Source organism: Muribaculum sp. An289, from assembly GCF_002159555.1.
GTDB lineage: Bacteria > Bacteroidota > Bacteroidia > Bacteroidales > UBA932 > Merdivivens > Merdivivens faecigallinarum.
In genome coordinates this window covers 230,686-283,959 of the sequence record NZ_NFIV01000002.1, presented here as the reverse complement: position 1 = coordinate 283,959, position 53,274 = coordinate 230,686, and the positions used below count along the sequence as shown (strand labels likewise).

General features: G+C 49.3%; 50 protein-coding genes, 1 other RNA gene and 1 pseudogene (1 of these 52 only partly in view). 13 read left to right on the top strand and 39 right to left on the bottom strand.

The window, feature by feature from the left end; genetic code table 11:
• From B5F83_RS10620 to B5F83_RS02810, 7 genes and pseudogenes are all read left to right on the top strand, one after another.
• On the top strand, nucleotides 1-452 hold a 452-nt coding region (locus B5F83_RS10620; protein WP_158094132.1), incomplete at its 5' end, for a hypothetical protein.
• Nucleotides 453-654: 202 nt separating this feature from the next.
• Nucleotides 655-1,383, top strand: a complete 729-nt coding sequence (locus tag B5F83_RS02835; RefSeq protein WP_087275507.1) for a polyprenol monophosphomannose synthase — start codon at nucleotides 655-657, stop codon at nucleotides 1,381-1,383.
• A gap of 24 nt (nucleotides 1,384-1,407) precedes the next feature.
• On the top strand, nucleotides 1,408-2,775 hold the full coding sequence (locus B5F83_RS02830; protein ID WP_087275086.1) for an amidohydrolase family protein: 1,368 nt from the start codon (nucleotides 1,408-1,410) through the stop codon (nucleotides 2,773-2,775).
• Nucleotides 2,776-2,815: 40 nt separating this feature from the next.
• Nucleotides 2,816-3,886, top strand: coding sequence for a DUF3089 domain-containing protein (locus B5F83_RS02825; RefSeq protein ID WP_087275087.1), 1,071 nt, complete (start codon nucleotides 2,816-2,818; stop codon nucleotides 3,884-3,886).
• A 32-nt stretch (nucleotides 3,887-3,918) separates the two neighbouring features.
• Nucleotides 3,919-5,094 (top strand): fibronectin type III domain-containing protein, encoded by a 1,176-nt coding sequence (locus B5F83_RS02820; RefSeq protein WP_087275088.1) that lies wholly within the window; start codon nucleotides 3,919-3,921, stop codon nucleotides 5,092-5,094.
• A 67-nt stretch (nucleotides 5,095-5,161) separates the two neighbouring features.
• A complete protein-coding gene (locus tag B5F83_RS02815) occupies nucleotides 5,162-6,343 on the top strand; it encodes a BACON domain-containing carbohydrate-binding protein (RefSeq protein WP_087275089.1) in 1,182 nt (393 codons plus the stop codon).
• Nucleotides 6,344-6,524: 181 nt separating this feature from the next.
• A pseudogene (locus tag B5F83_RS02810) lies at nucleotides 6,525-8,068 on the top strand (RNA-binding domain-containing protein).
• A 233-nt stretch (nucleotides 8,069-8,301) separates the two neighbouring features.
• Here B5F83_RS02810 and B5F83_RS02805 read toward each other — a convergent pair.
• The 22 genes from B5F83_RS02805 to B5F83_RS02700 form a co-directional block, all read right to left on the bottom strand.
• Nucleotides 8,302-9,312 (bottom strand): electron transfer flavoprotein subunit alpha/FixB family protein, encoded by a 1,011-nt coding sequence (locus B5F83_RS02805; protein ID WP_087275090.1) that lies wholly within the window; start codon nucleotides 9,310-9,312, stop codon nucleotides 8,302-8,304.
• 41 nt (nucleotides 9,313-9,353) lie between these two features.
• Nucleotides 9,354-10,136: an electron transfer flavoprotein subunit beta/FixA family protein gene (locus tag B5F83_RS02800; RefSeq protein WP_087275091.1), complete on the bottom strand. Its 783-nt coding sequence runs from the start codon at nucleotides 10,134-10,136 to the stop codon at nucleotides 9,354-9,356.
• Nucleotides 10,137-10,168: 32 nt separating this feature from the next.
• Complete coding sequence (locus tag B5F83_RS02795; protein WP_087275092.1) at nucleotides 10,169-11,308, bottom strand: acyl-CoA dehydrogenase; 1,140 nt, start codon at nucleotides 11,306-11,308, stop codon at nucleotides 10,169-10,171.
• Between the two features lie 38 nt (nucleotides 11,309-11,346).
• The gene (locus B5F83_RS02790; protein WP_087275093.1) at nucleotides 11,347-12,090 is read right to left on the bottom strand and encodes a beta-ketoacyl-ACP reductase; all 744 of its coding nucleotides are present in this window, start codon (nucleotides 12,088-12,090) and stop codon (nucleotides 11,347-11,349) included.
• 50 nt (nucleotides 12,091-12,140) lie between these two features.
• A complete protein-coding gene (locus tag B5F83_RS02785) occupies nucleotides 12,141-12,548 on the bottom strand; it encodes a MaoC family dehydratase (protein ID WP_087275094.1) in 408 nt (135 codons plus the stop codon).
• Between the two features lies 1 nt (nucleotide 12,549).
• Nucleotides 12,550-13,206: a 3-oxoacid CoA-transferase subunit B gene (locus B5F83_RS02780; RefSeq protein WP_087275095.1), complete on the bottom strand. Its 657-nt coding sequence runs from the start codon at nucleotides 13,204-13,206 to the stop codon at nucleotides 12,550-12,552.
• 20 nt (nucleotides 13,207-13,226) lie between these two features.
• A complete protein-coding gene (locus tag B5F83_RS02775; RefSeq protein ID WP_087275096.1) occupies nucleotides 13,227-14,015 on the bottom strand; it encodes an OAM dimerization domain-containing protein in 789 nt (262 codons plus the stop codon).
• 1 nt (nucleotide 14,016) lies between these two features.
• A complete protein-coding gene (locus B5F83_RS02770; RefSeq protein WP_087275097.1) occupies nucleotides 14,017-15,570 on the bottom strand; it encodes a lysine 5,6-aminomutase subunit alpha in 1,554 nt (517 codons plus the stop codon).
• A 27-nt stretch (nucleotides 15,571-15,597) separates the two neighbouring features.
• Nucleotides 15,598-16,959, bottom strand: a complete 1,362-nt coding sequence (locus B5F83_RS02765; protein ID WP_143822441.1) for a hypothetical protein — start codon at nucleotides 16,957-16,959, stop codon at nucleotides 15,598-15,600.
• A 14-nt stretch (nucleotides 16,960-16,973) separates the two neighbouring features.
• Nucleotides 16,974-17,993, bottom strand: coding sequence for a hypothetical protein (locus B5F83_RS02760; protein ID WP_087275099.1), 1,020 nt, complete (start codon nucleotides 17,991-17,993; stop codon nucleotides 16,974-16,976).
• Complete coding sequence (gene ablA / locus B5F83_RS02755; RefSeq protein WP_087275100.1) at nucleotides 17,990-19,237, bottom strand: lysine 2,3-aminomutase; 1,248 nt, start codon at nucleotides 19,235-19,237, stop codon at nucleotides 17,990-17,992. The genes B5F83_RS02760 and ablA overlap by 4 nt, the downstream gene beginning before the upstream one ends.
• Nucleotides 19,238-19,243: 6 nt before the next feature.
• The gene (locus B5F83_RS02750; protein WP_087275101.1) at nucleotides 19,244-20,284 is read right to left on the bottom strand and encodes a zinc-binding dehydrogenase; all 1,041 of its coding nucleotides are present in this window, start codon (nucleotides 20,282-20,284) and stop codon (nucleotides 19,244-19,246) included.
• 97 nt (nucleotides 20,285-20,381) lie between these two features.
• Nucleotides 20,382-21,209, bottom strand: coding sequence for a 3-keto-5-aminohexanoate cleavage protein (locus B5F83_RS02745; RefSeq protein ID WP_087275509.1), 828 nt, complete (start codon nucleotides 21,207-21,209; stop codon nucleotides 20,382-20,384).
• A 5-nt stretch (nucleotides 21,210-21,214) separates the two neighbouring features.
• A complete protein-coding gene (locus tag B5F83_RS02740; RefSeq protein WP_087275102.1) occupies nucleotides 21,215-21,607 on the bottom strand; it encodes a hotdog domain-containing protein in 393 nt (130 codons plus the stop codon).
• Between the two features lie 22 nt (nucleotides 21,608-21,629).
• Entirely contained in the window at nucleotides 21,630-22,274 is a 645-nt protein-coding gene (locus B5F83_RS02735; RefSeq protein WP_087275103.1) for a 3-oxoacid CoA-transferase subunit A, read from the bottom strand.
• A gap of 150 nt (nucleotides 22,275-22,424) precedes the next feature.
• Nucleotides 22,425-24,560 carry a Tex family protein gene (locus B5F83_RS02730; RefSeq protein ID WP_087275104.1) on the bottom strand — a complete coding sequence of 712 codons (2,136 nt, stop codon included), beginning with the start codon at nucleotides 24,558-24,560 and terminating at the stop codon, nucleotides 22,425-22,427.
• A 27-nt stretch (nucleotides 24,561-24,587) separates the two neighbouring features.
• Complete coding sequence (locus B5F83_RS02725; protein ID WP_087275105.1) at nucleotides 24,588-26,363, bottom strand: chloride channel protein; 1,776 nt, start codon at nucleotides 26,361-26,363, stop codon at nucleotides 24,588-24,590.
• Nucleotides 26,356-26,697 (bottom strand): hypothetical protein, encoded by a 342-nt coding sequence (locus B5F83_RS02720; protein WP_087275106.1) that lies wholly within the window; start codon nucleotides 26,695-26,697, stop codon nucleotides 26,356-26,358. Before B5F83_RS02720 ends, B5F83_RS02725 begins: the two co-directional genes overlap by 8 nt.
• A 120-nt stretch (nucleotides 26,698-26,817) precedes the next feature.
• The gene (locus tag B5F83_RS02715; RefSeq protein WP_343234002.1) at nucleotides 26,818-28,533 is read right to left on the bottom strand and encodes a YgiQ family radical SAM protein; all 1,716 of its coding nucleotides are present in this window, start codon (nucleotides 28,531-28,533) and stop codon (nucleotides 26,818-26,820) included.
• 3 nt (nucleotides 28,534-28,536) lie between these two features.
• Complete coding sequence (argS, locus tag B5F83_RS02710; RefSeq protein WP_087275107.1) at nucleotides 28,537-30,321, bottom strand: arginine--tRNA ligase; 1,785 nt, start codon at nucleotides 30,319-30,321, stop codon at nucleotides 28,537-28,539.
• 74 nt (nucleotides 30,322-30,395) lie between these two features.
• Complete coding sequence (locus B5F83_RS02705; protein ID WP_087275108.1) at nucleotides 30,396-31,256, bottom strand: RNA polymerase sigma factor RpoD/SigA; 861 nt, start codon at nucleotides 31,254-31,256, stop codon at nucleotides 30,396-30,398.
• A 35-nt stretch (nucleotides 31,257-31,291) separates the two neighbouring features.
• Nucleotides 31,292-32,422, bottom strand: coding sequence for a trypsin-like peptidase domain-containing protein (locus B5F83_RS02700; RefSeq protein WP_158094131.1), 1,131 nt, complete (start codon nucleotides 32,420-32,422; stop codon nucleotides 31,292-31,294).
• Nucleotides 32,423-32,553: 131 nt separating this feature from the next.
• Here B5F83_RS02700 and dnaN point away from each other — a divergent pair, with 131 nt between their 5' ends.
• The 4 genes from dnaN to B5F83_RS02680 all read left to right on the top strand — a co-directional run bounded on the left by dnaN (nucleotide 32,554) and on the right by B5F83_RS02680 (nucleotide 36,569).
• Nucleotides 32,554-33,675 (top strand): DNA polymerase III subunit beta, encoded by a 1,122-nt coding sequence (gene dnaN / locus B5F83_RS02695; RefSeq protein ID WP_087275112.1) that lies wholly within the window; start codon nucleotides 32,554-32,556, stop codon nucleotides 33,673-33,675.
• A 12-nt stretch (nucleotides 33,676-33,687) separates the two neighbouring features.
• Nucleotides 33,688-34,458 (top strand): 3'-5' exonuclease, encoded by a 771-nt coding sequence (locus tag B5F83_RS02690; protein ID WP_087275113.1) that lies wholly within the window; start codon nucleotides 33,688-33,690, stop codon nucleotides 34,456-34,458.
• Nucleotides 34,455-35,030, top strand: a complete 576-nt coding sequence (locus tag B5F83_RS02685; RefSeq protein ID WP_087275115.1) for a hypothetical protein — start codon at nucleotides 34,455-34,457, stop codon at nucleotides 35,028-35,030. The genes B5F83_RS02690 and B5F83_RS02685 overlap by 4 nt, the downstream gene beginning before the upstream one ends.
• Nucleotides 35,031-35,099: 69 nt before the next feature.
• Nucleotides 35,100-36,569: an aminoacetone oxidase family FAD-binding enzyme gene (locus B5F83_RS02680; protein ID WP_087275117.1), complete on the top strand. Its 1,470-nt coding sequence runs from the start codon at nucleotides 35,100-35,102 to the stop codon at nucleotides 36,567-36,569.
• 603 nt (nucleotides 36,570-37,172) lie between these two features.
• On the opposite strand, the gene ffs is transcribed toward B5F83_RS02680, so the two are convergent.
• The 9 genes from ffs to B5F83_RS02635 form a co-directional block, all read right to left on the bottom strand.
• An RNA gene (gene ffs / locus B5F83_RS02675) (signal recognition particle sRNA small type) lies at nucleotides 37,173-37,272 on the bottom strand.
• A 76-nt stretch (nucleotides 37,273-37,348) separates the two neighbouring features.
• Nucleotides 37,349-37,825, bottom strand: a complete 477-nt coding sequence (locus B5F83_RS02670; RefSeq protein ID WP_087275119.1) for a cytidine deaminase — start codon at nucleotides 37,823-37,825, stop codon at nucleotides 37,349-37,351.
• 81 nt (nucleotides 37,826-37,906) lie between these two features.
• Nucleotides 37,907-38,587, bottom strand: coding sequence for a hypothetical protein (locus tag B5F83_RS02665; RefSeq protein ID WP_143822544.1), 681 nt, complete (start codon nucleotides 38,585-38,587; stop codon nucleotides 37,907-37,909).
• A complete protein-coding gene (locus B5F83_RS02660; protein ID WP_087275124.1) occupies nucleotides 38,568-38,990 on the bottom strand; it encodes a hypothetical protein in 423 nt (140 codons plus the stop codon). Before B5F83_RS02660 ends, B5F83_RS02665 begins: the two co-directional genes overlap by 20 nt.
• 122 nt (nucleotides 38,991-39,112) lie before the next feature.
• Nucleotides 39,113-39,502 (bottom strand): hypothetical protein, encoded by a 390-nt coding sequence (locus tag B5F83_RS02655; protein ID WP_087275125.1) that lies wholly within the window; start codon nucleotides 39,500-39,502, stop codon nucleotides 39,113-39,115.
• A gap of 34 nt (nucleotides 39,503-39,536) precedes the next feature.
• Nucleotides 39,537-39,800 (bottom strand): hypothetical protein, encoded by a 264-nt coding sequence (locus tag B5F83_RS02650; RefSeq protein ID WP_087275126.1) that lies wholly within the window; start codon nucleotides 39,798-39,800, stop codon nucleotides 39,537-39,539.
• A gap of 10 nt (nucleotides 39,801-39,810) precedes the next feature.
• Nucleotides 39,811-40,383: a hypothetical protein gene (locus B5F83_RS02645; protein ID WP_087275128.1), complete on the bottom strand. Its 573-nt coding sequence runs from the start codon at nucleotides 40,381-40,383 to the stop codon at nucleotides 39,811-39,813.
• A 65-nt stretch (nucleotides 40,384-40,448) separates the two neighbouring features.
• Nucleotides 40,449-41,018 (bottom strand): hypothetical protein, encoded by a 570-nt coding sequence (locus tag B5F83_RS02640; RefSeq protein ID WP_143822439.1) that lies wholly within the window; start codon nucleotides 41,016-41,018, stop codon nucleotides 40,449-40,451.
• A 67-nt stretch (nucleotides 41,019-41,085) separates the two neighbouring features.
• Nucleotides 41,086-41,652, bottom strand: a complete 567-nt coding sequence (locus B5F83_RS02635) for a hypothetical protein (protein ID WP_143822438.1) — start codon at nucleotides 41,650-41,652, stop codon at nucleotides 41,086-41,088.
• A 278-nt stretch (nucleotides 41,653-41,930) separates the two neighbouring features.
• Here B5F83_RS02635 and mnmA point away from each other — a divergent pair, with 278 nt between their 5' ends.
• Nucleotides 41,931-43,241, top strand: coding sequence for a tRNA 2-thiouridine(34) synthase MnmA (gene mnmA, locus B5F83_RS02630; RefSeq protein ID WP_087275136.1), 1,311 nt, complete (start codon nucleotides 41,931-41,933; stop codon nucleotides 43,239-43,241).
• A 36-nt stretch (nucleotides 43,242-43,277) separates the two neighbouring features.
• Here the strand turns inward: mnmA and B5F83_RS02625 are convergent, their stop codons facing one another.
• From B5F83_RS02625 to B5F83_RS02600, 6 genes are all read right to left on the bottom strand, one after another.
• Entirely contained in the window at nucleotides 43,278-44,693 is a 1,416-nt protein-coding gene (locus B5F83_RS02625) for an ATP-binding protein (RefSeq protein ID WP_087275138.1), read from the bottom strand.
• A gap of 361 nt (nucleotides 44,694-45,054) precedes the next feature.
• Nucleotides 45,055-45,831 carry an IS3 family transposase gene (locus B5F83_RS02620; protein WP_087275140.1) on the bottom strand — a complete coding sequence of 259 codons (777 nt, stop codon included), beginning with the start codon at nucleotides 45,829-45,831 and terminating at the stop codon, nucleotides 45,055-45,057.
• Between the two features lie 131 nt (nucleotides 45,832-45,962).
• Nucleotides 45,963-47,222: an FISUMP domain-containing protein gene (locus B5F83_RS02615; protein WP_087275142.1), complete on the bottom strand. Its 1,260-nt coding sequence runs from the start codon at nucleotides 47,220-47,222 to the stop codon at nucleotides 45,963-45,965.
• Between the two features lie 12 nt (nucleotides 47,223-47,234).
• Nucleotides 47,235-48,407 (bottom strand): Ig-like domain-containing protein, encoded by a 1,173-nt coding sequence (locus B5F83_RS02610; protein WP_158094129.1) that lies wholly within the window; start codon nucleotides 48,405-48,407, stop codon nucleotides 47,235-47,237.
• Between the two features lie 300 nt (nucleotides 48,408-48,707).
• Nucleotides 48,708-49,463, bottom strand: a complete 756-nt coding sequence (locus tag B5F83_RS02605) for an exodeoxyribonuclease III (protein ID WP_087275146.1) — start codon at nucleotides 49,461-49,463, stop codon at nucleotides 48,708-48,710.
• A 62-nt stretch (nucleotides 49,464-49,525) separates the two neighbouring features.
• Nucleotides 49,526-50,677 carry an iron-containing alcohol dehydrogenase gene (locus B5F83_RS02600; protein ID WP_087275148.1) on the bottom strand — a complete coding sequence of 384 codons (1,152 nt, stop codon included), beginning with the start codon at nucleotides 50,675-50,677 and terminating at the stop codon, nucleotides 49,526-49,528.
• A gap of 290 nt (nucleotides 50,678-50,967) precedes the next feature.
• Between B5F83_RS02600 and tpx the strand changes: the two genes are divergently transcribed.
• Complete coding sequence (gene tpx / locus B5F83_RS02595) at nucleotides 50,968-51,465, top strand: thiol peroxidase (RefSeq protein WP_087275150.1); 498 nt, start codon at nucleotides 50,968-50,970, stop codon at nucleotides 51,463-51,465.
• 229 nt (nucleotides 51,466-51,694) lie between these two features.
• Here the strand turns inward: tpx and wecB are convergent, their stop codons facing one another.
• Complete coding sequence (gene wecB, locus B5F83_RS02590) at nucleotides 51,695-52,846, bottom strand: UDP-N-acetylglucosamine 2-epimerase (non-hydrolyzing) (protein WP_087275152.1); 1,152 nt, start codon at nucleotides 52,844-52,846, stop codon at nucleotides 51,695-51,697.
• A 22-nt stretch (nucleotides 52,847-52,868) separates the two neighbouring features.
• Nucleotides 52,869-53,274, bottom strand: partial view of a WecB/TagA/CpsF family glycosyltransferase gene (locus B5F83_RS02585; protein WP_087275154.1) — the 3' portion only. The gene runs 293 nt beyond the window's last position; 406 of the gene's 699 nt are visible here — the last part of the coding sequence; its start codon lies beyond the right edge, outside the window — the gene reads right to left on this strand; it ends in the stop codon at nucleotides 52,869-52,871.

The window sequence follows — 53,274 nt, the reverse complement described above, 5'->3', positions numbered from 1 at the left end:
CTTCCTTCTTCCGATTCAATGAACTTCCCCCGGCCGGAGGAGGCACCGAGGCCCCCCTTCCCGAACGGGACTGCAAAGGTAGCGCTCTTTGCCGGATTTCCAAACTTTTCAAGGACTTTTTTTCGACTTTTTTCGGTTTTTTTTCGATTTTTACCCGCCTGCCCCGCACTTTTCGACATTTTACCCCACCTGCCGCCGCCTTTCCCCTCGCTCCCCCGGGGCGCGGCACGCATCCGCAAGGGCAGACGACGGGCAAACACGGCATCGCCCTGCGACACATCCCCTGGGCACGCAACAGGACAACGGAGCCGAGCGCCCCACGGGGGAACGGACTGGGGGACTTCAGGAAGGAACAGGCACAGGAGAAGGACGGACATGAGGGAAACAGGAAAGGAAGGGAACACCCACCCCGTATCGAAGCAGCACTGAAGGAGAAGACTGCCGAGGCCTGAACGGCACGAGACCCCGCGACGGCACTCAAGGGCACGGAGCCGAGAAAACCACGGAACACGGACGGGAACGGACGGTGGTTCCGGCAAAAACCTCAAAAAAAGATATTTCTGACATCTTTTCGCCACATATACCATAATTAAAGTATTATTATGCTTGTCCGGCCGGAAAATTATTTATCTTTGGGGGAAAATACATAAAACCATGTGCGATAAAGTAATAATTATACCGACTTACAACGAAAAGGAAAATATCGAAAAAATGATACGGAAGATTTTTTCCTTGGATGAACCATACCATATATTAATAATAGACGACGGCTCCCCCGACGGAACGGCAGATATCGTGAAAAGGCTTCAGAACGAATATGCGGATTCGTTGTTCATGGTTGAAAGGAAAGGCAAGCTGGGGCTCGGGACCGCATATATTGCAGGCTTCAGATGGGCCATGGAGCACGGATACGAGTACATTTTCGAAATGGATGCCGACTTTTCACACAATCCGGACGATCTCGGGAGGCTATACCACGCGTGCAAGGACGAGGGGGCGGACCTTGCCATCGGCTCAAGATACTGCAACGGGATAAGCGTAATCAACTGGCCCATAGGAAGAGTCATCATGTCCTACTACGCATCGGCCTACGTACGTTTCATTCTACGGATGAAAGTATACGATACGACCGCAGGGTTCAAGTGCTACAAGCGGAAAGTATTGGAAACCATAGATTTGGACAACATACACTGCAAAGGATACGGCTTCCAGATAGAAATGAAATACAACGCATACAGATTAGGTTTCAAAATCCAGGAAGTACCTATCATTTTCGTAGACAGGAAAGAAGGGACATCCAAAATGAGCAGCGGCATATTCGGAGAAGCTTTCTGGGGAGTCATAGCCATGAGGATGAGAAAAATAAGACCGAGAAAACAATAGGACTGCCAATTTGAAAAAACTACAATGACAATCATCAGGAACGTAAAGATATTTTCGCAAGGCAATATCTGCCGGGGTGAAATCATCATAGACGGCAACGGCACCATCGCCGACATAATCCATGCCGAAGAAAACCCGTTTTACGAAAAGGAAAAAGATACCGTCTACGATGGGAAAGGTTTCCTGCTCCTGCCTGGAATCATAGATACACATGTACATTTCAGGGATCCCGGGCTTACAAGGAAAGGGGATTTGGAAACTGAAAGCAGGGCGGCCGCTGCCGGAGGGGTGACAACCGTACTGGACATGCCGAATACCCTGCCTCCTACCGTCAATGAAAAGGCCCTTTCGGACAAAATGGAAAGCGCAAGGGAAAAATCATGCATCCACTGCGGATTTTTCATCGGAGCCACTGAAGAAAACGCCTCGCACACGGACGATTTTACCGAAGCCTGCGGAATCAAGCTCTTCCTCGGTTCAAGCACCGGAAACATGGTCCTCACAGAGCGGGAATCCATAGAAAAACTGTTCCGGCAAAGAAAACACGTGCTCGTAGTCCACTGCGAGGATGACGGAATCATATCGGATAACATGAAGGAAGCTATAGAAAGGTACGGTGAAGACATCCCGTTCCGCCTGCATCCGTATATACGAAGCCGCGAAGCCTGCATCAAATCCACCAGGTACGCCCTTGAAATGGCCGTAAAATACGGGACAAGGCTCCACATAGCACACGTAAGTACGGCCGAGGAAGTGACAATGATAGCCAAAGCCAAGAGGCTCAATCCCGACATCACCGCCGAAACATGCGTAAACTACCTTTGGTTCGACGACTCCCCTTCCGGCCCCGAAGGCGAAAACATCTACGACATGAAGAAAGCTTTCGTAAAATGCAACCCGTCGATAAAGACAGAAAAAGACAGGAAAGCCCTGCTTAAGGCAGTAATAAACGGGACAATCGACTCTGTCGCGACAGATCACGCCCCGCATCTCGAAGAAGAAAAAATGCAGGCATACGGCAAAGCCCCTTCAGGAATGCCGTCAATCCAGCATTCGCTCCAGATGATGCTTACGATTTCGGAAAACGAGCCCTCGCTCACAATCGGAAAGATTGTGGAACTGATGTGCGGCAAACCGTCGGAAATATTTTCACTCGGCGACAGGGGACGAATCGCAAGAGGGCTTAAAGCAGATTTCGTACTTGTAAATCCGGAAAAATATGTCAGAGTCGTCAGGAAAATCCCTGAAATACGTGAAAACGACCTCGGGTATTCTGTCATAGCATATAAATGCGGATGGTCGCCAATCGAAAATGAAATCCTCCGCGGGGAAATAGTCGCCACCTTCGTAGAAGGAAAACCGGTGTATCAGAACGAAGCATATAACTTATAAGAAACATACAAAATAAAAATTACCATAGAAAAGTAACGACATGATAAAAGGAAACAGGAACTTGTTTTTCATTATTTTTACCGTAATCCTCCTCATTACGGGATGCAAAGGCATAAGGAATGACAGGATAGGGCATCTTCCAGCCGAACCGGACTACGGGAAAGACAGTTCCTGGTTTGTATCTCCGGCATACGGTGACAGCGACACGGCCGTGGCCAATGTGTTCTACATAGCCCCGACATGCATTTGGGACTGGGAAGACAGTACCGGGGGCAAATGCCATTTCATGGATATCTCCAATGAAAAACAGAGAAGGCTCGTTACGAACAACTCGCTTTTCCTTGCATCCATGCTTCTGGGAAAGGACTGCGACTTCTATGCACCCTATTACCGCCAGCTTACCATGGATACATGGATGGAAGACGAGGAAACCATTTCCGAAAGGTTTTATTATGCGATGGACGACGTATGCAGGGCTTTCGAATATTTTATCGTGCATATCAACAATGGCCATCCGTTCATCATAGCCGGCCACAGCCAGGGAGCAAAATGCGTAATAGAGCTTTTGAAACGCTGTTTCAATGACGAAATATACAAAAACCTCGTTGCGGCATACGTATTCGGATATCCTGTTACCGGAGAAGATATGGCGAACAGCCGGTTCATACGCCCTGCCGAGGGCCCATCAGATATCGGAAAGGTGATTGCTTACAACTCCGTTTCACGGCCGGAAGCGGTGTCAGCGATGTTTTCGGACAATGCGGCATGCATAAATCCGATAAACTGGAAAACAGATACGACATACGCACCGGCCTCCATGAATGCCGGAAGCGTATTTTTCAAACCGGACCGCACATCCGATACCCTATTCAGGCAAGTCGGGGCAAGAATCGACAAAAGGCTCGAATCCCTGGTGATTGACGGCCTCGATGATGACAAATATTTTATCGAAAGCGTATCATCCATTTTTCCGAAAGGAAATTACCACATCCAGGAACTGAATCTCTATTTCATCAATATCCAGGAAAATTTAAGGGAGCGTGTGAACGGCATCATGCACCGTACATCAAATCAAATTTGCAATTTACAAAAATTATCCATACCTTTGTAAATTGTAAGTTTACATAAGACCAAACACATTATATGAAAAATCAAATTATCATTCCGGCAATCATTTTATCGGCATTGATGATTGTCTCTTGCGGAAAGCAGGAAACGAATCCGGTCATGCTTGAAACTCCTGTTGCAAATATTTCGAATAGCACGGAAACTTCTTTTACAGTTTCCTGGGAGGCTGTAGAAAATGCAGCATACTATCTTTACATCTTCAATTCTTCCACACAAGGCACCACGGACGAAAACTCGATTGAGTTTACCGGTCTTACGGAAGGTGAAAAATACACCTTTATAATAAAAGCCGTTGCGGAAAAGGAAAGCGTATACCAGGACTCAAAATGGAGTACGCTGATAGAATACACTCTGCAAGCCGAAGATCCGGGCAATTCCGACAATCAGGATCCTGACAATCCGGACGACAATGAAGATCCTGACAATCCGGACGACAATGAAGATCCGGACGATCCGGTAGTACTGGACCCGGAAGTCGGAGATTATTATTTTTCAGACGGCACTTGGTCTTCCAAGATGGAATCAGGCAAAGAGGTAATAGGCATAGTATTCTGGACCGGCGATCCGGCAAAAGATGACAATGCCTTGAGAAACGACCATCCGGAATGTACGCACGGTCTGGTAGTAGCCATAGATGGAGACCAGTATGTGGCATGGCAGTCAGGATACGCCAGCTACGGCAAGACTGTCGGCGAATGGGTCGTAAACAATACAGAATATGAAAACATCGCCACATACTGCGAATCAACGGACAATCTAAACAAGATGCTCGGCTACAACAACACTAAGGCAATACAGGCATTCAACGCAGACCCGTCCAACAGTGCATGGCCGGTAGAAGCCGTACAGGCTGTAGACACATACAATGAGACACATCCAGCACCGGAAAGTTCCAGCGGATGGTACCTGCCGTCCATAAAGGAATACATCATAATGTGCTACAAGGAAACCGATGCTTATTTCGGCGTACTGCCCGCGACCAGCAACTACGACATGCTCAACCGCATACTCTCTTCAATCCCGGGGGCGCAGACCATAGGTAACGACGGACTTGGATTCTATTCTTCGAGCACAGAAGAAAAGGCATCCATAAATAATGCATACGCCATATCTTTCTGCCATGCGATGGTGGCCACGAATACAAAGGACAATGCTACGCTGTATTCGACCCGTTTCGTACTTGCATTTTAATGCCGTAGGTACATTTAATATGAAAAAATACACTTTTATATAACCAACAAACAAAAAACATTATCTCATGAAACGTATTTTAATTTTTATGTTGTCCTGTGTATCGGCAGCAGCCATCATAGGATGTGAAAAACAAATTGAATCGGAACCACCAGTTCTGTCCTCCGATGCAAAAGACATACATGTCACTGCTGAAGGCGGGACACAAACAATTACCTACAACATCGAGAATCCTGCCGAAGACGGGATGATAACGGCTTTGCCTGATTCAGAATGCGACTGGATTAAAATCACTGATACAGAAACCTCCGGAGTCATAACCTTTAATGTAGATAAGAACGAGACCGATGCGAAACGTGAAAGTAAAATAACAGTAACTTACGAATATTCCGGCGGCGACCCTCAGTCGTTCTCCGTAAATGTCAGCCAGGATTCCGGGGAAAATAATCCAGACCCAGATCCAGATCCAGATCCAGATCCAGACCCTAATCCTGGAGAAGATGTATTCACCATCACTGTAGACAATATTACCTACTCTACGGCACATATCCGCGTTGTCCCTGACGATGAGACCATGCCGTATATCGTATACGTGGATATGGCTTCGGAAATAAAGGACCTGAGCGATGATGAAGTTTTCCAGATGGACTATGATATAATAGTAGGGAATGCCAACGCATCGCAGATAACCATCAACGAATATCTGAACACTATCGTAAAACACGGGCCTCAGGAAACGACCCAGAAGTCACTTAACCCGGGAAATGAGTATGCCGTATGGGCTTATGGAATCGATTTGCAGGAAGACGGCACTCTGGTTAGATTGAGTAAGATTACAAGGGAGTATTTCACGACAGAAATCCCGCCGGTGACCGAAAACAGCATAACCCTTGAAGTGGAGTCAACCGGCACTACCCTCTCGGCTGTCGCTACCCCATATACAAACGACAAATACTACAATCTTAACTGGAACAATGAAAGCACCCTTGTTAATGCCGGTTATACGGACGGGACAGTTGCCGAAAGATGTTTCCAATTCGAATATGACTATATGATAAAGTATATTAGCTTCTATGCAGTGACAGATTGGGCCAATGTAAAGCAAGGTCCTGCTACAACATCGACGGTGATGACGAAGCCCGATACATATTACCTGTTCGCATATTTCATCAATAACGATGCAACAGCCGACGGTGAAATCATTCTCAAGACTATAGAATTCGACGGTGCGAATGTGACCATCCGCTAATAAATGACGATAAAAATCTTTCGGGATTTTTCATAAAAAAACTGAGGGTGACCCAAAAGTCAATGACTTTTAAGGGTCATCCTTTTTTTTTCAGAAGTGAATAGCGAGTTATTTCCGAATTGATTGATAAAGTAATTTTGTATTTTTGTATCAAATTATAATTCCACCAACCGTCAATAGTATGGCAATACCTATCAATATCGAAGACTTGCTTAACAAACGCAAGATAGAGTCTAACCGCATTGAGTTCAAAAAGGGATGGAATCCTGATAGAATTTATCGTACAATCTGCGCCTTTGCCAATGATTTTGACAATATCGGAGGTGGATATATCGTAGTGGGAATAGAGGAAGAGGAACGGACAGGAATTGCCAAAAGGCCGGTCACAGGTTTGCCAATCGAGGGACTGAACGATATTCAGAAAGACATGGTTGGGTACAATACAAGATAGAACCATACTATATGCCTCGTATTGATGTCCAAGAAGTTGACGGGAAGAGTGTTCTTGTGATATGGGCTCCTGCCGGGGTTAATCGCCCGTATAATGTAAGAGAGCGAGTTACGGCAAAACAATCTCCAAGCAAATGGTATGTACGGAGCGGGACAAGTACCATTGAAGCAAAAGGCGAGGTACTTGACGAACTCAGGGAGATGGCTAATAGGACACCTTTTGATGAAAGAGGGAATGAGCGGATTGAGATTTCGGATATCTCCCCGGCTTTGGTACTGGATTATCTTCAGACAGTGGACAGTCGTCTGGCAAATGACTTTGAAAACAAGCCATTTGTGGAAATACTTGATCAGATGGACTTGTTGACCGGCCCGACTGAGCATCAAACACTCAAAAATGTAGCGGCGATGATGTTTTGCAAGAATCCTGCGAAATTCTTTCCTACGACACAGGTGGACATCGTCATATTCCCTGAAGGTTGCATTGAAAATCCGAATAATATGATAGAAGTCCCGAAGATAATAGGGCCTGTTCCGGAAATGATCAAGCAGACTCTGGACTATATCCGAACCAATGTCATCAAGAAACGCATTATCAAGCCTAAAGACAAGGCGGAATCAATCACATTCTTCAACTATCCTTATCAGGCCATTGAGGAAGCTGTTGTCAATGCACTTTATCATAGGGATTATCAGGAGCGGGAACCTGTGGAAATTACTATCGAACCGAAAAAGATTTCTATCCTCAGCTATGCCGGGCCAGACCGCTCTATCAGTTTGGATGCCATTCATAAGGCTGAGCATCTGAAGTCACGCCGCTACCGCAACCGTCGTTTGGGTGACTATCTGAAAGAACTCCAGTTATCTGAAGGTCGTGCTACGGGGATTCCTACCATTCAGGACGAGTTACGCAAGAATGGCTCAGGCCCGGCAAAGATTGAAACAGATGAGGACAGAACCTATTTCTTGATTGAGATTCCTTGCAGGGAAGGATTTGAAAACTCCATTAATCCACAAAATGAGGCTATAAATGAGGCTATAAATGAGGCTATAAATAAAAACGCTCTGTCTGTTTTATTGGAGATTTCCAGATCTCCTCATATAAAGAGGAAAGCATTATTAGGACTGATTGATATTTCGAAGGCTACGTTGGAACGTATCATTAAACAACTGTCTTCTGAACCTTTAAGGCTGATTGAATACCAAGGCTCCTTAAAAACAGGCGGATATGTATTGACTGAAAAAGGACAGGAATACTTGGAAACATTGAGGTGACCTTTATTTATTCTGTGTCATCGTGGCATTGGGGCAAATCCCGAAAATGTTTCGTGGTAAGAATACGATAGAAAAATATGGCGGACAACTGCATCCTACTACACACAGCCGGATTTCAGATAAATAAAAAAGCCGCTGATTTTCAGCGGCTTCATTATGGTCCGTCCTAATTCATTGCAATCAGTTACGTTCTTTCACTTTCCATCTTTGAAAAATGTTTGATTTCAGTGCTTTTATTTCTGAGTCCTTTCCTTCTTCAGCCTTTCGGTCAGAAGCGGGACTATCTTATTGAGGTCTCCGACTATGCCGAGATCGGCTACCTTGAATATAGGGGCCGACTTGTCTTTATTCACGGCTATGATGAGATCCGACTCCTCCATTCCTGCAAGATGCTGGATTGCTCCGGAAATGCCGAGAGCGAAATATACATCCGGGCGGACAGTTTTTCCTGTCTGGCCAACCTGACGGTCATGGTCGATGATTCCGGCATCCACCATGGACCTTGAAGACGAAACTTCGGCGTCAAGGGTATCCGCAAGCGCACGGAGTTTTTCAAAACCTTCCTTGCAACCTACGCCGCGGCCTCCGGAAACGAGAATCCTTGCCTCGGAAATGTCCACCGCACCTTTATTTATCTTCACATTTTCAAGAAGCCTTACCTTGAACTTCGAAGGGTCGAATACTGGCCTGAATCTTTCAGTCTCGCCTTTACGTCCTGGCTCGGCAGCCGCTTTCTGCATGACTCCCGGCCTTACTGTGGACATCTGCGGCCTTGTTTCCGGCGACATGATCGTAGCCATAAGGTTTCCTCCGAAAGCAGGACGTGTCATCATCAGGTCCTTCGTTTCTTCGGATATCTCAAGTTTGGTACAGTCCGCCGTAAGACCGGTGCAAAGCCTTGCCGCAAGTTTCGGAGCGAGGTCGCGGCCTATCGTAGTCGCACCGAAGAGGACTATGTTGGGCCTGTTGGCATTGATGACCTGCGAAACTGCCTGGGAATACTGTTCCGTAAGGTATTCTTTCAATTCAGGTTCATCGATTACTATTACCTTGTCCGCACCGGCTTCTATCAGGGATTGCGCCTTGTGTTCGATTCCGCTTCCTGCCAGGATAGCCACTACTTTCTCACCGAGGGCCGCAGCCAGATCCCTGGCCTTGCCGAGAAGCTCCAATGCCACAGGCTGAACAACTCCTTCGCGCTGTTCAGCGAAAACATAAACGTCCTTATATAAAGTCTTATCCATTTTCCTACTGTTTTTCAATCGTTAAAGAATATATTTTTTCGTTAAAGAATATATTTTTCTTTCAGTTTCGACACAATCAAATCGACTGCTTCTTCCGGAGTGACTTCATATACTTCACCGGCCTGCTTCAGACCTTTGGCAAAAGCTTTGAACACCTTTGTCGGAGAGCCTTTGAGTCCGAGTTTGGATTCATCCACATCGATCTTGTCGGCAGTCCAGATTTCCACTTCACGGCCGTATGCCTCCACGATTCCACGTACCGACATGTACCTCGGCTTGAAGGCGGAAGCAAGGACGGTAAGGAGTATTGGCATACCCGTTTCAAGCAGCATATAGCCTTCTTCTGTTTCCTTTTTCACGCGGAGTGTCTTGCCACCGTCATACTCGAGTCCGGCGACGTACGAAATATGAGGCAGACCGAGGTGCTCGGACATTTCCGGGCCAACCTGTGCGGTGTCTCCGTCGATTGCCTGACGGCCGGTAATGATGATATCATAATCGAGCATCCTCAGGGCACCTGCCAACGCATTGGAAGTCGCGAGCGTATCGGCGCCTGCAAAACGCTTGTCTGTCAGAAGTATGGCCCTGTCGGCCCCCATTGCGAGCGCTTCGCGGAGCATATCGTCCGCCTGAGGAGGACCCATCGTTATTACGGTGACATTGGCTCCGAAGCTGTCTTTCAGACGGAGGGCAAGTTCAAGCCCGCCCTTGTCATCTGGGTTCATTATGCTCGGTACACCGTCGCGTATGAGAGTCCCCGTTACCGGATTTATCTTGATTTCGGTAGTATCGGGAACCTGTTTTATGCAAACTACTATATTCATGTTTCAATCTTCTCTTATAGGTTAAACATACATTATTTGAAGAGCTTGCCGGCGATAACCATCCTCTGGACTTCCGAAGTTCCTTCGTAGATTTCCGTAATCTTGGCATCGCGCATCATACGCTCGACAGGATATTCCCTCGTATAACCGTAACCGCCATGGAACTGTACGGCCTTGGTCGTCACCTCCATTGCGGTCTCGGCGGCAAAAAGCTTGGCCATGGCCGCATCGGCCGAATAAGGCACCTTTGCATCTTTCTTGAACGCCGCACTGCGGACAAGAAGGCGGGCCGCCTGGACCTTGGTCTCAAGGTCTGCCATCTGGAACTGTGTATTCTGGAAAGCCGAAATGGATTTGCCGAACTGTTTGCGTTCCTTAGTATACTTGACGGTCTCGTCCATAGCGCCCTGGGCTATTCCGAGAGCCTGTGCGGCAATACCTATGCGGCCACCGTCAAGGGTTTTCATGGCAACGCCGAAACCTCCCCCGAGTTTGCCGAGAAGGTTGGACTTAGGTATGCGGCAGTTCTCGAAAATCAGCTCGCAGGTAGCCGAGCCGCGGATTCCGAGTTTCTTCTCTTTCTTGCCGAAAGAAAATCCCGGAGTGTCCTTCTCTACTATGAAAGCCGATATTCCTTTGGTTCCTAATGACTTGTCCGTCATTGCAAAAATTATGTACACATGGGCATAACCGGCATTCGTAATGAATATCTTGTTACCGTTCAACACCCACTCTTCCCCATCAAGGACGGCCGTAGTCTGCTGGGCCGATGCGTCCGTACCGGCATTCGGCTCAGTAAGTCCGAAAGCCCCGAGCCATTCTCCTGAACAGAGCTTGGGAAGATATTTCATCTTCTGCTCCTCGGTTCCGTGCTCATAGATAGGCGCAACGCAGAGGGAGGTATGGGCCGAAAGCATTACTCCCGTAGTTGCACAGTTTCTGGAAAGTTCCTCTACGGCCATAGTATACATGAGGTTTGTTCCGCCGGCTCCTCCGTATTGCACCGGAATAGGAATGCCGAACAGGCCTATGCCTTTCATCTTCTCGACGGTTTCAAGAGGAAACCTCTCCTGCTCGTCTATTTCTGCGGCAAGAGGCGCGACTTCCTTGTCGGAAAACTCGCGTATCATCTGGAGGAAGAGCGCTTCTGTCTTGGTCAAATCAAAATTCATATCAAAAATCAATTAAATTTACTGTAACCTATCTTTCCTTATACAGTCATTCCGCCGTCCACGCTCAATGTAGCCCCGTTCACATATGAAGCCTCATCCGAAGCGAGATACAGGTATGCGTATGCTATGTCTTCAGGGTCTCCGAGACGTCCTACAGGCACCTTGGCCTTCATGCCGGCAAGCACTTCCTCAGGCATTGCGGCAACCATGTCCGTAGCGATGAAACCAGGGGCAACGGCATTGACAGTAATGCCTTTGCGGCCGAATTCACGGGCAAGGGTCTTTGTCATTCCGATGATGCCGGCCTTTGTCGCAACATAATTGGTCTGGCCGAAATTGCCGTAAAGCCCTACGACGGACGAAGCGTTCACTATCCTTCCGTAACCAGCTGCAAGCATGTACTCGGAAACGGCCTTGGTACAATAGAAAACTCCCGTAAGGTTGACATTGATTACTTCCTGCCATTGCTCGACGGTCATTTTCTTCATGGTACTGTCACGGGTTATTCCGGCATTGTTGATAAGGATATCTATCTTTCCGTAACGGTCATAAACCTTCTTCATGCCTGCCGTCACACCGTCGAAATCGCTTGTATCCACCTTGTCGTATGCGATATCGAGTCCCTGTCCGGCAGCGGAACGGACAAACTCCTCACCGCGTTTTTCGCTCCTTCCCCATACTGTAACCTTTGCACCTTCCCTGGCAAACAGAAGGGCCGTAGCAGCGCCGATACCGGCAGTCCCACCGGTAATGACGGCGACTTTATTTTCCAATCTGTTCATAATAATATTTTTTTTAAGATTATTTACTTGATTATTAATAATTTCTGTTTTTATACAAATTGCTCGTCATGTTTCAGCATGGCGGTACCGCTTATGCATTCCCTGCCGGTCTCGCAGTCCACAAGGGAACAGCTGACGATACCTATGTGTTTTTCGGGCTTGATCTCGGTGACTTCGAAACGCGCGACATAATCCCTGTCCACATACACGGGAGCAAGGAATTTCATCTGTTGCGACATGTAGATGGTACCGGGACCCGGAAAATCCATACCGAACACCTTCGAAAAGACGGCTGCTGAAAGGAAACCGTGTACAATCGGACGCTTGAACATGGTCTTTGCGGCATATTCGGCATCGAGATGGATTGGGTTGCAGTCACCGCTGACCTTGGCGAAACCGATTACGTCATCCTGCGTATAACGTACTTTCTGCTCGTATTTGTCCCCTGTCTTGATCATATCAGCACATGGGTTTTAAATCAGGTGAAACAATCAGCTTCGGTTCAGTGGCTTCCTGTACTTGCTCGACAGTGAATTCAGGATTGATTTCCACCAACTCTATGCCTTCCGGAACAATCTTCATCACTCCCATCTCGGTGATAATCATATCGACCTGTGCGGCAGCAGTCAAAGGAAGGCTGCACTCTTTCAGGATTTTGAGCTTGCCCTTATTGGTGTGCTCCATGGTGACAATCACCCTTTTAGCCCCTACGACAAGATCCATCGCGCCTCCCATGCCAGGAGTAAGCTTGCCCGGGATAATCCAGTTTGCGAGATTTCCCTTTTCGTCCACCTGCATCGCCCCGAGGAAAGTGGCATCCACATGCCCACCGCGGATAATGGCGAAAGATTCGGCGGAGTCGAAAGTGGAAGCTCCAGGGTTGAAGGTAATATAACCGCCGCCGGCATTTATCCTTTCAGGATTTTCCTCGCCAGGGGCAGGTGCCGGTCCCATCCCCATGACTCCGTTTTCCGACTGAAGGACGACAGAAACGCCTTCAGGAAGAAAATCGGGTATCATCGTAGGCAGACCTATGCCCAAATTGACGACATCGCCGTCATGCAATTCGAGAGCAGCCCTTCTGGCTATGACCTCTCTTATCTGATTCTTATCCATAATATTAAAATTTTAATTATTTATTTCATTCCTCTTTTTACAAATTCCTGCACGATGAACGAAGCCACATCGTCGGCGTATGTATTCATGCCGAAACCGGCATCATAACCGAGTTCCTTGGCAAGTTCGTGCGTAATGCGCGGGCCGCCGCATACAAGAAGCATCCTGTCCCTGAGTCCTTCCGCCTCCATGAGCTCCACGAGTTCCGTAAGGTTCTTGATATGGATGTCTTTCTGCGTAACTGTCTGGGAAACAAGAAGGGCATCGGCTTTCAGCTCAAGGGCCTTGGCCAGGAATTCATCGTTCGGCACCTGGCTCCCGAGATTGTATGCCTCTATCATTTCATACCTTTCCAGTCCGTAATGACCGGCATAACCCTTCATGTTCATGATGGCGTCTATGCCTACCGTATGGGCATCCGTTCCGGTACTTGCTCCAACGACCACTATCTTGCGCCCTATGTTCTCCTTTATATATTCGTCGGTCTCGTCCATCGACATGACGTTGGACTCCACCTTAGGCACGTGGATGGAGGTATAATCGACAGTGTGCGTGCAGCTTCCGTAACAATTGAAGAACGTATACCCTTCGGTGAGCTCCCGGTAGAACACTACCAAAGGATCGTTGAGACCCATTTTGCGGAGAAGCTGCTTGGCTGCCTCGACGGCTTCGTCACCTGCCGGAACCGGAAGGGTGAAACTTATCTGGACTTTCCCGTCGTTCATCGTATCGCCGTAAGGCTTTACTTTGGTAAGGTCGAGGGTCTTGTCGAAATCCTTGACCTGCATTGAATATAAACCGCCACTCATATTATTTTCTGTTTTTCATCAGTTCAATAAACGGATTGGAATAATGCGAACCCTTCATGCATACGCCTTCCAGTCCCTTTCCACCTGTCTTGGAGCGTTTGACATCAGCGAAAATCCCTTTTTCAAGGGCCGTGAACAGGCCTTCCCTGTCCATCTTTTCAAGCAATTCGATGGCATCGTCGAGAACCTTGGCCGCCCTTGTGCGGACGATTCCGCCTTCCCTGAACTCCATCTCGTCGCCTATGTTCTTCATATTGGTGAAGATGTATTTCGCGTTCTCTATCGAAAGATACCTGTCCGACATGAACGGAGTATGTATCGCCTCGGTAGGCATGCCGAGAAGCTGTATGCCCTGATGTGTCCAGATTCCCACCATATTGAACAGGGCGTCCTGGATATGGCCGCGGAAAATGTTTCCGGTCATGAATTTCGTAGGAGGCATGTACTTCAGGGTCGCCTTAGGGAAAATCTCCCTCGTCATTTCGGCCTGCGCCAGTTCGTAAAGGAAGCCGTTTTCAAGCATAGGATCCATTTCGAAGGCATGGCCGAGCCCCATCTGCTCCTCCGGAAGCCCCGCCAAAAGCGCAAGCTGCTCATTGATGATGTCCGAGGCAAGGACAGTATGGGCGGCCTCCACGGCATCCGCCGTTGTAAGATAATTGTCTTCGCCGGTATTGATTATGACTCCCGCATAACCGTTTATCACCCTCGAAAAATACTGGTCGATGAGGGTCCTCTGCATATTTATGTCCCTGAACAGTATCCCGTAAAGGGCATCGTTGAGCATCACGTCGAGGCCTTCGAAGGCGCCCATTATGGCTATTTCCGGCATGCAGAGTCCGGAGCAATAGTTGCAAAGCCTGATATAGCGGCCTACCTCCTCTCCTACTTCGTCAAGCGCCTTGCGCATGATGCGGAAATTTTCCTGGGTCGCATAGGTTCCGCCGAAACCTTCGGTAGTGGCTCCGTAAGGCACATAGTCCAAAAGGCTCTGGCCCGTGGTCCTTATTACCGCTATGATGTCGGCTCCCTGGCGCGCTGCGGCCTGTGCCTGGACTACGTCCTCGTATATGTTGCCCGTAGCGACTATTACATAAATGTATGGCTTTGGCCCTTCGCCGATGGTCCTCAGATACTCTTCACGACGTGCCCTGCGGGCCTTAATCCTGTCGAGGCTGGACTCGATTACAGGCCTGAGCACCTTGTCCCGCTCCTCCTTGGAGGCCGGCTTCGTACTGCCGAGGTCTATTTCGGAAGAAGCCACCTTTTCAGCTATCTGCTGAGGGTCCAGCCCATAGCTTATCATCGCATTCGCAAGATAAAACAGGACACCTTCCTGAAGGAGACCCTTGCTTTTCAGACTGTCTACCACGACGTTAGGCAGCGGAACTCCTGCCGAATCCACGCCATCGATACCCATAAGGCGGCACAATGTCCTTTCGACCGCCACGGTAGTATATTTTTCCACAAAATCCTGGACATTACGGGCAATCGACCCTGCAAGCTCCCTTGCGTGGGCGACTTTTCCGAAATCCAAACCCAATTTACTACTCATAAAATATCTTATTTTAACTTAATAAACCTATCTGTTGTCCGCAAAACGGCGCGCCAGATCCAGCCAACGGCTGTCGGCGCCCGTCCGACGGGCGGTATCTATCGCTTCGTGCGGTACTCCCGCTTCGCCTACGTCGGCAAGCGAGTAATCCATTTTTCCTTCGGAATATCCTTTGACCCTCAATTGACGGCAACGGACTCCGGCTATATCGTAATGTGTCGTAATGACGGCAGCGGTACCGAGCTCGGAAAAAGTCTGGACAAGGGCCGAAACAAGGGCGGTGCCCTCTATCGGGTTCGTAGTCCTTGCTGGTTCATCCACGAGCACCAACGGCTCACCGATGTTCCGCGCATACGCTATCGAGGCGTCTATGGCCTTTATTTCGCCGGCAAAGGAAGATAGCCCCTCCCGGCTGTTCTCGGCATCCCCGCTGATGAGGAACACTTCGTCCTTCGGCGCTACGCGGGCCGAGGTAGCGGGAACGGCAAAACCGAATTGCACAAGATACTGTGCAAGTGCGAGCATTTTAAGAACAACGCTTTTTCCGCCCATATTCATCCCGACGAGAACCGTGACCGGGGAAGAATATGAAAAATCTATCGGCTGGAAAGAACGTCCGCTTTCGGAAAGGCTGTCCGCAATCTGCGGATGGAACAGTCCTTCATATCCTCCCTTGCCTCCCCTTTCAAGCACTTTCGGGATGACATACCCCTTGTCTTCCATCATTTTCGCCTTGGCCAATATTATATCGAGACGTGCCAGCGAATACAGGGAGTCTTTCATGAGAGATGAAAAGGATTTCAGGGAGGCCGACAGCGAAGCGCGCACGGCTGCCTCCATTGCGGCGGCTTTCTCCTCGGCTTCAGCCCTTTCCTCCCCGCTGGCCCTTCTTATGACAAGCCTCAGTTCCGCAAGCCGGGGATCGTATGAATCGTAGATATAGAACGAATTTATGCCTAAACCGTCAGGGTCGAGCAGGGCGAGGACTTCCGAAAGGTCTTCCGGCAAAGGCAGACGGCATTCCACCCTGTCGCTGCAAAGATTCATCGGTTCAAGAAGCTCCCGGACCTTTGCTGAAACAAGTGCAAGATGCTTTATTTCGAAAAGTTCGATTTCATCCAGCACTTCTCCGTCCTCAAGCCTTGCAAATGTTGCCGTAATATCGCGCAATTCGCAGAGCCTGGCGGTGACGGATTCATATACGTCATAATCGTCCAGAACACGCACGGCTTCGAGGACGGATATATAGGAAGCCTTTATCTCTTCTGTGGACGTCATCATCGGGGTTTCAAGCAACAATTTCCGCGAAAAGCCGGAAGACAATTCCAGCCCTTCGAAATAATACCGGATTCCGCATTTGGAATCCACTATGTCCTTGAATCTGACCACCTGCCAAAAAACTTTCAACTGTCCAATCTAAATAAATCATAAACGGGAACCGGCAGTTTTTCCTCCAGGGCCCCGCAGAGCCTCGAAGAATCCAGGATAATCCCGTTCGGCGAAACAGGGTTCACGCATACTGCCAACAATCTGCTTGTCATAAGCATTTTGAGCATGATGCCGGCCCTTTCCATCCTCGCAACGCAGGAAGGCGAAACGAATACTTTCGTAAAATCCCTTGCCACTATTTCAAAACCGTCTCCCGCCCCGTCCGCAATAATCCGGTCCACAAGTCTGTCCGTAAGCGCCCCGGAAACATATATCCCGGCAAAACCTCGGGCCAGATTGTCCTTGACCGATGCAAGCGAAAGCGCCGACATTCCCGAAGGTACCTGCCTGATGCTTCCGTCCGTGCAGATGTTCCATATACCTCCGCCTTCGAGGCCGGACATCCGCTCATATCCGGGGCCGGAATATTTTTCTGCCATTATGAGACCGACGGTATGCGCCGTTTTCCTTACTAATTCGGCGATATTCGCGCTCAACGCCGCTCCGGTCGAAAGCACCATCGCTTCGCTTATGGCCGGGGATGCCGATGACAAACGGGAAATGGCACCGTCTATCAGTGTAAGTCCGGCACCCAGTGTCTCCATCTTCCTGATCCACCTTCCCAGGCCTTTTCCTGTAGAAGGGCCTGAGAGCAAAAGGTTTCCGTAATCCAGGGCCCTTGCCGTGACAACCCTTCCCAAAGCCGTGCTTTCATCGCTCACATCCAGAAGTTCCGAAAGTATGCGGCGCTGAAGGTAATGCTTTTCGCTTGTGGAGAACAGCATGCCTTCCCTGAGGAAGATTTCCGGCTTGGACGTCCCTGTCACGGAATCCGTCGTCTCTCCGTCCACACCTATGGAGGTTACGGCGACCTTCACCCTGCCGGCCGGAAGATTCCTGATGATATAGTTAAGGCACTCCGTCTTCCCCGTGTTCTTCTCCAGCCCCACGACAGAGACGGAGCGCGATTCCACTATATCATCTATCAATGTCATTTCTTATAGTTATGGGCCCTTTCCACCCTGTCGAGGCGGGCAGGCTCAATCGACATTTCCTTGCCCTCCAGCAAAGACTCCACACCTTCGGTACGGAGCCCTTCGCACTCAGGACAATGGCAGTTTTCATACTCCATCGGCTCGGTATAAGTGGTAATCACCCCTTCGAAATTCCTGAGCACTACCTTGCCCGGAGCCTGTGAAATAAGATACTGAGGCATCACCGGTATCTTTCCGCCGCCGCCCGGAGCGTCCACAACGAAAGTTGGAACGGCAAAACCCGAAGTATGTCCGCGCAACGACTCGATAATCTCGATGCCCTTGGATACCGGAGTACGGAAATGTTCCAATCCCATGGAAAGGTCGCACTGGTATATGTAATAAGGCCTTACCCTCATTTTCACAAGTCCGTGGACAAGTTTGCGCATCACACCGACACAATCGTTCACTCCGCGGAGAAGCACGCTCTGGTTACCGAGAGGTATGCCGGCATCGGCAAGTTTCGCACAGGCGGCAGCCGACTCTTCGGTAAACTCGTTAGGATGGTTGAAATGCGTATTGAGCCATATCGGATGGTATTTTTTCAACATGTTCACAAGGTCGTCCGTAATCCTCTGCGGGCAAACGACCGGAACACGCGAACCAATCCTGACAATCTCAACATGTGGAATCTGCCTCAAACGCGAGATGATGTATTCCAGGCGGGCGTCACTGACCATCAGCGCATCGCCTCCTGAAAGAAGCACATCCCTTACCTGAGGGGTCTTCTCGATGTATTCCAACGCTTTCTCCACACGCTCGTGCGAACTTTCGGAATCCGTATGCCCGGCGAAACGCCTCCTCGTACAATGGCGGCAATACATCGAGCACATATCGGTTATAAGCAGGAGCACACGGTCTGGATACCTGTGTGTCAGGCCGGGAACCGGAGAATCTATATCTTCATGGAGAGGGTCGAGCTGATCCGCTGCAACCCTGTGTGTCTCATATATGGTAGGGACAGCCTGACGTCGTATCGGATCATGAGGATCGTCCGGATTGATAAGGGACACATAATACGGGGTAATCGCCATCCTGAGGGTCTTCAGGGTCTGACGGACACCTTCTTCCTCCTCGGGCGTGAGATTCACGTATTTTTTCAAATCCTCTAAGGTCTCTATTCTGTTCTTGACCTGCCACTTCCAGTCATTCCACTGCTCGTCGGTCACATTCGGGAACAATTCCTTCCTTCTCGATACGTTCATATCCGGTTATGCATAAAGTTCTGTAAAAATCTTTCTGAGTTTTTCGCTTTCACGAAGAATCTGGAGCGTAATCTCAGCATGTCCCTTGGTATAACCGTTGCCTATTATCATGGTCACATCGCTGCCTACGCCTTCCGCGCCGAGAGCCGCCTTCGTGAAGCTCGTCGCCATCGAGAAGAAATAAACGAGACCGTCGTTCTTCGTGCAGAGGATGGATGTCATCTCTGTATCAGGAATGTTGACATTGTTGATGGTAAGGTCGCACATCTTGCCGTCGGTAAGCTCCTCTATCTTCTCCATTACAGGGACAGGCTGGGTAGCATCCGCGGAGAACACATAGTCGCAGAAACCGAGTTCCTGAAGCCTTTTCGTACTCTTTTCACTGTGGCACAGACCGATGACTTTGCCTGTGACTCCGGCGCGTTTCTTGGCTTCATAGCAGCAGAGCATTCCGGATTTTCCACCGGCGCCGATAATCAGCACAGTATCTCCCGGCTTCACGAGTTTGGCTGTCTGTGCCGGAGCTCCGGCTACGTCGAGGGCCGAAAGAGCGAGTTTTTCAGGAAGATCAGAAGGAATCTTCGCGTAGATGCCGCTTTCGAAAAGAATCGCCTTGCCGTCTATGTCCACCTGATCTATGTCAGCCCTGATTTCCTTAATCCTGTCGATACGGAGAGGTGTGAGCGAAAGGGACACGAGGGTAGCTATCTTGTCGCCTACCTTCAGGTCGGTCTTTCCTACAAGGGCATCGCCTATCTTTTCAACAGTACCGAGAAGCATTCCGCCCGAACCAGTTACAGGATTGCGGTGCTTGCCCTGTTTTGCCACTATGTCAAGCATAATCTCGGCTATCTTCTTGTGGTCGCCGCCGGCCTGCTGCTCTATCTGGGTGAAAGAAGCAGAGTCGATATTCAGAGTCTGTACATCAATAAGGATTTCATCGTCATAGATTTCATCCATATTATTGTCAATTCTGTCAGCCGGCTGTGGAAGAACACCTTTAGGAGATATTACCCTGTGCAGTCCGTATTTATTTCCGTGTTTCATATCAATAAAAATTTAATGTTATTATTTTTTGTTTTTTTAAAAATCCGTCAATGTATTAAAAAAATTTTACCGGATGGCTTGACAGACCGTTCCGGGATTATTTCAAAGGGGCGAGTCCGAGGATTTCGCGCGCCTCTGCCGGAGAAGCTATCGCACGCCCGAATTCACCGGCGAGCCTGACAACTTTCTCCACAAGTTCCCCGTTGGAACGGGCGAGCACTCCCTTGGACAAATAAACATTGTCCTCGAAACCCACACGCACATGTCCGCCGTCGATAATTGCGGCGGCCGCCAGAGGGAATTCGTAACGGCCTATCCCGGCCACGGTATAGGTCGCATCCTGAGGGATGCTGCCGCGCATGAAGGTGAAATCCCTGAGGGTACCGTCGATGCCTCCGTTGACCCCCATTACGAAATCGAAGTGCAGCGGAGCCTTGATGAAGCCCTTGCGGTGCAGTCTCAAAGCCATGTCTATCATGCTCTTGTCAAAGACTTCGAGTTCCGGCTTGATGCCGCGCTCTATCATCCTCTGTCCGAAATATTTTATGGTATTTTCGGTATTTTCGAAAATATCGTCCCCGCCGAAATTCAGGGTACCGCAATCCAAAGTGGCCATTTCAGGGAGCAGTTCCGTAGGCTGGAGACGTTCGTCATTGGTCATTCCCACGGCCCCTCCGGTGGAAGGCTGGATAATCACGTCCGGACAAACCGCACGGATAGCATCGATTACTTCCTTGAAACGTGCCTTGCTCTGCGTAGGCATACCGTCGTCCTCCCTGACGTGCAGGTGAATCAGGCTCGCACCGGCATCGTATGCCGATTTGGCTTCGCGGGCGCATTCCTCTACTGTATAAGGAACGGCAGGATTGTGCTCTTTAAGCACCTCGGCGCCGCAAATGGCGGCTGTTATAATCAGTTTTTCCATATCGCTTATTTTCTTTGGCATTTTTTAGGGACAACGCACGTACCGCTTGCACGGCAGACTACGACAGGTTCGGCAAGCACGTCGCATGCCGAGTCGGAAATATCCGGCCGCGGAGCTATCACCTTGCGCGCCTCGAAAACCATCTTCCTCGAAGTGTTCCCCTCGGAAACTATTTCGCCGACAGCTTCAATATAATCGCCTGCATACACAGGAGCTATGAATTCGACATTGTCGTATGCCTTGAACAGGCCTTCGTCTCCGTCCCTCATAATCAGGAGCTCTGTCGCCACATCCCCGAAAAGCTGGAGCATCTTGGCCCCGTCCACGAGATTTCCGCCATAGTGTGCGTCGTGGCAACTCATCCTCATGCGGATCATCGATTTGTAAACTTCTGCCATAAATAAATATCTGTTTAATTCATCATTTCACAATAAAATCCACGAAAATGCCCGGAGTATGAACCGATTCCGGCTCGATTGCACCGACAGGCACTATCTCAAGAGGTTCGGCTATTACAAGGTCGGCCGCCATGGCCATTATCGGGTTGAAATTCTTGGTAGTCCCCCTGTAATAAAGGTTTCCGCTTTCATCCGCAACCGAAGCCCCGAGTATCGCCACATCGGCGCCGAGAGGCATTTCCACGATATATTCCTTACCTTCGATTGTCATTGTCTGCCTGCCCTCGGCCGCCATCGTGCCGACCCCCGTAGGAGTGACTACTGCACCGAGCCCGGCTCCCTTGGCCCTTATCTTCTCGGCAAGGGTACCCTGGGGAATCAGATCCACTTTCAGTTCCCCGGCATTCATCTGGGCGATGGTCTCCGGATTGGTCCCTATGTGCGAAACTATCACACGCGAAACCTGTCTGTTCACTACGAGCTTGCCCAAAGACTTGTCAGGGAAAGCCGTATCATTGCAAATCAGGGTGAGCCCGCGGACTCCTTTTTCCACGAGAGTGTCTATGATCCTCTCGGGAGCGCCAGCTCCGAGAAAACCGCCCACCATAACAGTCATTCCATCCTTGATTTTGGCCACAGCCTCAGAAACCGAAATAATCTTATTCATAATATCAGCGAATTTGTACTAATTTTATCAATCAAACCGTAAAATTAGTCATTTTCGTTAAAATTACAAAGAATTTCAGGCGGTCCCGCAAAAAACCATTAGGAAAATATGGAAAAATATTAACAATGTTTAACCGGTGCACTGCGGAGGCTACCGGAGCAGCTCCAGAGAAATCCTCCCGCGTTCCGGTTCTGTGCCTATGACCCTGACACGCACTTTGCCGCGTATCTTCAGGGAAGACAGGGGACGGCCTGCCATGCGGGACACGTGAATCAGCCCGTTCTGCTTGATTCCGATGTCTACAAAGGCTCCGAAAGCCGTAATGTTGGTTACGATACCGTCGAGTTCCATGCCTTCGGACAAATCCTCCATGCTCCCTACGGAGCCGTCGAATTCCACGGTTTCCATGCCGGAACGGGGATCCAGCCCAGGCTTCGAAAGTTCCTTTATGATATCTTCCACCGTAGGCAGCCCCACGGAACCGGACACATAGTTTTCAGGTACGATTTTATTTATAAGCGCCTCATTCCTGATTAATTGGGAAACACCGACACCGAGGTCCGAAGCCATGCGCCTTACGACCCCGTAGGATTCGGGATGCACGGCCGAATCGTCCAGAGGGTCGTCGCCTCCCCTGATACGCAAAAAGCCGGCGCACTGCTCGAAAGCCTTCGCCCCGAGACGGCTGACTGACAAAAGTTCCCTGCGCGAGCGGAACGGTCCGTGCTCCTCCCTGTATCCGACTATATTGTCGGCGAGGGCCGGCCCTATGCCAGACACATACATCAGAAGATATTTTCCGGCAGTGTTGAGATTGACACCCACGCTGTTCACGCAACTCATGACTACGTCGTCGAGCCTTTCCTTAAGAAGCGACTGGTCCACATCGTGCTGGTACTGGCCCACCCCTATCGATTTCGGATCAATCTTGACGAGTTCGGCAAGAGGGTCCATGAGACGGCGGCCTATGGAAACGGCCCCGCGTACTGTCAGATCATAATCGGGGAACTCTTCCCGGGCGATATCCGAGGCTGAATAGACGGAAGCCCCGTCCTCGCTTACGGAAAACACTTCCACGTGCGGAGGAAGCCCCAGTTTTCTGAAAAACATTTCCGTTTCCCTTCCGGCTGTGCCGTTCCCGATGGCAACGGCCTCGATTGAATACTCCGCCACGAGGGAAAGGATTTTCTTCATCGAGACAATACGCTCGTTCCGTGGAGGGTGCGGATAAATCACATCGTCGGCAAGAAGTTTTCCGGACTCATCGAGGCATACGACCTTGCAGCCGGTACGGAAGCCCGGATCGACTCCCATCACGCGTTTTTCCCCGAGAGGCGGAGCCAGCAGAAGCTGGCGGAGATTGCTGCCGAAAAGCTCCACCGAAGCCAAATCGGCACGTTCCTTCGCTTCCCTTATTACTTCGGAAGACAGGGACGGCAGGAGAAGCCGTCTGTAGGAATCCTCCACGATTTTCCGGAAAACGGGAGCCAGGGCCTTTGAAGGAAAACGTTTTGCCTTGAAGATATCGTATTCTATCTTGTTGCATATTTTTACGGCATCCGCCTCCACCTTTACGGACAACACCCCTTCCGCTTCGGCCCTAAGCACTGCCAGCAGACGGTGCGGCGCAATCCGGTGCAACGGCTCGGAAAAGTCGTAATAGTTGGCATATTTCCCGTCCTTGTCCGTATCGGCGCCTTTTCTGGAGAGCGATGCCGACAGGATACCCTTTGAGGACAGGGCGGACCTTACGAAATCCCTTGCAGGCTTCATTTCGGAAATCCATTCGGAAACTATGTCGCTCGCACCGGAAAGGGCCTCTTCGGCATCCGATACTCCTTTCCCCGCATCGACATAATGTAAAGCTATCTTGTACGGATCGGCTACGGAAATCCCGAAAATGGCCTTTGCAAACGGTTCTAGTCCTTTTTCCCTGGCAACCGAGGCGCGGGTCTTCCTTTTCGGTCTGTAAGGCAGATAAAGGTCTTCAAGGTCCTTGGCGAATATGCAGGCGGAAATCTCCTTTTCAAGCTCCGGGGTAAGGGCTCCGGCCTCCGCAATGGTTGAAAGTACTGTTTCCTTGCGGCGCTCGAGTTCTTCGAATTTTTCCGAATAATATTTTATCCTGGCGACACCGTTTTCATCAAGGCCTCCCGTCCTCTCTTTGCGGTAACGGCTGATAAAAGGTATGGTCGCGCCTTCGGCCAGCAAATCGGCGCACTGTTCCACCTGCCACAGGGCGACACCGAGCTCGGAAGCTATATATTTTGTATAAATCTCTTTCATGGCAAACAATCAAATGTACAAAAATGCTCAATCGTGGGAAACCTGTTGCAGTTGCTTCCTGTAAGAGCTGAAAATCTTCGACTTGGAAACGAATCCGTAATATTTCCTGTCACGCCCTATCACCGGCAGGTTCCATGCTCCGGTGACTTCGAATTTCTTCATCACGGTATCCATGTGATCGTCTATGTAGACGTATTCTGGAGCTTGTTTAAGGAAATTCCACACGTGGAGTCTGTCGTATTGGCTGCGGTCGAACATCTTCGAGCGGATGTCCCCAAGTTCCACGAAACCCTGGAAACGCCCTTTGGAATCGACTATCGGGAAAATGTTCCTTGTAGACTCGGAAACGGTCTTAACCAAATCGCCCAAGGTATCCTCGACTTTCACGCACTTGAAGTCGTTTTCTATCACATCGGAAAGTTTCAGCAGGGTGAGCACCGCCTGGTCGCTGTCATGCGTAAGCAGCTCCCCTTTTTTCGCAATCCGCTTGGTATAAATCGAATAGGGTTCTATGCTCCTCGAAAAGGCGAACGAAATCGCCGATGTGAGGATGAGCGGAATCAGCAGCTCGTAGCCCCCGGATATCTCCGCAATGAGGAAGATGGCAGTCAGCGGGGCCTGCATGACACCGGCCATGGTACCGGCCATGCCGACAAGCACGAAATTGGGCTCCGGCACGCTGAAACCGAGCAGATTGGCGAAACGCGCCATCACGAAACCGGCTATACCGCCGATGAAAAGAGTCGGACCGAAAGTACCTCCGACACCGCCGCCGGCATTGGTGAAAGTCATCGCGAAAACTTTGAAAAACAGGATGCAGGTCACGAAGACGAGCAGCACCCAAGGGCTGTCCCCGAGATAGGAGAAAACCGAAAATTCGTCGAGGAGGGAATCGCTGCCGGACAGCAGCAGGTTTATCGACGAATATCCTTCGCCGTACAACGGAGGGAACAGGAAAATCAGGAGCCCGAGGCCTATGGCACACAGAATCCACCGTTTATATGGATTGGATATGTTCTTAATCCTGTCTTCCAACGACAACGTAGTCCTCGTAAAATAAAGCGAAACGGCCCCGCAGAAAAATCCGAGAATCACGTAAAACGGTATGTTTCCCATCGAGAACGGAAGGAGTTTCGCCGCAAAGGACGGTTCCTGGCCGAGAAATATGTACGACACCACCGTCGCCGATACCGATGAAAGCAGCAGCGGAAGGATGGAGGTCATGGATATGTTGAAAAGGAGGATTTCCAGGGTGAAAAGCACTCCTGCGAGCGGGGCCTTGAAGATTCCGGCGACGGCACCGGCGGCACCGCAGCCGAGCAGAATCGTCATGTTCTTATAGGACATTTTCATCAGCCTCGCCATATTCGAGCCTATGGCGGCCCCGGTATAGACTATCGGGGCCTCCGCTCCTACCGAGCCTCCGAAGCCTATGGTGACGGCGCTCGTAAGCAAAGATGCCCAGGTCTGGCGTGGTTCAATTTTGGATTCATTCTTGGAAACCGCAAGGAGGACCTTTGTGACCCCGTGGCCTACATCCCTCTTTATCACATATCTTACCAGAAGGAAGGAGACAAGCATGCCGATGCCAGGGAGGACCAGATATACGAAGTTCCAATTACCCGTGCTGAGTCCGGAAACGAAGTGCGCGAGATTGTCCACCATGAGTTTCAGGACCACGGCGGCAAGTCCGCAAAGGACTCCGACCACAAGGGCTATGATTATTAAAAGACGTTTTTCCGGAATCCTTCTCAGAGAGACCGGTATGGAACGCAGGATACGCAGTAATGAAGTATCATTCATCAGCCTCGCCTTCACTGTACTGGGCGATGTTGTCGTCAGGGAGCGTGTCCTCGCTCTCTTCCCCGCCGTTTCCGGCTTCATCCTCGCCGTTGAGCCAGTTTTCGACGTCATCGTAATCATCCGTCTTCACCTTTACCTTTACGAGATAAACGGCATCGGGAATCTCGACGGTGACTGCATAGAAAGACGAGCCGTCAGGCTTGTCATATTTTTGTATATCAGGAAAATAATCTGAATAGCCTTTTGGATATTTTTCGGCAAAGACCTTTGCCAATTCTTCCGACATTTTCTCATAGCTGACCACAGCACGCCTCTTGTTAATATCCTTATTCATAATTTCCGAATTTAAATTTCTGTTTTCGAATCTTAATTTTCCTGTTTTTCAAAATCCGCCGCAATTTTAGTACATTTTTCTCAATGTCAAGCAAATTTTAAAAATGTTTTATAAAAATTTTCAATGATTTTTGAAGAAAAACGATTTTTGACGTTTTTTGCGCTCCACGTCCCTCTCCACGAAAACCGGTTTCAGGGTTTTTGGGTCGAGTCCGGAATAGAACATGACGGAAGAAGCAGTCATCGGAGTCGGGGTGAAATCCTGCACCTGTTCCATGTAAAGGCCCTCCAGATACCTGTTGCGGGAAAGCCGTTCCATATCCTCCATCGTGCAGCCCGGATGGCCCGATATGAAATACGGCACCAGCTGCATGCGGACACCCTCGCGGGCGCAAATCCTGTCGAATTCGCCGCGCAGACGTTCGAATAGCACGAAGGAGGGCTTGGCCATCAGCGCGAGCACATGCCCTTCGGTATGCTCCGGAGCCACTTTGAGCCTTCCGGAAGTATGTTTCAATATGAGTTCCGTCAGATATTTGCGGGAAGTCCCGTCCACGAATCCGTCCTTGTCTATAAACAGGTCGTAACGTATCCCGCTGCCGATGTACGAATGCCTTATGCCTTTTAAGGCGTCCACTTTGGCATACAGGCCGAGAAGCCTTGCATGGGAACGGTCCATATTGTCGCAAGGGGACGGGAAAAGGCAGGATTTCCTGCGGCACCTTGCGCACCGCTCCCTGTCCTTGCCTTTCATTCCGTACATGTTGGCCGTAGGCGCCCCCAAGTCGGATATGTTGCCGGCAAAACCGGGAAGCCCTGTCAAGGCCGCCGCTTCCCTCAATATAGAACCTTCCGAGCGTTCCTGTATGAATTTTCCCTGATGGGCGGCGATTGTACAGAAATTGCATCCTCCGAAACAGCCTCTGTGGGTCGTAATGGAAAACTTTATCATGTCGTATGCCGGTATCCGCTTGCCCCTGTATTTCGGATGGGGAAGTTTCGTGTAAGGCAAATCGTAGAATGAATCCATCTCCTCTTCGGTTGCAGGAGGATAAGGAGGGTTCACACGGACGAAACCTCCGCCGCAAGGCTCGACAATAACCGGCGGTTCCAGCATGTTGGCAGCCGTCTCTATATGATGGAAATTGCGGGCGAATGCCTTCCTGTCCTCAAGACAGTTCTCGAAAGGACTGAGGACAAGCGCCCCATCGGGATAATTTTTCCCGTCCTGGTAAAAGGCAATCTGCGGAATCTTCCTTATGTCGTAAACACGCCTGCGTGCCTCGATGGCCCTCGTGAGCTCAAGCATCGGGCGTTCGCCCATGCCGTAACAAAGATAGTCAGCCCCGCTTTCGACGAGTACGGAAGGCTTGAGCGAATCGGACCAGTAATCGTAATGTGCGAGCCTTCTCAAGGAAGCTTCGACTCCGCCTATCACTACCGGGACATCGGGATATATGGATTTCAGAATGCGGGTGTAGACAGTCACCGCATAGTCCGGACGCATTCCGGCACGTCCTTCGGGAGTATAGGCATCGTCGCTGCGAAGCCTTTTGGCCGCGGTATAATGGTTCACCATCGAGTCCATTGCCCCGGAGTTCACCCCGAAATAGAGCCGCGGAGCCCCCAATTTCCTGAAATCGCGCAAATCATCGCGCCAGTTGGGCTGAGGGACAACCGCTATCCTGTAGCCGTATTTTTGCAGATACCTTGCAATTACCGCCGTCCCGAAAGCCGGGTGGTCGATAAAGGCATCCCCGGTAAAAATGATTATGTCGATATAATCCCAGCCGAGTTCCCCGACCTCCCTGGCCGTAGTCGGAAACATATAAGCCATGGCCTACATCCTTTCAGGCAGCCTGATTCCGAGGATGCCCATCGCCTTCACCAGTACCTTCGCAATGTCGGAAATCAGGACGAGGCGGTACGCAAGCACTTTCCCATCCGGCTCCCTCAATATCGGAGTGTCATGATAATACTGGTTGAACTCTTTGGCGAGGTCGTATGCATAGTTGGCTATGACTGCCGGAGAATGCTGTTCCACCCCGTCGGCTATGCGTGCAGGAAAGTCGTTCAGAATCTTTATAATGCGGATTTCCTTTGCAGACGGCTCCACTCCCTGCGGCAATGCCCCCGCTTCCATCCCGTTTTCCTTTGCCTTGCGCAGAATCGACTTGATACGCGCATGGGTATACTGTATGAAAGGACCGGTATTGCCGTTGAAATCAATCGATTCGTTAGGGTCGAAGAGCATTGTCTTCTTCGGGTCTACCTTTATAATAAAATACTTCAGGGCACCGAGGCCGATTGTTTTCGAGAGTTCATCGCATTCGGCATCGGAAAAACCGTCCGTCTTCCCATGCTCGACGGTCATCTCCTTGGCAGTCTCATACATTTTCTCGATGAGGTCGTCCGCATCGACGACTGTCCCTTCGCGGGATTTCATCTTCCCGTCAGGAAGTTCGACCATACCGTATGAAAGATGGTGTATTGAACCGGCCCACGGGAAACCGAGTTTCCCGAGAATCAGCTTCAGGACCTGGAAATGGTAGTTCTGTTCATTGCCGACGACATATATGTGTTCATCAAGGTTGTATTCGGAAAAACGCTGTGAAGCCGTACCCAAATCCTGGGTAATGTAGACCGAAGTACCGTCCTTGCGGAGCAGGAGCTTGCGGTCAAGGCCGTCCGCCGTGAGGTCGCACCATACCGAGCCGTCTTCGGCCTTCTCGAAGACTCCCATATCGAGCCCTTTCTGCACCAATGACTTGCCGAGAAGATAGGTCTGTGATTCATAATAAGTCTTGTCGAAAACGATGCCGAGCTCTCCGTAAGTCTTGTCGAAACCCTCGTAAACCCAGCCGTTCATGGTTTTCCAGAGCTCCACGGTATCCTTGTCGCCCTGTTCCCATTTTACCAGCATTTCCTGGGCCTCTTTCAGGATTGGCGCGTTTTTCTCGGCCTCCTCCTTCGTCACGCCTTCGGAAACCAGCTTCTCGACTTCCTCCTTATAGAGGTCGTTGAACTTCACGTAAAAATCCCCTACGAGATGGTCGCCCTTTATGCCGGAAGACTGCGGAGTGACACCGTTGCCGGTCTTCAGCCAGGCTATCATGGACTTGCAGATATGGATACCGCGGTCATTCACGAGATTGACACGGATTACCCTGTATCCGCCGGCCTTCATGAGTTCGGAAACAGACCAGCCGAGAAGGATGTTCCTGACATGGCCGAGATGCAGAGGCTTGTTGGTATTCGGGGACGAAAATTCCACCATGACCGTCTTTCCGTTGGAAGGAAGCTGGCCGAAATCCTCAGAAGAAGTGATTTCCTCCAGAGCCTCGTTCCAGAAAAGAGGGGAAAGCGAAATATTGAGAAAACCTTTTATCACATTGTACGAAGCCACCTCGGACACATTTTCCGAGAGCCATTTGCCTATGGCCCCGGCGCATGCCTCCGGAGCGCATTTGGCTGCCTTTACAAAAGGAAAGACTACCAGAGTGTAGTCTCCCTCGAATTCTTTCCTTGTGGACTGAATCTGGACCTGCCCGTCGGCAGGCTCGAAACCGTACAACGCCGAAACGGCTTCCTTGCATTTCGAAGCCAGAAATATGTCAGGATTCATAAAAATCGTATTAGTTTTCAATTAATAAAAGGGACTGCTGCCATGCGGACGGGTGTCCGGGGCAGCTCCCGGGATTATCCCAAATAACTCTTGAGGAGCTTGCTCCTTGAATTGTTTTTAAGCCTTCTGATGGCCTTTTCCTTAATCTGCCTTACGCGCTCGCGGGTGAGGTTGAGTTCCGCACCTATTTCCTCAAGGGTCTTTTCCTGGCATCCGATGCCGAAGAAATATTTGATGATATCCCTTTCCCTGTCGGCAAGGGTGGACAGGGCCCTTTCTATTTCCTTATGGAGGGATTCGTATACCAGTCCCTTGTCGGCATTAGGCGAATCGTTGTTCGGCAGCACGTCCAGAAGGTTGTTGTCCTCCCCTTCCACGAAAGGGGCGTCCACGGAAACATGGCGGCCCGAAACGCGCAGGGTATCCGAAATCTTGTCCTGAGGGATATCGAGCATCTCGGCGAGCTCCTCTGAGGAAGGCATACGCTCGTTTTCCTGCTCGAATTTCGAAAGCGCCTTGTTTATCTTGTTCAGGGAACCGACCTGGTTCAACGGCAGCCTTACAATCCTCGACTGCTCGGCCAAAGCCTGAAGTATGGACTGTCTGATCCACCACACCGCATAGGATATGAACTTGAAGCCCCTTGTTTCATCGAATTTTTCCGCAGCCTTGATAAGGCCGAGATTGCCTTCGTTAATCAGGTCCGGGAGGCTGAGCCCCTGGTTCTGGTACTGCTTTGCCACGGAAACCACGAATCTGAGGTTTGCCTTGGTAAGTTTGTCCAAGGCCGCCTGGTCACCCTGGCGTATCCTTTGGGCGAGTTCCACTTCTTCCTCTACGGTTATAAGCTCTTCACGGCCTATTTCCTGAAGATACTTATCCAGGGAAGCGCTTTCCCTGTTGGTAATGGATTTTGTAATCTTTAATTGTCTCATTATAAAAACTGTCTCCTTTTCTTTCTGTCTGACGGCTACCGTTCCGCGAAGACGACCTCCATGACAAGTTCCCGTCCCCTTCTCGAAACCGTGACATCCACCTTTTCGCCCTGCCTGTAGGAACTTATCAGTTCACGCACGGCTTCGGCATCCCTGGCAGGCTCGGAACCTATCTTCAGAAGCACGTCTCCGGCCCTTATTCCTGCCTTGTCGGCATTTCCTCCCGGAACGACTCCGGTAATATATACGCCATCTTCGGAAGAAAGTTTCAATTGCGATGAAAAATTTTTATCAATATTCTGCATGACTATTCCCAACGAGGCGCGGTGGACCGAACCGTACTGTATGATGTCGTCGGCGACCTCCATCGCCATGTTTGACGGAATCGCGAAAGAATACCCCGAATATGCGCCCGTTTCCGATATTATGGCCGTATTGATGCCCACGAGGGCTCCGGTCTTGTCCACAAGGGCCCCGCCGCTGTTTCCGGGATTCACGGCGGCATCGGTCTGTATGAACGACTCGATTTTGAATTCCCCTGTATAATTAGGCATTTTCCTGCCTTTGGCGCTGACGATACCGGCCGTTATCGTGGACTGCAATTGATAAGGGCTCCCTATGGCCAGCACCCACTCGCCTATGCGCAGATTGTCGCTGTCGGCGACCGGAATGGTAGGAAGGCTTTCGCCGTCCACCTTTATCACAGCCACATCCGTAGCCGGGTCCGTCCCTATCAGGTCGGCCGAATATGTAGTGTTGTCATTCATCGTCACCTCTATTTCAGTGGCCCCTTCCACTACATGATTGTTGGTCAGGATATAGCCGTCCGGAGTGATAATCACCCCTGAACCGGAACCTATCTGTTCGCGGGGGACGGTCTGGCCGTAACCGAAAAAGAGTCCGAGAATCCCTGACGGGACGTAAGTTTCTGAACGTTTGACGACCGTAACCGATACCACGGCCTCGACGGCGCTTTCCGCCGCGAAAGTGAAATCGGGATAATCGTCGGCTGACAGATTGACAGACCGGGTGATTCCGGAAGAGTCGTTCCTCACCACGGAAATCCTGTCCGCAGATTTTTCCAGCATCCTGTCAGTGGTAAAATACGCCGCAGCGGCGCCGAAAACGATTGCCAGAACGATGACAAGTATGTAATTCCTTTTCATATCTTTTGTTTTTATGGCGCACTGAAAAATCAAAATACATGCCAGCGGCATTCCTTTTATTTTTCAAAAATTATAACTACATTTGTAGTCTGTTATGCCGTTTTTAACATGAAAATTAAAACAATTATTATATGAAATTCACAACATCCAGTTCGGAACTCCTGAAAGAGCTCCTGTCGGTACAGAGGGTTATCTCTTCGAAGACCGTTCAACCGATACTTGAAAACTTTTTGTTCGTCCTGAAAGGCAACATTCTGGAAATAACCGCCTCCGACATGGAAACCACCCTGAGGAGGACCGTCGAAATCGACGATGTGGAAAGCGAGGGCTCGATTGCCGTACCGGCCAAGCTCCTTACCGACTCGCTCAGGGAATTCCCGGATCAGCCGCTCTGTTTCGAAGTAAAGACAGACACGTCGATGGAAATCAGCTGGTCCAACGGACAGTTCCAGATACCTTATTTTCCTGCCACGGATTATCCTGAAATCCCTGAAATGGCAAGTTCGGTATCGCATCTCGACATTCCGGCGGAGACTTTGCTGAACGGCATCAACTACACTATCTACGCAACCGCCGACGAGGAGTTCAGGCCGGTAATGAACGGTATCCTTTTCGACATGGAAGCCGAAGGGCTTACGCTCGTGGCCTCCGACGCCCACAAACTGGTATGTTATTCGACTGACAAAATCAAGCCCGAGGAAGTATCGAGCTTCATCCTGCATAAAAAGCCGGCAGGCATACTGAAGAGCCTGTTGTCGAAAAGCGAGGACAATGTGAGGATTTCCTTCGACAGCAAAAACGCATTCTTCGAATTCGAAGGCACTATCCTCGTATGCCGCCTCATCGAAGGCAGGTATCCGGCATACAAGAGTGTCATACCGGCCAACAACCCCAACATACTGACTACGGAAAGGGCACAGCTGCTCAATGCCGTAAGAAGGGTGGCCGTATGTTCCGACCAGGCCACGAGCCAGATAAAGCTGTCGCTGCATGACAACGAGCTCGACATTTCGGCCCAGGACCTCGGCTTCTCCACTTCGGCTTTTGAAAAGATGAGCTGCCAGTACGAAGGTTTCGACCTCGAAATAGGCTTCAAGGCCTCTTTCCTCATAGAGATACTGAGCAATCTGCCTTACGACGAAATAGAAATCCGTTTCGGGGACTCGGTGAAGGCCGCACTAATATTGCCTGCGGAAGCCGATGAAGACTCGGACAGGATATGCGCTCTGCTGATGCCGATACGCATCAATTAAAAAAGGAAGGAAATGCAGCTGAATCTCAGAAACCCTATCATTTTTTTCGACATCGAAAGCACCGGGCTGAGCGTGTCGCATGACAGAATAGTGGAAATCTGCGCCGTAAAAGTGTTCCCTAACGGGGACAGGGAAATAAAGACAAGACGGATAAATCCGACAATCCCGATTTCCGAGGAAGCAAGGAAAATACACGGCATCAGCAACGAGGACGTAAAGGACTGCCCTACTTTCAAACAAATCGCCAAAAGTCTGGCCGACTGGATGAAAGGCTGCGATTTTGCCGGCTACAACTCATTCAAATTCGACCTTCCGATACTGGCGGAGGAGTTCCTGCGGGCCGGAGTGGACTTCGATTTCCGGAAGCGCAAGATGATAGATGTCCAGAACATTTTCCACAAAATGGAACAGCGTACCCTTGTCGCCGCATACAAATTCTACTGCGACAAGGATCTCGAAAACGCGCATTCGGCCGAAGCGGACACCATTGCCACGCTGGAAGTCCTCGAAGCGCAGCTGGACAGGTATCCGGACCTGAAGAACGACGTGGGCTACCTTGCCGATTTCTCCAGAAGGTCCCGGTTTGCCGATTATGCCGGCCGCATCGTCTATGACGATTCCGACAGGCCCGTATTCAATTTCGGAAAACACAAGGGGAAGCTCGTGACGGAAGTACTGAAAACAGAACCGAGCTATTACAGTTGGATGATGGACGGGGATTTTGCCCTCGACACCAAAAAGGTGCTCACGGACATATACCTCTCCCTGAGGAATGACAGATGAATATAATCGTTTCACTTTTCGGCAGCAACGGCACGGACTATTGTTTCAGGCCCGACACGACACTGGAGAAGGAAAGTTTCGATTACTACATTCCCGACGGTGTTTCGGAACTGACGTATTCGCCGGTGCTCTTCGTCAGGCTTTGCCGGGCGGGCAAGGCCATCGGCGAAAAGTTTGCCGGAAGGTACTATGACTCGGGAGGCTTCGGGGTGCTGCTCTACGGGGAAAGCATCATCGGAAGCGGAGCGGCGGCAGGCCTGTCCATGGCTTCCTCCTTAGACAAGACCTCATTGCTGCCCTTCCCCCTGATTGACAAAGACGTACTGGAAAACAGCGAGAACAGTTTTTCGCTTTCGGTAAACGAGCGTTCAGTGAACGGAAACGGGACATTCGCATGCCATCCGGCGTTTGCCGAAATACCGGAAATACTGCACAGGATATCCGTCCGCACATCCCTGCGCACAGGAGACATCGTTGCCGTGGAACTCGGCGAAAGGCTGCCCATACATGCAGGGGAAAAGCTTTGCGGAATGTTGAACGGAGAAAACATTTTCTCGATTTCCGTCCTGTAGCCAGGGCTGTTCAGGTTTACCGGGCCTGTCCCGGTTTACCAGCCCGGCTAAGGTTTAGAAAAATAATCCATGAAAGAAAACGACAATACCACCGGCAGGGCCGGGACTGCACAGGAGGCTGGCAGGGCTGGGACTGCACGACTTGGCAGCTACGGCACGGAGGAAGTGGCGGACATAGTCGTCATAGGCGGCGGGGCTTCCGGCATGATGGCTGCCCTTACGGCAAAAAAAGCCGGTAAAGACCTGTCCGTCGTGATTCTCGAAAAAATGCCCCGTCCGGGGAGGAAAATCCTGGTTACCGGCAAGGGCCGGTGCAATCTGACGAACGCCTGTGACTGGGACGAATTTTCACTACACATACATCCCAAGCCAAATCTTCTGAAACATGCCTTCCGGGCTTTCACGCCATCGGACACAATAGCGGCTTTCAATGCGATGGGGCTTGATTGCGTGACAGAGAGAGGAAGGCGGGTCTTCCCCGCATCGATGAAGGCGATGGATGTCGTGGACACCCTCGCCGGCAGCCTGAAACGTTCCGGAGTCGAAATACGGTGCGGGCTGAAAGTTGAAAAGATAGAAAAAACTCCCGAAGGATTTTTCCACATATTCTACACGATGGCCGGCCGCCGTTCGGACATTCCGAAACGCGGCAACAACTGTGGCATTCCGGGTGGCAGCAACTGTGGAATTCAGGGTGGCAATGGTATTCAGGGTGGCAATGGCATTCCGGAACGCAGCATGATTACAGCGAAAGCCGTCATATTGGCTACCGGCGGCCTCTCCTACCCGGGCACCGGCTCAGAAGGAGACGGCTATCCCATGGCAACAGCACTCGGCCACAAGATTGTGCCCTGTTTTCCTTCCCTGACAGCCTTACGGCCGGCAGGATACGCGACATCACGGAAACTTCTCGAAGGAATCCATCTCAAAAACGTGTCCCTGTACCTTTTCATCAACGGCAGCCTCGTACAGGAAGAATTCGGCGAACTCGATTTTACCGATGGAGGAATCGAAGGAGCACTTGGTTTCAGGGTCAGCAGAAAGGCCGTGAAAGCATTGGCAAACGGAGCTTCCGTAACCGTACGCATCGACTTGAAACCGGCATTGGATGAAAACCAACTCGAAAAGAAGCTCGGTAATGCCGGCATGCTCGATGGCAGCAAGTCACACACGGAATCTTCCATTCCGGTATCAATCCTGTCTTCCTTAATCCCGACTTCTATCGCAAAAGCCCTTGCGGCAACGAACAAGGCCAATATCAAACGTTACGGACTTGCCGCTTCATTAAAAAAATGGGACTTTGCAATCGAAGGATACACCGGCTACGAGCGGGCGGTCATCACTGCCGGCGGCATTTCTGACGATGAAGTCAATCCAAAAACAATGGAATCAAAACTCGTCCCTGGTCTGTACTTTGCCGGTGAAATCCTCGACATCGACGGGGACACCGGGGGATACAACCTCCAGATTGCCTGGTCTACAGGGCATGCTGCCGGACTGGCAGCAGGACTGGCAGCAGGACTGGCGGCAGGGAAGTAGGCTGAAAAGGGGAAGCCGTCAACAACAGAAAGCCATGAGGCAATTACAATTTTCCAGGACAGGTAAACTTTTTTCAGGACGGGACGAACCTGACAGCCACCCTGTATTTTTACAAGTTATTGATAATTAATAATTTATCAAAAACCATCCTGCGCTTGGGTACTTTCTGAGATACCCAAAGCCAGCCCTTATTTTCATAACTAACTGATTATCAACAGTATCAAACTTAACAAGATGGACATGGAGTGGAAAATATGTCGATAAAATCCGGTTTTCCTTCCTTCATCATGGCCTTTGTCTTTTTTCTCCCGGGATGTCGCTTTTCTATCACGAAATGGAACCGTGAAGTGTAGCCAACTTTATGGATGTGTTGACTATCGGTATTTAATAAAGGGGAAAGTGCACCTGATTCGCGGCAAACTGGTTCACTTTCCCCGGGAAAAACGGCGAAATGGCGGTAAAATCAACATTTTCGGCAGGAAAGTGCACCAAAAAAGCGGGAAAATGGTTCACTTCCCCCCCTAAAAAGACAGATGAGGAATACCGTTGGGAACAATATTCCCGGGGGAGCGGGCAAAATGAAAAGGGTATGCTAAAAAAGAAAAAGGGTAAGCTGAATACATCGCACCGCTACAACCATCTACCCTTGCTGCCTTCCGGCCCTGGGGGAGTTCAATAGGAGCTGGTCGTGTATGACTTACCCGAATGCAAAGGTAAACATTTTTCCGATATTGCAAAAATTTTTCAATCCAGATTATTAGCCCAGATTACCAAGGTTATTAATCCAGATTATTGAAAATCAGAGGCAGTATCGAATCGACTGACGGAAAGACATAAATCCGGTCCTTCCCCGCAAGGATTACACGCATCTTCTTGCCGGAACGCTTCTGCACTTCGGCCATGACCTGACGGCAGGCACCGCAGGGCGCAGCGGGCTCTGAGCAAAAATCGCCATTTTGGAAAGCCGTTACCGCCAATGTTTCGACAGGCACATCGGGATGTGAGGCATTGGCATAAAACATGGCTACCCTTTCGGCGCAAAGTCCCGACGGGAAGGCCGCATTTTCCTGATTGGCCCCTTTGATGACGGTCCCGTCCGCGAGCCTGACAGCCGCGCCGACATTGAATTTGGAAAAAGGAGCATATGAACCGCCCGTCGCCTCCCGGGCGGCAAGCACCAGTTCCCTGTCTTCAGCCGGAAGCTCGTCAGCCGAAGAATATTCATCGAATTTTATCGTAAAAAATTTCTGTTCCATAAATATTCATAATTTTCCTGCCTTCACAGTCGTTCATGGTCTGTAACGACCGCACCGTCAAGGCGTGGGGAAATGCTGCAATTATCGTTCCGCTTTAACAGAATCCGTTTTAACGGAATCCTGTCCATGCTCCGGTCCCTGTCCCGGCCGCACGGCACCGGAATCTGCCAGTCTTTTAAGATATATGCTAAGATTGGTATCCCGGCTGCCCAAACCGAGCTTACGCCGCAGGGTGCTGTCGATATTGTAGTGCCCGGGAAGATTGACAAAATTTCCGACATCCTTGCCGCGCAACCCCATCGCATACAGGCAGCAATAGCCGCATTCCCACTGCGTGAGGCCGCAACTTTCAAGATGCTCGATGAATGCAGGATGGCTTCGGGAAAAACAAAGCCTCGTGGACTCCATGAAACCGTCCTTGTCATCCAAAAGCTCTGACAGTTCTTTCTCCGAAGAACGGTAAGACTGCTCACTGCCGATAAGCTTGGAAGCTAAGATCCCGTCGAGTACCGAGAGACGTTTCAGAATGGCTTCATGGACGGCTTCATCCTTAACGGAACCCTCCGAAACAATGGATTCCAGTTCGTTTTTCTGGGCTTCGGCCTTGGCATAAAGCTCTTCGAGGCGTTTCTTTTCGGAAGCCTGCCGCCTGTATTTAATGAACATGCGTATGCCGATATAGATAACGTCCGCCATGAATATTCCCATGACGACAATAAGGAAAATGACGACAGCCCTCAAATCACCTTGCATCTCTGTCACCCTCCCCTGCTTTTACCTGCCGTTTTTTGTATGAAAAATAGAAAGCCACGGTCATAGTGATTGAAATGCCCAACGGCCTCGAGGCAATCCTGAAAATACTCAAGTCCTCGTCCTGCCCGAATGCCATATATCCCACAAGGAAGACAAGCAACAGGTAGAACATTGCCGCCAAAGGATAAAGCATGAAAAAGAAAACTACCCAATCATGAATCCGCCAGTCGTGCTTGCGTATAAGACGTATTACGATATAAGTCAAAGCTGTAAAAAATACCAGACTGGAAAAATACACGTTCTCAAGGCATTCAACAATACTGAAATCATGATTTTGAACAAAATCGGACAATGTAAGAAAAGCAAACATCGCCAGAGACAAAAGCAAAGATTTCAGAATCTTCTTTTTCATATTTTCCTTATTTGTCAGCAAAGATAGGAAAATTACAGCAAAAAACAAGTGCCGGAAAAGTTTCTCTTAACCATCCGGCACCTGTCCGCCAAAACTGCTCCATAAAGCGGTCAGACAGCTTCTTATTCCCGGCAAATCGTTTTCTTGTGCAACCTAACAACCGCCTCCCATACCAAGGCCGCGAAAAAGGACAGCCCGACATTGATAAGTAGCGGCCACAGACTTGCCTGCTGGCCACATCCGGCCACGACCGGAATACAATCACAGATGGCAAGCACATAAAAGACGAACAGGACTTTAGCCCAATAACCGAAAACAGGTCTTTCCCGTTTTACATCCTCCGACCTGAACATCCCTGCAAAAATCAATGCAGCTATGACAGGCATCAGGACGACGGCCATAGTGTCACCGATATCGGGAAATTTTCCCAACGCGAAAGGGTAAACAAAAAAATAAACGACATAACCGACAGCTGTAACCGCCATCGCGGAAAATATTATTAAATGTTTCATGACTTTAATTTTTTCAAAATTGTTTAAGTAACTTTTAGAAGCTGTTTAAAATTTTTTTCTCATATAAATAAGTATAACCGAACTCGTTAAATTCCACAGAATCCGGTTGCCCGAAAACTCTGATTATATCCTGTTCCGTGTATTCCGGTCCGCCTACTTCAAGCCCATTGATGGTGAAAGTGGAGAAATCGTATCCTTCAAACTGTACGGCAGAACCGGAACCTGTCTGGGCAAACAGGCTGATGCAGCACAAAATTGACGATAACACCGACATCAGTATAATTGTAATGAATTTCATATCATATTTTTTAATAACTCCATAGACTTATGCCTATGATTGTCCCGTTTTTGTCAATCATGAATTGCGGACAATTAAAAAATTCTATGTTTTCCCATCCGGTTGGTCTCCAATATATGGAACTGTCACCTTCTTTATAGTGGACTTCTTTGAAATCGCCATCCATTTCGTATATTTTAGACATGCTGTCACCGACATTTATAAAATTGTTGACTGTATATTTTTCATCAAAAATGCCGACCACGTATATTGCTCCTTTTGGTTTTGTATGCAGGATAATTTCTGCCGCATATATTCCACCTGTCGGAATATAATTCTTCGGTGTGGATGAAGCCTCCTTTAGCATGATGTATGTGTATCCGAATTCTCCGAGTTCCACCGAATCCGGTTGTCCGAATGCCCTGATGATGTCCTGTTCCGTGTATTCCGGTCCGCCTACTTCAAGCCCATTGATGGTGAAAGTGGAGAAATCGTATCCTTCAAACTGTCCGGCAGAATCGAAACCGGTCTGGGCAAACAGACTGATGCCGCACAAAATTGACGATAACACCGACAATGCTGTAAATATTACTGAACGTTTCATGGCTTTAATTTTTTTCAAAACGAGAAAAGGGAAAACTTCTCCTTAACCTTTTGTTTAAGTAACTTTTAATATAGCCAAATGCTGAAACTAGCAATTATTCCATCTTTATCATACGTGATTTTCGGGCACACAATCCAATCTGCATTGCCCCAACCGGACGGACACCACATAACATATCCCGAACCGTCGTTAAAATCAAATTTATAATCTTGGAATCTACCACCCATTTCATAAGCCTTTGATATCCTGTCTCCTACTCTGATATAACCATTTATCAAGCATGTCTCATCAGCTATATATACACACGTAATAGGCCCGGGATTATTAAATAAAGTTATTTGTACAGAATAACTCCCCGTGCCCATTTCTTTGTTAAGTATTTTGATTTTTTCCTCATATAAATAAGTATAACCGAACTCGTCAAATTCCACAGTATCCGGTTGTCCGAATGCCCTGATGATATCCTGTTCCGTGTATTCCGGCCCGCCTACTTCAAGCCCATTGATGGTGAAAGTGGAGAAATCGTATCCGTCAAACTGTCCGACAGAATCGAAACCGGTCTGGGCAAACAGACTGATGCCGCACAAAATTGACGATAACACCGACAATGCTGTAAATATTACTGAACGTTTCATGGCTTTAATTTTTTTTAAGCAAGGAAGGGACCATCCCCCTCCTAACTTTAAATCCGAAGCAAGCGTTTTAAAGTGTCCATATACCGAAACTGGTAATCTTCCCGTCCTTGTCATATGAGATTTCAGGACACACAATCCAATCCGCATTGCCCCAACCCGATGGACACCACCAAATATATCCGGAACCATCGCCTTTGAAGTTAGATTTGTTATCTTTAAACCTGCCACCCATATCATAGACTTTCAAGACCGGATCACCCACACGGATGTAACCGTTCATGACGGAAGAGGTATCTGCGACAAAAGCGCCTATTATGGGACCGGAACTGCCAGGCAAAGTAATTTGTATGTAATAATCACCCGTACCGACTTCTTTGTTGAGAATCTTTATCTTCCGCTCATACATATAAGTCCTTCCAAATTCATATAGTACAGTATCCGGTTGCCCGAAAACTCTGATTATGTCCTGTTCCGTGTATTCCGGCCCGGCCACTTCGAACCCGTTGATGGTGAAGGTGGAGAAATCGTATCCGTCAAGCTGTACGGCAGAACCGGAACCGGTCTGGGCAAACAGGCTGATGCTGCACAAAATTGACGATAGCATTGACAATGTAAATATTACTGAACGTTTCATGGCTTTAATTTTTAAACTCATAGTTTTCTTGATTTATCGACAGCAAAATTATCTTATGAAAGTTTCATGGGAAAATAAAAAGTTTAACAATGCAGAAAAATCCGCATTGATTATCAATAAGATAGAAAAATTTTCAAATCGGAAGCGGAGAAAAGTTTAATCGGACGGAAAATCTGGAGCAGTTTGGATGGTGCTTGAAATTTTAAGGAGGTTCTTAGGCGGCTTCTCAAAACAAGTTTTTAAATTTGCGCCGTAAAATATTTTGGAATCAGGATAAGATGAAGATAGCTGTCGGTTTGTCGGGCGGAGTCGATTCGAGCGTGGCCGCCCTGCTCCTGAAAGAGGCAGGACATGATGTGTTCGGACTGTTCATGCAGAACTGGCATGATACGACCGGGACATTGCACGGGGATTGCGAATGGGAGGAAGACCGTTTTGTGGCGGAACTTGTGGCAAGAAAAATCGGGATACCTTTCTATTTTGTCGATTTGAGTAAAATTTACAGGGAAAAAGTGGTGGACTACATGTTCGCCGAATACGCAAAGGGCCGCACTCCCAATCCGGATGTAATGTGCAACAGGGAAATCAAGTTCGATGCCTTTCTCGACTGTGCGCTGAAAATGGGGGCCGAAATGGTCGCCACAGGGCATTATTGCAGAAAAGAGACCGTTTCAGGGGCGAATGGCGGACAGGTTTACAGGATACTGGCCGGAAGCGACCCGAATAAGGACCAAAGTTATTTTCTCTGCCAACTGTCCCAGGAACAGCTTTCGAAAGCCCTTTTCCCAATCGGACACCTGCTCAAGCCGGAAGTTAGGAAAATCGCCGCCGAAGCAGACCTGCCGTCAGCCGACAAGAAAGACTCGCAGGGAATATGCTTTGTCGGAAAAATAGACCTTCCGACATTCCTCCAGCAGAAAATCCAGAGCCGTCCCGGCGATGTAGTGGAAGTCTTCCTGCCATATTATGAAAACTGCCCCGCATACAAAGAGAGGGAGGAAATATACGGAAGGCTGAAAGCCGATGAAAGCCTGATTAAAAACCTGGATGACAATTCATTGAATATTTTAAGCTCGCCTCTCGTATATGACAGGGAGGCCATAGTATGGCACAAACCTTCGAGAAAACAGAGGAAGGCGGAAAGGGAGAGCGGGCTCGCTCCCGCGCCGGTTTACGCCAAGACCATAGGGGAACACCAGGGAGTGCAGTTCTACACAATCGGACAGCGCAAGGGCCTGAATATCGGAGGGCACAAAGACTCGATATTCATCATCGCCACCGATACGGAGACCAATACCATTTATGTCGGCGAGGGCGACTGCCATCCCGGCCTGCTCCGTCCGGCACTGTTCATAGACAACAGCGAAATACACTGGATCCGCCGCGACCTTGAAATGAAAAACGGCGAAACGCGCCGTTACAAAGTGCGTATCCGTTACCGCCAGCCGCTTCAGGACGCCATTCTCGTAAAACGCGACAATGGGCTGTATATCATCTTCGAACAGCAACAGAGAGGAATAACTCCCGGGCAATTCGCCGTCTGGTATGACGGGGATGAAATGCTCGGGAGCGGGCCTATACTAAGGTAGGGATTGAGACATAAACATATATCCATATGCTATAGCTTACCCAAACAAATCCTCCAATGTTATCTCACTTTGTACAACTCCCGAATGCGAGTTCTGACGGACCCCGTAGGTAGTGACCATCGTAAGATGTACCGCCTTACGTGTTTTTGTAGTCTCGATAAACAAACTCTTTTTGTTACGCAGCTCGCGTTCGTAATCAGCATCAATAGTGAACTCAGACATAGAGTATTTCATCTCGCAGACATTTATTACATGGTCATTACGGTCTATCAGCAAATCTATTTGTGCTCCGTTGCCATTTTCATCTGCCTCTTTTCGCCATGAGTAGATGTTACTCAATACTCCTGAAATACCCAGTCCAGCCTTGATTTGCTGTGTATGGGCCATACACAGGCGTTCGAAAGCCAAACCACTCCACGCTCGATGCGTTGCAGAATCTATAGACACAGACCAGAAATGCTCGTCATTATTCTTGTTTTGCTGGATAAACTTGAAATAAAAGAGCGTATAGTTATCGACTAATTGATAGATTGCCTGTTTTGTCTTTTTGCCATAGCTACTGTATTTTCGGATGAAACCGCAGTACTCCAACTCATCAAGCACCTTACTCAATGTCCCGTTGCTCGGTTTGTCAATTGCAGTCATAATCTCCTCGCGAGTCATTCCAACTTTTTTACGGCCAAGAGCAGTTACGACATCTATATATTGTTCCGGTGACTTGAATAACGATGCATAGAGTTGGTTAAACTCATTTGAAAGTTTACCATTCTTGGCAAAGAAAATCTTATCAATATTTTGAGCAAGACTGAGCCCCTTTTCAAGCATACTCCAATAGAAAGGTATGCCTCCCAACACCATATAGCACTCGGCTATTTGATACCTGCTCATTTCAAGACCTCTGTTTTGGGCAAACATTTCACACTCACGCAAAGTAAAAGGCTGAAGTGCTATGCGTTGTGTAACACGGTTATGAAGTCCACCATGGTCATTAATCACTTTGTTGATAATCCATGATGTAGCAGAACCGCAAATTATCAGAACTATATCCTTTCTAGCCGATGCCCATCCATTCCAGAAATGTTCAAAAGCAGAAATGAAATTTGAACGAGGCGTATCCATCCATGGAAGCTCGTCCAGGAAGATTATCTTTTTCTCATCTGTCGAATTCTTCAGGAAATGAGATAACAGACTGAATGCCTCCAACCACGATTGCGGTATTGGGCAATCATCGTATCCGGCATCACGAAGTGAAATGGCAAAACTGAACAGCTGGTCTTTTGTCTTGGCATTTGCCAGACCAGTATGCTGGAATGTGAACTTATAGCCAAATGTTTCACGAATCAGATAGGTCTTGCCTACTCGCCTACGACCATAGACTGCTATCAACTCCGAGTACTCCGACTGTGCTGCCGAAAGCAATATTTTCTGCTCTTCTTTTCTTCCTATTATCATAACTATAGAATTTTGTCTTCACAAATATAAAACAAATTAATCATATAATCAGCCAAATCCTCAAAATTTTATGCGATTTGGCTGATTATAGCCGATTTTTGAAGCAAAAACAATGCTTTCCTTCAATAGTATCAAGGTTGCATGAACTTCCCTGATTTAGGTTGACACTTTTAGAGCGGATTAACTAATATGGTTTACAGTATCACTGACTGTGTTTACAGCCGGTGTTTTTATCTCTAAAAGTCTTTACAGAATCACTGTTTTGATTTACAGTGTTCGAGCCTGACTGGTTGGTTCTGTTCAGGTGCTGCGGTACCGCAGCACCTGAACACGCCGGCAAATATATGCCTATTTTTTCATTTTATCCCATGGCATAACTGTTTTTCCAGCACCGCCTCTGTTCTCCTGCCTGCTGATGCACCGTTTCCGGTGTCTGCATTCCGATACTCATATGTGGCCGCTGTGTATTGTAAAAGTCTATTATCCTGCTCAGTATTGACCGGCATTCATCCCTGGTCGGTATTTTCATCTTGTACAGCCACTCTACCTTCAATATGCCGTTGGCACGTTCTGCAATGGCGTTTTCGAGAGGGTCTCCGCTTTGGGTCATGCTTATGCTCACGTGATGTTTTCTCAGTTCCGAGACATACTCGTTGCTGCAATACTGGCAGCCCCGGTCAGAGTGATGGATGAGACGGGATGCCGTGACATCGTCAATCGTTGCCAACGCCATCCTCAGGGCCTCCAACGGGTATGCCGTCTCCAATGTGGGACCTACGGCCCAGCCTACAATCTTGTGCGAATAGGCATCCGTTATGAGGGACAGATAGCATACTCCTTCATCTGTCTCCACGTATGTGATGTCGCTTACCCATATCTCATTGGGACGGGATGGGACTATGTCGGCAATAAGGTTTGGATACTTACGGTAGTGGTGTCTTGAGTCTGTCGTCCTGTAGTGACGACGGTGTTTGAGACGTACCATCAGGCCGTTCTTGCGAAGCAGCTCTATGAACGCGTCCCGTCCGGGCATACTACCGGTATTCTCAAATAACCGTTTGACTATCAGGTATAGCTTTGCGCACCCCAGACCGGGATTATTCTTGCGGTATTCAAAAATTCTAAACAAAATTATCATCCGGAGACTATAACGCCAACACCAAAAATGGTGGATTTTGCCGTATACAAAAAAGACGGGGCATCTTAAAGATACACCCGTCAAATATTTCAGATAAAGAAGCGGATTGACCTAATCACACCGCGACATCATTATACATCCCTGACACACCTGACCGAGAAGCCACCAGTGCCGACAACACGGATATTGGAAAGGTTCCAGTTGGTTATATACCAGACATTTATTTCTCCGTATTCGCTGCCTTCCACAGGAGTAGAAGACCACATATAAGCGGTAGAGCCTTCAAGGTTGAAAGTCCCGTCCTGGGCATTGCGGCATCCGCCCGGCAAAAATGACAAGCCGTATGTGTCTTTTCCGTTTTTACCGTCTGTCCAGCCTTCGGTAGCTTTCAGATGGACACCGATCATTGAAAAATAGTCTCCCCATTCGTCCGAATACAACGTTCCGCCGACAGCCACACCGAGGTTCTGCCAGTCCTCATGGGTCGGTGTCCTCCATCCTACCGGACAGAGCCTGTCACTTCCTGCCGCAGGATAATTGTAAAGATAGCCGTATTTTTCTCCATTGGCCTCATCGTTGTTGTAAAAACACCACGCAGGAGATTCGTTTGCGGCAATCCATGCATCCGTAGCGTCCAGCCTTTCGACAGGCGTACCGTCGTTAAGCATTCCTACACGCATGTTCTCCACAATCCACTCCTGGTTTCCGACAATTACGGTAGTGTATTTATTGCCTTCGCAATCATATACTATACCCTCCTCGTCCCAAACATGTTCGTATTCGGATTCAGCCGTAACGGATTGTCCGTCGGGTGTCGTAAGAAGAGCGTCTATACCATAGACGACATGGGCAGGTATCAGGCCTTCAACGGTTTCCACAATATTGCCTTCCGCCGAAACGGTATTTTCTATGGTTTGAATCTCTTCCCCGGTGAAAGTATTGACAACCGTCAATCTGAGATTGTCCTCAGGCAGTATCTGCCCGTGAACGGCAGAAACTGTCACCTCGGCTTCATTTGCAGACAAGGCTCTTACTTCGATTTTCATCTCCACCTGTTCCCTGTTTTCTTTTACAGTCACTTTACAGGTTGCAGAGATTTCACCGCTGTTTACGGTAATATCGGCTGTTCCGGCAGACACGGCAGTCACTTCGCCGTCATCACTTACGGAAGCGACGGCTTCATCCGAACTTGCCCAGAACAGTCCATCATATACGGCATCGGCAGGAGTGATTGTCAATTCCAATGCATAGACATCCCCTACGGCCAATTCGACTTCCGGGGTTTTAAAGGCAAGGCCTTCCAATGCAGGGCCGGCAGGCTCTTCCGGCTTGCAGGCATTAATGCCCAAAGACACTAAAGCCATTGATACAAAATAAACAAACTTTTTCATGGCATTATATTTTTATGAATAATCCTCAGCAATCAATGTCCCGGTAAATGTAAAAGTGACTCCGGAGTATTCGGTTTCCAGATATTCGCCCGTTATGGTATATATATCGGCCGCTTTTGACACATTGATGTGCCCGCGGAGCAGATAATGCGTAACCATCTCCGGTTCCAGAGTATACCAGAAGCCTTTCATGGACTCGGAATCCTTGTCATTTATGGTAAATTCCTCATAAGTGCCGGGCGCGGATACGTATTCCCCGTCCGGAAGATAAAGGTTGTCCAAATCCTCCATCGTCGGAGTAGTCGCATATATGCAGGTATTGAATGTCATAGTACCGTCGCCGACAGTTGCCGAGTCCTTGAGATATATGCAGAACAGGCTCGTCCCGTTGTCATTCAACCCGTAATAGAACAGGTCTCCGGCAACGAGTTCGTAGTGTTTCATTTCCGGCAGGGTTACGGACACGGCCTCCAGTGAAGCGAGCTTCCCGTTTTCGGTAGTGACTTCACCGGCAATGGATATTGAGATATAATCCCCGGAAGGAATCTCAATATCGAGTTCCCCGGATGCCAGATAATCCTTTTCCCCCTCCGGAGACATATAATAGCTCGCTTCGGAAGCGCCTGAACCCGAAATCGTTTTCCCCTCGCCAGAAGCGTCTATGGCATATTTTCCCGACAAATCCCCGGAAACATTCATCTTCAGATACACCGACGAGCCGTCGGCGGCTTCCAGCGTGACGTTCATTATCTGACCGGCCGAATTGTACGACCCGGACACAGCGGAAAATACGATATCCGGAACGACTACGGCGGCTTCGACAACTACGGAACAAAAGGCCTCGAAATCCGAAACGCTTGCCGTTATGGAAGCCTCCCCTGCGGCGACAGCCGTCACCAGGCCGGTGCCATCCACCGTAGCAACCGATTCATCGGAAGAAGTCCAGAGGATGCTTTCAAAATCGGCGTTTTCCGGAGAAACCGTCGCTTTCAGTTGATACGTCCCGCCTTCCGTCAATGAAAGTGTCTCGGGCTCCACCGCTATGCTCTCGACAGCGACCGAGTCTTCGGTTTCCCCGCCGGGTCCTGGAGGATTTGGGTCCGGTCCCGGTTTTTCCGTACATGCACTGAAACATACGAACGATGCGGCCAAAGCTGCGGCAGACAAGAAAATCTGTTTTTTCATAATTTGAAAGTTTTTGCTCCCCGGCAGCCTCGGGAGATAATACATTAAAAAGAAAGGCGGGCCGCCATTCACTCCAAAAGGTATCGCCAAAACACCCGTTATACGTAAATAACGGCCCACCCCTTTTGGAGGGTAGAGCCGACGTGTCCCGTATAACTTGAAATTTGGGGATTTCTTTGGAAGGACACCTTCTCTATTCTTTATGTCAAAAAAACTATGTCATTTATGCGTATGCGAATTTAGAAAAATATTCCGCTCCTGCAAATAATTTTCCTTAATTGCACAGGTTCCGGGCGGCAGTCAGTCACTCAGCACAAGCTCCACCGGACAATGGTCCGACCCGTGGATTTCCTGATGGATCGAAGCCGACAGCAGCCGCGGCCCGAGGGAACGCGAAACGAGAAAATAATCTATACGCCACCCGGCGTTTTTCTCGCGCGCCCTGAAGCGGTACGACCACCAGGAATACTGGTCCTTCGCATCGGGATAAAAATAGCGGAACGTATCTATGAAGCCGCTCTCGAGAAGGACGGAAAATTTTCCCCGCTCTTCATCGGTAAAACCCGCATTCCTCCGGTTGGTTTTCGGATTTTTCAAATCTATTTCCTGGTGGGCCACGTTCAAATCACCGCAGACAATCACCGGTTTGCGGGCATCGAGACCCAGCAGGTATTTTCGGAAATCGTCCTCCCATTTCATGCGGTAATCGAGACGGGCGAGCTCGTCCTGGGAGTTGGGGACATATACGTTCACGAAGAAAAATCCGGGCATCTCCAGCGTGATTACACGCCCTTCGCGATCGTGCTCCTCCGCCCCTATTCCGTATGTTACGGCTATCGGCTCGTGTTTTGTGAAAACGGCCGTCCCGGAATAGCCCTTGCGCTCGGCGTAGTTCCAGAACGAGCGGTAGCCGGGAAACTCCAAATCAAGCTGGCCGGCCTGCATCTTTGTCTCCTGCAATGCGAAGAAATCGGCGTCAAGGCCGAGGAAAGAGGGCTCGAACCCCTTTCCCAGGCAGGCCCTGAGCCCGTTCACGTTCCATGATATGAATTTCATGTTTTAAAGTTTTTCTTTAGAAACTGTTGTAGAACTGTTTGAAGCTGTTTGAAATTTTAAGACTAAAGCCTTTCCTTCAATATCATTTCGACTTTTTCCGGAGTGACGATGCCTCCTTCGCCGAGCTTCCAGTGACGGTCACGGAAACGTTTTACAATCGTATCGATTGTCTCCTGGCCTATCCCGTGCTCGGAAAGTCTCGTTTTCATACCCACGGAGCGGAAAAACTGCTCTGTTTTCCTGATTGCTTCATCTATCCTTTCGTCCACGGAACCTTCTCTGATGCCCCAGACCCTTTCGCCGTATTGCAGGAGTTTTCCTTGTTTTTCCTTGCGCATCACGCTCATGACTCCAGGGAAAACTATCGCGAGGGTGACTCCGTGGTCGAGCCCGTGAAGGGCAGTCAGTTCATGGCCTATCATGTGTGTCGACCAGTCTTCATCCACGCCCATTGCGATAAAGCCGTTGAGCCCCATTGTCGCCGTAAGCATGAAATCCGCGCAGGCGTCATAACTGCGGTCATCCTTCAGGAGTTCCGGGGCGAGTTCGATGAGTGTCTGCAAGAGGCCTTCAGCCCACCGGTCCATCACTTTCGTGTTGATGCAGGTAGTAAGGTATTGCTCGAAAGTATGGGCATAAATATCCACGATTCCGTTGGAAATCTGCCTTTGAGGCAAAGAAAATACGACCGTAGGGTCGAGGATTGAAAACAGAGGGAAGCCCTCCGGGTTGTGGAATGCGTATTTTTCCTTTGTCACCCTCCGTGAAATCACCGCGCCGTTGTTCATCTCGGAAGCAGTGGCCGGAAGGGTAAGCACCGAAGCGAATGGAACGGCCTTGCACACGGGCGCCTTGCCGATAAGGAAGTCCCACGGGTCGCCGTCGAAATTGGCGCCGGCCGCAATGAACTTGGTCCCGTCAATGACCGAGCCTCCGCCTACAGCCAATATCATGTCCACCTTGTTTTCCTTGCAGACGGCTATCGCCTTCATCAGCGTATCATAGTCCGGATTGGCTTCTATGCCGCCGAATTCTACGATATCGTAGCCTTCGAGGGCTTTTTTCACCTGGTCGTAGACTCCGTTCCTGAAAATGGAGCCTCCTCCGTAAGTCATCAATATCTTAGTGCCTTTCCCTATCCTCTCGGAAAGTTTTGCAATCTGTCCTTTCCCGAAAATCAGTTCGGTCGGGTTCCTGAAATCAAAATTGTGCATAATCGTTTCGTTTGGTTAAATTAAAAATCGCTCTTGCAAATATACGCAGAAACCGAGAGTAATGAAAACAAACTTGTTTGACTTTCATTACCGAGGTGCTACAGTATATGTGGCGAAGCCAAATATACGCAGAAGCCGAGAGCAGAGCAAATGAATTTATTCAAATTGCTATGTTTTCCATGGGTTCCCCGTGGCTTTTCCGGCAGGCTTTTCCGTACTGCTCATGAATAATTTTCGGTCTGAATTTTGCATGTCGGGACGGCTGTTATAATTTTTAAATTTATTTTTACATGAACACAGTCACATTGGGAGGAAATAAGATAAACCTCAAAGGAAGTTTTCCTGTAGCTGGCGAAACAGCCAAGGATTTCACGATGGTGAAGACCGACCTGAGCGAGATGAGCCTCAGCTCTTTAAAAGGCAAAAAAGTAGTCCTCAACATATTTCCGAGCCTCGACACTGCCGTATGCGCGGCTTCAGTAAGGAAGTTCAACAGCATGGCGGCAAAAATGGAAAATACCGTCGTGCTTGCGATTTCAAAAGACCTGCCTTTCGCACACGGACGTTTCTGCACGACTGAAGGCATTGAAAACGTAACGCCGCTGTCCGCATTCAGAAATTGCACCTTCGGTGAAGATTATGGTGTCGAAATGGCAGACGGCCCTCTTGCAGGGCTTTTCGCAAGGTCGGTAATCGTTTTGGATGAAAACGGGAAAATAGTCCATACCCAGCTCGTACCGGAAATCACGACCGAGCCGGATTACGATGCCGCGCTGAAGGCGTTGTAGGGAAAATGCCTTGCAGTTTGCAGGAAGAAAAAAGCACTGTGGATTCTGAAGGGTTCAAAAGGCCTCGAAATCCACAGTGTCTCATTACAATATCAGCCACAAATCATTGATTACGAGTAACTTATAACAACTCTTCGATTTTTTGAGCGTGCCCGAAATCGCGACCGGACTTATTCATGCGAACGTGCAGGATTGACCACCGGCCAGTCAACACGGTTTTTCGCCGAAATTATTTCAACGCACTGACTATACGCCTGCAGGCAAGGCCGTCGCCGTAAGGGTTCACGGCATGGCTCATCGCATTGTAGGCCGCAGAATCGTCGAGCAGCCGGGAAGTCTCGCCTACAATACGTCCGTAGTCGGTCCCGACGAGTTTTACAGTCCCGGCATCCACAGCCTCAGGCCTTTCTGTCGTATCGCGCATCACGAGCACCGGCTTCCCGAGTCCCGGAGCCTCCTCCTGGATGCCGCCGCTGTCGGTCAGGACGATGAATGAGCGTTCCATCAGGAAAACAAAACTCAGGTATTCGAGAGGCTCTATGAAAAACATGTTTCCGAGACCGGTCAGATTGTCCCCGAATACCTCGTGTATCGGACGGCGCACGTTAGGGTTCAGATGCATCGGATATACAAAATCCGTATCAGGATATTTTTCCGTCAAAGTCTTGATGGCGCGGCACATCGAGATGAAGCCCTCACCGAAATTCTCCCGGCGGTGACCGGTGATAAGCACAAGCCTGCGCCCTGCTCCGAGACGGGCCACATCGTAACCTGCACTCCTGAGTTCATCCTCCAGACGTGCCCTGAGTGCGGCATCGTTCTTTATCTTGTCCACAACCATGTACAGAGCATCGATGACAGTATTGCCGGTTACGGAAATCTTTTCCGGCCTCACCCCTTCCTGCTCCAGGTTGCGACGGCTCAAAGGTGTAGGCGCAAAATCGTATTCGGCTATCCTGCCCGTAAGCTGCCTGTTCATCTCTTCCGGCCACGGACTGTAAATATTGTGTGTGCGCAGACCGGCCTCTACATGTCCGACAGGAATCTGCTGATAGAACGCAGCAAGCGCGGCAGCAGTCGAAGTCGTAGTATCGCCATGGACAAGCACGACATCCGGATGCTCCTCTTTAAGGATATCCCGCATTCCGAGCAGGACTTTGGCGGTAACATCATACAGGTCCTGGCCCTGTTTCATGATATTCAGGTCATAGTCGGGCTTGATTTCAAATATTTCCAGCACCTGGTCGAGCATCTCGCGGTGCTGTCCTGTAACACATACGATGGTCCGGAAATCCTCCGGATATTTCTGGAATTCTTTGACAAGCGGAGCCATCTTTATGGCCTCGGGACGTGTCCCGAAAACAAGCATTATTTTTTTCATAAAATGGATTATGGATCTTAAATTACAATTTTCTGAACACCAACCAATACGCATACTTCACCAAATATATCTGGCGTTTGATACGTTTTGGTTCTTTCAACAGGCGGTAGGCAAATTCGAGATTATGGTCCACCCACCATTTCGGAGCACGGGGGACATGTCCGGTATACACATCGAAACTGCCGCCCAGGCCCTGGAAAATGGCTTTATGCCGCTTCTGTATCTCCTCCATCAGGAGTTCCTGTTTCGGAGAGCCCATCGCCACAAAGACAACATCGGGACGTTTTTCTGCAATATCCTCAATCAACCGCTCCTTTTCATCATCCGACTTCAGATAGCCGTCGCGATACCCTATGATATTTATCCCAGGATATTCCTGCCGCAATTTTGCCACGGTCTCTTCAATTACCTGCGGCTTGCTTCCTACA

What these genes read in the sequence shown, in the direction of transcription:
- B5F83_RS02835 (WP_087275507.1), top strand. Translation starts at nt 655, where the DNA reads ATGTGCGATAAAGTAATAATTATACCGACTTACAACGAAAAGGAAAAT.
- B5F83_RS02830 (WP_087275086.1), top strand. Translation starts at nt 1,408, where the DNA reads ATGACAATCATCAGGAACGTAAAGATATTTTCGCAAGGCAATATCTGC.
- B5F83_RS02825 (WP_087275087.1), top strand. Translation starts at nt 2,816, where the DNA reads ATGATAAAAGGAAACAGGAACTTGTTTTTCATTATTTTTACCGTAATC.
- B5F83_RS02820 (WP_087275088.1), top strand. Translation starts at nt 3,919, where the DNA reads ATGAAAAATCAAATTATCATTCCGGCAATCATTTTATCGGCATTGATG.
- B5F83_RS02815 (WP_087275089.1), top strand. Translation starts at nt 5,162, where the DNA reads ATGAAACGTATTTTAATTTTTATGTTGTCCTGTGTATCGGCAGCAGCC.
- B5F83_RS02805 (WP_087275090.1), bottom strand. Translation starts at nt 9,312, where the DNA reads ATGGATAAGACTTTATATAAGGACGTTTATGTTTTCGCTGAACAGCGC.
- B5F83_RS02800 (WP_087275091.1), bottom strand. Translation starts at nt 10,136, where the DNA reads ATGAATATAGTAGTTTGCATAAAACAGGTTCCCGATACTACCGAAATC.
- B5F83_RS02795 (WP_087275092.1), bottom strand. Translation starts at nt 11,308, where the DNA reads ATGAATTTTGATTTGACCAAGACAGAAGCGCTCTTCCTCCAGATGATA.
- B5F83_RS02790 (WP_087275093.1), bottom strand. Translation starts at nt 12,090, where the DNA reads ATGAACAGATTGGAAAATAAAGTCGCCGTCATTACCGGTGGGACTGCC.
- B5F83_RS02785 (WP_087275094.1), bottom strand. Translation starts at nt 12,548, where the DNA reads ATGATCAAGACAGGGGACAAATACGAGCAGAAAGTACGTTATACGCAG.
- B5F83_RS02780 (WP_087275095.1), bottom strand. Translation starts at nt 13,206, where the DNA reads ATGGATAAGAATCAGATAAGAGAGGTCATAGCCAGAAGGGCTGCTCTC.
- B5F83_RS02775 (WP_087275096.1), bottom strand. Translation starts at nt 14,015, where the DNA reads ATGAGTGGCGGTTTATATTCAATGCAGGTCAAGGATTTCGACAAGACC.
- B5F83_RS02770 (WP_087275097.1), bottom strand. Translation starts at nt 15,570, where the DNA reads ATGAGTAGTAAATTGGGTTTGGATTTCGGAAAAGTCGCCCACGCAAGG.
- B5F83_RS02760 (WP_087275099.1), bottom strand. Translation starts at nt 17,993, where the DNA reads ATGACATTGATAGATGATATAGTGGAATCGCGCTCCGTCTCTGTCGTG.
- ablA (WP_087275100.1), bottom strand. Translation starts at nt 19,237, where the DNA reads ATGAACGTATCGAGAAGGAAGGAATTGTTCCCGAATGTGACCGACGAG.
- B5F83_RS02750 (WP_087275101.1), bottom strand. Translation starts at nt 20,284, where the DNA reads ATGAAACACGGAAATAAATACGGACTGCACAGGGTAATATCTCCTAAA.
- B5F83_RS02745 (WP_087275509.1), bottom strand. Translation starts at nt 21,209, where the DNA reads ATGGAAAAACTGATTATAACAGCCGCCATTTGCGGCGCCGAGGTGCTT.
- B5F83_RS02740 (WP_087275102.1), bottom strand. Translation starts at nt 21,607, where the DNA reads ATGGCAGAAGTTTACAAATCGATGATCCGCATGAGGATGAGTTGCCAC.
- B5F83_RS02735 (WP_087275103.1), bottom strand. Translation starts at nt 22,274, where the DNA reads ATGAATAAGATTATTTCGGTTTCTGAGGCTGTGGCCAAAATCAAGGAT.
- B5F83_RS02730 (WP_087275104.1), bottom strand. Translation starts at nt 24,560, where the DNA reads ATGAAAGAGATTTATACAAAATATATAGCTTCCGAGCTCGGTGTCGCC.
- B5F83_RS02725 (WP_087275105.1), bottom strand. Translation starts at nt 26,363, where the DNA reads ATGAATGATACTTCATTACTGCGTATCCTGCGTTCCATACCGGTCTCT.
- B5F83_RS02720 (WP_087275106.1), bottom strand. Translation starts at nt 26,697, where the DNA reads ATGAATAAGGATATTAACAAGAGGCGTGCTGTGGTCAGCTATGAGAAA.
- B5F83_RS02715 (WP_343234002.1), bottom strand. Translation starts at nt 28,533, where the DNA reads ATGGCTTATATGTTTCCGACTACGGCCAGGGAGGTCGGGGAACTCGGC.
- argS (WP_087275107.1), bottom strand. Translation starts at nt 30,321, where the DNA reads ATGAATCCTGACATATTTCTGGCTTCGAAATGCAAGGAAGCCGTTTCG.
- B5F83_RS02705 (WP_087275108.1), bottom strand. Translation starts at nt 31,256, where the DNA reads ATGAGACAATTAAAGATTACAAAATCCATTACCAACAGGGAAAGCGCT.
- B5F83_RS02700 (WP_158094131.1), bottom strand. Translation starts at nt 32,422, where the DNA reads ATGAAAAGGAATTACATACTTGTCATCGTTCTGGCAATCGTTTTCGGC.
- dnaN (WP_087275112.1), top strand. Translation starts at nt 32,554, where the DNA reads ATGAAATTCACAACATCCAGTTCGGAACTCCTGAAAGAGCTCCTGTCG.
- B5F83_RS02690 (WP_087275113.1), top strand. Translation starts at nt 33,688, where the DNA reads ATGCAGCTGAATCTCAGAAACCCTATCATTTTTTTCGACATCGAAAGC.
- B5F83_RS02685 (WP_087275115.1), top strand. Translation starts at nt 34,455, where the DNA reads ATGAATATAATCGTTTCACTTTTCGGCAGCAACGGCACGGACTATTGT.
- B5F83_RS02680 (WP_087275117.1), top strand. Translation starts at nt 35,100, where the DNA reads ATGAAAGAAAACGACAATACCACCGGCAGGGCCGGGACTGCACAGGAG.
- B5F83_RS02670 (WP_087275119.1), bottom strand. Translation starts at nt 37,825, where the DNA reads ATGGAACAGAAATTTTTTACGATAAAATTCGATGAATATTCTTCGGCT.
- B5F83_RS02660 (WP_087275124.1), bottom strand. Translation starts at nt 38,990, where the DNA reads ATGAAAAAGAAGATTCTGAAATCTTTGCTTTTGTCTCTGGCGATGTTT.
- B5F83_RS02655 (WP_087275125.1), bottom strand. Translation starts at nt 39,502, where the DNA reads ATGAAACATTTAATAATATTTTCCGCGATGGCGGTTACAGCTGTCGGT.
- B5F83_RS02650 (WP_087275126.1), bottom strand. Translation starts at nt 39,800, where the DNA reads ATGAAATTCATTACAATTATACTGATGTCGGTGTTATCGTCAATTTTG.
- B5F83_RS02645 (WP_087275128.1), bottom strand. Translation starts at nt 40,383, where the DNA reads ATGAAACGTTCAGTAATATTTACAGCATTGTCGGTGTTATCGTCAATT.
- B5F83_RS02640 (WP_143822439.1), bottom strand. Translation starts at nt 41,018, where the DNA reads ATGAAACGTTCAGTAATATTTACAGCATTGTCGGTGTTATCGTCAATT.
- B5F83_RS02635 (WP_143822438.1), bottom strand. Translation starts at nt 41,652, where the DNA reads ATGAAACGTTCAGTAATATTTACATTGTCAATGCTATCGTCAATTTTG.
- mnmA (WP_087275136.1), top strand. Translation starts at nt 41,931, where the DNA reads ATGAAGATAGCTGTCGGTTTGTCGGGCGGAGTCGATTCGAGCGTGGCC.
- B5F83_RS02625 (WP_087275138.1), bottom strand. Translation starts at nt 44,693, where the DNA reads ATGATAATAGGAAGAAAAGAAGAGCAGAAAATATTGCTTTCGGCAGCA.
- B5F83_RS02620 (WP_087275140.1), bottom strand. Translation starts at nt 45,831, where the DNA reads ATGATAATTTTGTTTAGAATTTTTGAATACCGCAAGAATAATCCCGGT.
- B5F83_RS02615 (WP_087275142.1), bottom strand. Translation starts at nt 47,222, where the DNA reads ATGAAAAAGTTTGTTTATTTTGTATCAATGGCTTTAGTGTCTTTGGGC.
- B5F83_RS02610 (WP_158094129.1), bottom strand. Translation starts at nt 48,407, where the DNA reads ATGAAAAAACAGATTTTCTTGTCTGCCGCAGCTTTGGCCGCATCGTTC.
- B5F83_RS02605 (WP_087275146.1), bottom strand. Translation starts at nt 49,463, where the DNA reads ATGAAATTCATATCATGGAACGTGAACGGGCTCAGGGCCTGCCTGGGA.
- B5F83_RS02600 (WP_087275148.1), bottom strand. Translation starts at nt 50,677, where the DNA reads ATGCACAATTTTGATTTCAGGAACCCGACCGAACTGATTTTCGGGAAA.
- tpx (WP_087275150.1), top strand. Translation starts at nt 50,968, where the DNA reads ATGAACACAGTCACATTGGGAGGAAATAAGATAAACCTCAAAGGAAGT.
- wecB (WP_087275152.1), bottom strand. Translation starts at nt 52,846, where the DNA reads ATGAAAAAAATAATGCTTGTTTTCGGGACACGTCCCGAGGCCATAAAG.